Below are 57407 nucleotides of genomic sequence, written 5' to 3' on the forward strand. Positions count from 1 at the left end.
TCTTCGATCTCGTGAACGCCGCGGGCGGTTATGGTCAGAAGCAGATCAGCCCGAAGCCCGCTGCGATGGCGGTGGCCGCGATGACGCGCATCATCGACGGCACGACGACGCTCGGTTATGTCGACGGCACGCCCAAGGGCGTCTATGCGTATGCGTTTCAGCGCCTGAATGGCGGCAAGGTGGTGACGGCTTTGTGGACGCATCGCAATGCATCGTGGCCGGGGCCTGATGGCTTCGATGCGGCGCATGCGGTGGATTACGCGCTTGCCGTCGATGCGCCGGGCACGTCGGGCACGGTGACGCTCATCGACATGATGGGCAATGCATCGTCGAAGCAATACAGCGATGGACGCGTGACGCTCGCGCTGAGCGAAGCGCCGGTGTATGTGGTCTCCGATAACGCCGCCGCGATGCGTGCGCGCGTGACGAAGCCTGCGGGTTATGTCGGGCAATGACGGATGTTCCGCCGATGGCATGCGCTAGCGATCTTTAGTCGGTTATGACCAGTGTGCGGCTGACTGCCGCATGCATGCGCGCGCTACACTGAATTTGCGCTGAGTCTGAAGAAAAAACGGGGACCGGCATCCATCATCCATAACGATCAAAACAAAAATGACCAACGCAACGGCGCTGCTGAGCGAAGCGGATTTCTTGACGGTGGTGCGGCTGACTCCGCTCGTGTCGATCGATCTCATTGTTACCGATGGCAATCGGCGAGTGCTTGTGGGGCGGCGTCGGAATCGGCCTGCACAGGGGACGTGGTTCGTGCCGGGCGGGCGGATTGCGAAGGACGAATCGCTTGATGCGGCGTTCAGGCGCATTGTGCACAATGAGCTTGGCGTCGCCAGTGTGGAGCGGTCATCGTCGCGATTCTTCGGCGTGTTCGAGCACTGCTATGACGATAATTTTTCTGGTGCTCAAGGGTTCGGTACGCACTATATCGTGCTCGCTTATGCGATGAGTTTATCGGGCGCCGTCCCGATCGGACGGTTCGATCAGCACAGTGAGTATCAATGGTTGCACCTTGAAGATCTGCTCGCGCAGAACGATGTGCATGAGAATACCAAGGCTTATTTTCGCTGATTTTCTTCTGTCTCTGGCTTATGGTTTTTTTGTTAGGCTTCCGAAATTTGTTTCGGTGAACTTGTTTTCGCGTCGGTCTATTGGCTCGCCCCTCCCCGGGGCGGGGGTCACTTTCTTTGCTGCTGCAAAGAAAGTAACCAAAGAAAGCAGCTTTTCGCCCGCTGACTAGATCGATGATGCACTCCGTAGAAACACTTTGGCACTCAGCTTGAATCAACCTTGAATCACCTTCCGCGCCCGCTGAGCGCCACGTCATCCGAGCCCCTCGGCTCGACAAAACCATCGCGCACAACGCACAACGCACCACGCAACAGCACAAACTCACAGAAACCTACTCACCACCGTCATCAATCACGCAACCTTGCTTGGTGCGCGTGGGTTGCGGAGCGTGGTTTGCCGGGCGTGACGTGGCACGCCTGGCTAGCGATCGGAGATTGCTGCGTGGAGTCTTTCTTATTGCGCGAGCGGAAGTGTTCGATGGGTGTTGTCGAGCCGAGGGGCTCGGAGGACGTTAGTCGTCAGCGGGCGCGGAAGGTGATTCAAGGTTCTATCAAGCTGAGTGCCAACGTGTTTCTACGGAGTGCACCATCGAAACGAACCACGGGCGAAAAAGCTGCTTTCTTTGGTTACTTTCTTTGCAGCAGCAAAGAAAGTGACCCCCGCCCCGGGGAGGGGCGTGCTAATAGACCGACGCGAATATAAGTAGAGCAAATCCCACTGGCCCGAGAGGCCCCCCCCGGGCAGGAAGCACAAAAGCAAAAAGCTCAAGCCTCAGCAACAGGCAAAGACACGACATCAGAAGCGCTCTCGGCATCGAGAACATCCTGAACAACCGCCGGAGGCAAAAACTGCCCCTTGAGATACTCTTCGAACTCGGTTCGAACCTCAGGATGTCGGAGTGCAAACTCCACAGTAGCCTTGAGATACCCCAGCTTGCTGCCGCAATCGAACCGCTTCCCGCGATACCGATACGCCAGCACCTGCTCCTGCGAAAGGAGCGTCTGAATCCCGTCGGTCAACTGAATCTCGCCGCCCGCGCCGGGCTTCTGATTCCGCAGGAATTCAAAGATCCGCGGCATCAGCACATATCGCCCGACCACGCCGAAATTCGAAGGCGCCACCGCCGGCTCAGGCTTCTCCACCACACGCGACAGCTTGAACAGTCCATCGTCCCAAGGCTTGCCTTCGATCACGCCATACGAGCGCGAATCCTTGCGATCGATCTCCTCGACGCCGATCACCGACGAATGATAGTGATCGAATACATCGACCATTTGCGCCAGCACAGGCGGCTGACCATCCAGCAAATCGTCCGCGAGAACAACAGCGAACGGCTCATCGCCGACGAGCTTCTCCGCGCACAACACCGCATGCCCCAAGCCGAGCGCCTCGGCCTGCCGCACGTACATGCACGTCACATGGCTCGGCAAAATGCCGCGCACGAGTTCGAGCAGCTTCGCCTTGCCGCGCGCTTCGAGCTCGGCCTCGATTTCATACGACTTGTCGAAGTGATCTTCGATCGCGCGCTTGCTGCGACCCGTCACGAAGATCATCTCCGTGATGCCCGCGGCCATCGCCTCTTCGACCGCATACTGAATCAGCGGCTTGTCCACCACCGGCAACATTTCCTTCGGGCTCGCCTTCGTTGCGGGAAGAAATCGCGTACCGAGTCCCGCCACCGGAAATACCGCCTTGCGCACTTTTAGCATCGGCTCACCTTGTTCGTTGAATGTGCAAAGCGACCGCGACGCTTCATCGAGCGTTCGCAGCCGCCTCTTGTTGGGTTGTCGCCGTCGCCGGATTCGTCAGACGACACGAGTAGCGTCAGCTTATTCGCCCGATATCGAAATCATCTGCCAACACTTCGTCATTTTCAGACTGGCGACGCGACGGCTGTTCGGTGCCGCGTATAGTGCGACGCATGTGAGCTTAGTTTTCCCGCTTCGACGTTCCTGCCCGGAACAAGGGGGATGAAAGCAACCGTCTTGCATGAGACCTACGCGGCACGCCGGTGACACGCTCGTGACATCCGCTGCGCCCGCCACGGTCGACAGGAGAAAGTCGATGGTATATGCCAATGGTATGGGCCGGCTGCAAGTCGTGCGCCCGCCCGCGCCCGGCGCGCGGCCCGCCGACATGGCAAAGCGGATCGGCATTCTGGTCTTCGAGGACTTCTCTCTCGTCGAAGTCAGTTCGATCTCCGAGGTCTTCTCGCTAGCCAACGAGCTGTGCCCGGCCCCGGACGATTCGCGCGGCCAACGTGAGCAACCGCACGCTTCTTCAACATCGTTTGCAGAAACGCCGAACTATTCGCTGCAGTTCGTGTCCAGCGAAGGAGGCAGCGTCGCGAGCAGTTGTTCCATGCGCGTCTGGACCGAAAGCCTCGACGCGCGATGGATGTCCGAATGCGACGCGCTCTTCATCGCGGGCGGCCCCGGCGCACGGCGCGCGCGCCACGATGCGCTGCTGAAGAAGCAACTCGGCCGCATCGCGCCGAAGGTGCCGTTCATCAAGGCAATCGGCGAAGGCGCACACCTTCTCGCGGCATCGAATCTGACGCTGCAGAACCGTTCGCTCGATTTCGCCGATGAACCGGCGGCGGAAGCCATGTCGCCGGCATTGTCGAATGCGCTCTCGATCGCCGAGCAGACGCTCTCGCTCGACGACCCGAAAGGGCCGATCGCCGCGGCGCTGTCCATGGTCAAGCGCGATTACGGCGCGGCGGTCGCGCGCGAAGTATCGGAACGATCGATACCCGGCGCGTGGCAAAAGCTCGCCATGGTGCTCGACGACACCGACGGCGGCGGCGTGCGTCAGAAGATCGACGCCGCGGCACGCTGGATTCGCGAGAACTACGTGCGGCCGATTTCGATCACCGATGCCGCACGCGTCGCCGCGATGAGCGAACGCAACTTTCTGCGTCGCTTCAAGGCGCAAATCGGCCTGACGCCGTCGGAATATCTGCTGCGCGCGCGGCTCGATGCGAGCTGCATGCTGCTCGCCGCCACCGATCTGCCCGTGGACAAGATCGCGCGACGTTGCGGCGCGGGCAGCGGCGACGGCCTCGCGAAAATTTTTCGCAAACGGCTCTCGATCTCACCGACCGAATATCGCATGGCGGGACGCCGCAAACAGGCGGACAGCTCGTAGCCGTTTCAACACTGCGATACCTAAAACGGACACGTATGGAAACAAAGGTACTCTGGATTTGTTCGAACCTCGGGGATGCGGCGCTGACATTGCCGCTCGCGCTCGTCTGCGCGTTGTGGCTCCGCACGGTGGATTTTCGGCTTGCGCTGCGCTGGGCCGCGCTGCTCGGCGCCGGCATGGGGCTCGTCGGCCTGTCGAAGATTCTGTATGCAGGCTGCGGCCTCGAAGTCTCCGCCCTCAACTTCCGGATGATCAGCGGGCACACGATGCTCGCCGCATCCATCTATACGGTCGCGGGCGCGCTGCTGTTCGGCAGTCTGGGCGGCGGGTGGTATCGGCTGGGCGCGGCGGGCGGCCTCGCGCTCGCGGCCATGATCGGCGCGAGCCGCATCATCCAGGACGCGCATACGCCGAGCGAAGTCGTCGCCGGCTGGATACTCGGCGCCGCCATCGCCGCGATGCTGCTCGTGCGCGTGTTCGAGCAGCCGCGCAAGATGCCGCGCGCGGCGGTCGCGGGCGTCGGGCTGCTCGCGGTGTCGTCGATTGCGTATGGGCATCACGCGCCGTTTCAGGCGCTCATCGAGCACTACTCGTGGTGGCTGTGCCGGGGGCTCGGCCTCTCCTGAGCAAAGCGGCGAGGTCGTGAGTATGATGCCCGCTTGAATCGCAGGCTCATACACGCCGCGCGCGCGAGTGACGCATCGTCACGCGCGCGGCCAAGACTTCGGACATCGAGCATGGACCGCTTCCTCGCAATGAAAGTGTTCGCGCGCGTCGTCGAATCGGGCAGTTTCTCGAAAGCCGCCGACGCGCTTCGCCTTCCGCCCGCGAGCGTATCGCGCACGCTGCAGGCGCTCGAAGCACATCTCGGCGCGCGCCTGTTGAACCGCACGACGCGCAGCATCAGCATTACCGAAGACGGCGAAGCCTATTACGAGCGATGCGTGCGCGTGCTCGGCGAAGTCGACGACATGGAAGCGTCGCTGTCGCATTCGAAGCTGAGTCCCAAGGGCAACGTCAAGGTCAGCCTGCCGCAAGTGATGGCGAAAAGCACCATCATTCCCGCGCTGCCGGAGTTCTTCGCGGCGTATCCGGATATCGGCGTCGAACTGCTGTTGACGGACCGGCAGGTGGATCTCGTGGAAGATGCGGTCGATTGCGTCGTGCGCGTCGGCGCGATCGGCGATGTCGGACTGGTGGCGAAACGCATCGGCGCTTATACGCAGATCACGTGCGCGTCGCCGGGATACATCGAACGATACGGCGAGCCGCAGACGCTCGACGATCTCGACCGGCATCTCGCCGTCGGCTACGTGCTCAACAAGTCGGGACGCGTGCGGAACTGGGAATTCGTCGTCGATGGCGAAGCGCGCAGCATCGCGCTCAAGCACAAGATCGCCGTCAACGATGGCGATTCATACATCGCATGCGGGCTCGCGGGACTCGGGCTGATCCAGAGTTCGAGCTACACGCTCGCGCCTTATCTGCAAAGCGGCGCGCTGCGGCGCGTGCTGACGGACTTTCCGGCGCACCCGCGCGTGGTGTCGGTGCTGTACGCGGCGAACCGGCATCAGCCCCGGCGCGTGCGGGTGTTCATCGACTGGGTCGCAGAGTTGTATGCGCGGCTGCCGGCGTTTCAGCAAAACGCGAAGGCGCAGTGATGCTTCAGCCCGCCGCCTCGCGTCCGCTCGCCGCGTTCGCCGCCTTGGCTATCTGCACGCTCTGCAAAACGGGCGCGACTGCGGTCTGATATTCGGGCACCCAGCGGCGCAAATCGCGGCGCACTTCATCGTCCGACAACACGCGATGCTGCATGAGCCAGGGCAATAACTCGTCGATGAACGCATCCGGCACGCCCCGCGCCTGCGCGATCCGCAGCTTCGGATGCGGCGTGCGCGTGGTGGTTTCGTCGTCGGCGAGAAGTTCTTCGTAGAGCTTTTCGCCGGGCCGCAAGCCCGTGAACACGATGCGAATCTGCTCTTCGCTATACCCGTAGAGGCGAATCAGGTCGCGCGCGAGATCGACGATCTTCACCGGCTGCCCCATGTCGAGAATGAAGATCTCGCCGCCCCGCCCCATGCTGGATGCCTGCAGCACGAGCTGCGCGGCCTCGGGAATGGTCATGAAGAAACGCGTAATTTCGGGATGCGTGACCGTGACAGGACCGCCCTTCGCGATCTGCTGCTGGAACTTCGGGATCACGCTGCCCGCGCTGCCGAGCACGTTGCCGAAGCGCACGGTCTCGAACTGCGTGCGCGGCGCGGTCTGCTGCAGCGCCTGACACGCCATTTCCGCGAGACGCTTGCTGGCGCCCATTACGTTGGTCGGGTTGACGGCCTTGTCGGTGGAAATCAGCACGAAATGGCGGACGTCGTGACGAATGGCCGCGCGCGCGACGCGCAGCGTGCCGAGCACGTTGTTGCGCACGGCTTGCCACGCGTTCTGCTCTTCCATCAGCGGAACGTGCTTGTAGGCGGCCGCGTGGAAGACGATATGCGGCGTGAAGCGCGCCATGGTCTGGTCGAGCAGCAGCGAATCCTTCGCGTCGCCGACGACCGGCACCACGGAAAGCTCCGGAAACTTCTCGTGCAACTCTTCGATCAGGCGATACATCGCGTATTCGCTGAGATCGTAGGCAATGAGTTGCGCCGGCGAAAAGCGCAGGATCTGGCGGCACAGCTCGGAGCCGATGGAGCCGCCCGCGCCCGTCACCATGACGACGCGCCCGTGCAGCAATTGCTCGACGTGCGGCATGTCGATTTTCACGGGCTCGCGGCCCAGCAAGTCTTCGAGGTCGATCTGCCGCACGCGCGACAGGAAACCGCCCTCGCCCTGCGTCAACTGATTGAGCGCGGGCAGCACCATGACCTTGACGCCCGCGCGCACGCACAACGTGGCGACGCGGCGTTGTTCGTCGACGGAAGCGGACGGAATCGCGATGATCGCGTAATCGGTCTTGTATTGCTCCGCGACCTTCGACAGATCGCCGAACGAGCCGAGCACCTTGTGGCCGAGCACTTCGCGGCCTTGCTTGGAGGGATCGTCGTCGAGCAGGCCGACGAGACGCCATTCCGACGAACGCGCCAGTTCGCGCGCGAGCATCGCGCCAGCCGTGCCCGCGCCGAGCACGATCACGGGCTTGCCCTGCCCGACGAGCCCGCCATACAGATAGAACTCCTTCCCCGCGCGATACAGCGCACGCGCGCCGCCCATCGCGAGAAATAGGAACAGCGGCTCGACGATCAGCACGGAACGCGGGATGACGGGAATCGGCTGCAGCAGCACCGCGCCGATCATCACGACGAGCGCGCCGACCACCACCGACTTCGAGATGCGCATCAGGTCCGGCAGGCTCGCGAACACCCACATGCCGCGATACAGCCCGAAGACGCGGAACATCACGCCGTAGACCGGCAGCACCCAGATGAGCGCGACGAGCGCACCGTGCTCGAACTCCGGCGGCACCGCACCGTTGAAGCGGATCAGATAGGCGACAAGCCACGTCGCCGCCACCGAGAGAAGGTCGAAGGTGAAGGCGCCTGCGGAAAGCCACGAAGCCTTGAATCGAATCATCCGCGTACACCTCGAGATTGTTCGGATAGATGCGCCCGATGGCGCCGCCAGCTTGCATCGACGACGAGACCCGCCGCCACGAGCACGATGACCCACGCCGCGACCGCCGCCCACTGCGCCGCCGGCGACCACGCGAGCGCGACGTTGGCGAGCGCGACGCCCGCGAGCATCAGCGCGTACCACACGAGCGCGGTCCGCGCGTGGCCGACGCCCATCTGCACCATGCGTTGATAATAGTGCTCACGATGCGCCTGCCAGAATTTCTCGCCGCGCGCGAGCCGCCGCAACAGCGTGACGGACGCATCCGCGATGAACGGCGCGAACACGAGCGCCGGGAACCAGACCGGCCACGTCCCTTTCAGCCAGCCCCAGTAACCGAATGCTCCTGCAAGGAATCCTAGGGGAATCGACCCCGAATCGCCTAGGAAAATCCGTGCCGGATGGAAATTGAATATCAGAAAACCCGCCGCCGCTCCGGCGATCGCCGCGCTGGCGATGCCCAGATCGATTTGCGGCACCGGCCCCGAGAGCGCGGCGACGGCATAACCGCCGAACCCGAACAGCGCCATGCCGCCCGCGAGGCCGTCGGAACCGTCCATGAAGTTGTAGAGATTGACGAGCCAGACCATCAGGAAGCCGACGGCCACGAGCGCCCACCACGGCGCCGGCGCGGGATTCAGCGCAATGAGCAGCGCGACCGCGACGACATGCGCGCCGAACCGCACGCGCGCGGGCAAGCCGCGGCGGTCATCGATCTGCGACACGGCCGCGAGCGCGGCGGCGAGCAGCGCGGCGAGCCACATCGAGCGCGTGAGCATCAACATGGCGATGACGCCGACCGGCACGATGCCCCATCCGCCGACGCGCGGCGTCGGACGCGTGTGGAGAGAACGATCGTTCGGAATATCGGTGGCGAGCCGCCAGGCAAGCCCGGTGCGCAGCAGCAGGAACAGGATCAGCGCGCACGCCGCCAGCGATGCCGCCGCGACGCACAGTGCGGCGATCCATGGCGAATCGACGACGAAGGGGGACAGCGGGGCACTCATTTCCCGGAATTGCCTACGTTTATGTTCTTTTGACTAGCCGAATCATGCCGGTTTCCGGCCGATCCGCGTGTTACTGCCGCCTTTCGGTTGTTACGGGACGTTAGCCTTTTTCGGAACTCTGCCGGTTTTTCAGAAACCAGGCGGCGGTGGCGGCCAAACCCGCGTCGAGTGAGGACGGAGGCCGCCAGCCTAGCACATCGCGGATATGAGACGAATTCACACGCAAGCTGCCAGTAAGACGCTCGATTTGCGCCGTTTTGCCCGTCAGCCGCCCCGCCGCTTTCAGGATGCCGACCGGCACCGTCAGCAGGCGCGCCGGCCGATTCAGATGATGTCCGAGCCGGCGCGCGAGTTCGGCGACGCCGGGGTCTTCGCCATCGGTGACGTGAAAGAGCTGGTTCGCGGCGCGAGCATGTGTCGCGCATTCGACGATCGCGCTCGCGAGGTTGTCGACGTAGACGAGGCTTCGCTGCGCCGTGACCGCGCCGATCGGCAGCGGCATGCCTTTCGCGATGGCACGCATCAGCGCCAGAAAGTTGGCGCGCACTTCCGGGCCGTAGACGAGCGGCGGGCGCACGATCACGATCTCCATCCCCGTGCGCGCGCCGAATTCCTGCAACATGACTTCGGCTTCGGCCTTTGATACGCCGTACGGATCGGGCGGACGGCGTTCGTCGGTTTCGGTCAGCGGGCGGCCGTCGTCGAGTTCCGCGAGCGCCTTGATGCTGCTCACGAAGACGAAGCGCGTGGCGCCGGCGCGGCGGGCGGCGTCGGCGGTTTTGACCGCGCCATCGACATTGACGGCACGGAAGGTGGCGAGCGGATCGGCGGAGGCGTCGTTCATGACGTGAACGCGCGCGGCCAGATGGATCACGGATGCGCAGCCTTCGAAGACGGCGGGCGTGATGGCATCGAGCGATTTCACCTGGACGGTATGTGGGCCCGCGCTCTGGCGAACGATGCCGAGCGGTTCCTTGCCTGCATCGAGCAAGGCGCGCGTGACCGCACGTCCGACGAAGCCGTTCGCGCCCGTGATGCCGATGCGCTCGCTCATAGCCACTTCCATCCGAACCGGTTGAAGAACTTGTACGCCGACGCGATGAAGAGCTTGATGTGCGTCCAGCCCTTGCCCGCCGCGTCGCCGCCATGATGCAGCACGCGCACGGACGGCACGTAGGCCACGCGCGCGACGTCGTGCGCGCGCAGGCTCAGGTCGTAGTCTTCGAAGTAAAGGAAATAACGCGGGTCGAAACCGTTGAGCTTCTTCAGGACTTCGGTGCGGAAAAGCATGAAGCAGCCGCTCACGATGGGCGGTTCCCAAACAATGTTTCTGTCGTCGATGACATCGCGCATTTCGTATCGTGCTAGCCGCGCTTTGAACGGCTTTCGCAGGCTTCGCGGGAGGAAGCCGCGGATGAAGAGATCGAAGACGGTCGGGTAGCGGCGGCAGAGGAATTGCTGGCTGCCGTCGTCTTCGAGGATGAACGGGGAAAGCAGGCCGACTTCCGGATGCGCGTCCATGAAGGCGATGGCCTCAACGAGCGCATCGCTTTCCAGTTCGATGTCCGGGTTCAGGATGAGGTGATAGCGGCTCGTGGTGCGCTGTATCGCAAGGTTGTGGCCTCGTCCATAGCCGACGTTGCCCTGGCCTTCGATGACGTTCGTTTGCAGCCGCGCTTCGTTGGTGAGCTGCGACCAGTCGATGCGCTCATCCGTTCCGTTGTTGATGAGGTACAGCGGCGCGGACGTGGCTTGATGCGACTTCAGGAAACGATCCAGCGCAGTGTCGAGCGTATGCAACGTACGCTCCAGCATCGCGCGATGCGGCCGGTAGACGACGAGGGATACGCTTATCGGTTCGGGCGGATTTGCGTTGGCGGGATCGGGGTTCAACTGCATCCTTGAAGACGGGATTTCTGGATTTGGCGCGGGTGTTGGCCGGACGATGTGAGGCGATATTTTCGCTGAAATGGGGCGGGCTCAGGGAGTCATTTGGAAAATGCCCGCATTCACCCAAACGTCAACCATCCACTAAGCGTCTCAGCTTCTCGTACGGAGCGAGTCGCCGCACAGGCCTTTGGCCGGCTCGACGCAGGAAGGTCGATGTTACGATCGGGCGTCCTCGCCATTCTCGATAAGTCATGCAACCTGTCTCCAGCCCGGCTTCGGCCAGACTGAACGATGCCAAATGGCGATGCCTGGCCGTGCTGATCCTGGCGCCGCTCATTGTCAAGTTACCCGCGCTGATCGGCGCGCTCGTGGCGGATCCGACGCTCTTGTACGCCCAACTGCAGAGCTATCTGCATCCCGGACCGATCAGAGGTTACCCGCCTTATCCGACGATCGATCCCAACATTGGCTACACGAGCCACGCACTCGGCCGGCGCGCGGCGCTGGACCTGCTGAGCGGTCATCTGCCCTGGTGGAATCACTTCGAAGGCGTGGGTGCGCCGCTCGCAGGCGAGATGCAGTCAGCGGCGTTTTTTCCGTTGACATGGCTGATGGTTCTGCACGACGGGCAGTTGTATCTGCACCTCATTCTGCAAATCATCGCGGGCGTGTCCACCTGGGCGCTCCTGCGCCGTCTGAATCTGCCGACCATGGCTGCGCTCGCGGGATCGCTCGCGTTCGAGTTCAACGGCAGTTTCGCATGGCTCGCCAATGCCGCGATCAACCCCATCCCGTTCCTTCCACTCACGCTGCTCGGTATCGAGACGCTGCACGATCGCGCGGCCACCCGAACCGGCGGCGGCTGGGCGTGGATCACGATCGGGCTTGCGGCCTCGCTCTACGCCGGATTTCCCGAAGTCGCCTATCTCGACGGACTGCTCGTGCTCGCCTGGACGCTGGTCCGCACCGCCTCGCTGCCGAGCCATGCACGGTTCCGTTTCCTGCTGCGCGTTTGCCTTGCAGGATCCATCGCTCTTTGCATGGCAGCCCCGATCCTCGTCGCGTTCTTCGATTACCTGCCGCTCGCCCACACCGGTGGCCACGATGGCGGCGACGGTTTCGCATCGTCGAACATCGGCTCCAGGTTCCTGCTCGGCCTGCTGTCGCCCTATGCCTTCGGCGGAATCTTCCAGGAAAAGCCATTTGCGGCTTTTTGGGGCGTAGTCGGTGGTTACGCCGGCTGCACGCTCGTCGCATTGGCACTTTGCGGCGTCTCCGGCAGCAAGCACCGCGGATTGCGTATCGCGCTGGCAACTTGGGTCGCTGTCAGTCTCGGCATGAGTTATGGCTTTCCGGGCATGAGCGCCCTCGTCCACATCATTCCGGGACTGAAGCTCGCCGCATATTTCCGGTACCTGCCGCCGTCCTGGGAATTCTGCCTCTGCGTTCTCGCTGCATTCGGCCTCGCACATCTGCAGACCGACACACACGGTGCGCGGCTCAAAGGCGCGACCATCGCCCTTGTGCTCATGTGCGGCATGACGTTCTGGATGATGACCCGCGCGAACCTTTTTCCCCAAGGACGCTTTGCACAGATTGCATGGCTCGTGACTGCCATCGTGCTGCTGGCCAATGCGGGATTCGCCTGGGGCACGCGCTCGGCACGCGTGCGCTCGCGTGCGCTTGCGTCGCTGCTCGTCGCCGAAGCCGTGATCTATCTGCTCGTGCCCGTGCTCATTCTTCCGTCGCGCGGCACCGTGGAACTCGGCGGCGTCCGTTTCCTTCAGGCTAACCTCGGGCAGCATCGCTTCACGACGCTCGGACCGGTGCAGCCCAACTACGGCTCGTATTTCGGCATTGCGGAGGTGAATCACAACGACCTGCCTGTTCCGAAAGCCTGGACCGATTACCTCGTGAAGCATCTGGATCCCAATGCCTCGCCGATTCTTTTCACCGGCGTCTCGCGCGCCGATCCGGCTGGACCGAGCGCAGTCGAAAGTCTGCTGACACATCTCGAAGGCTATCGACGAATCGGGACGCGTTACGTCGTCGCGCCCGCTAACGCGCTCGAGTCGCCGTCCTTCGCACCATTGCAAGCCTATCTGCAATCTCCCACCGGACCTCGGCTCAGTTTGGTCTACAGCGACAAAGGCATGCAGCTCCTGGAGATTGCCGACCCCGCACCCTATCTGAGCGCGGCGGGATGCTCGCTCGCCGTCGAGAGCCGTGATGCCTTGGAAGCCGACTGTAGCGCGTCATCGAAGCTGATCCGCCTCGAACTCTTCATGCCGGGCTGGCAAGCATGGGTCAATGGGAGCGCCCAGAAAGTCAGTCCGACCGGCGAAATCTTCCAGGAAGTCGCATTGCCGAAAGGGCGGTCCACGATCCGCTTCGCTTTCTCGCCGCCCTTCATCGCATGGGCGTATGCGTTGTTTGGCGCAGGCTGGGCCGTTCTGATCATCGCCTTGATACCGATACGGCGATCGATGACGCGGAAAACTGCAGACGCGAACGCGCGTGACTGCTCATAGAACGAGGCGCTGCGTTGCGAGAAACTCGATTGTCCGATCGAGCGCGTTCACCCATGCAACGCGGCGAGAATATGTGGCCCGACTTGCGCCGTCGTCACCGGGAGACAAGCGTTGCCGGAGAATCGGCGAGCGGCCGCCGACGCCGCCCCACCGAGTGACCCATGGCGATGAACGGACGCTCGATCAGCGCATAAGTGCACGCCGCGAAAACGCACAACACGACAGCGCAAGACAACAGGGCAAGCCAATAATGCACCGGGCTTGAAACCGCCCATTGCTTGAATGGCTCGTGCCAGAACAGCAGGGTCATCGGCAAGCCCTGCAGCAGATAGATTCCGTAGCTGATGTGGCCGAGACGTTCAGCCGAACGCAGCCGGAACAGCCCGAACAGCGACGCGCCGTTGCAGATGCACAAAAACGCGATGCCGATGAGCGCGATCTCGAGGATACCGGCGTGCGTCGTTGCAAAGCTGAACAGAATGATCATCGCGGCGAGCGCGACGAGTGACAGCGACCAGTCCGGCATGCGAAGCCGAATGCCCTCATGCAAAAGAGACGCAGTGGTTATGCCGCAAAAGAAAGCGGCCGGCAGACACGCGAGTTCGCTTCGCATCGTCAACATCAGAGAGAACGATGCCGCGGTTCCCACGAGGGCAAACGCAATATGCATGCGTGCCCGGACGAACAGAGACAGCACGATCAGTGAGAAATAAAACCACCATTCGTACTTGATGCTCCAGGTAACGCCCATCAGGATGAATACGGTCCACGGAAAAGCATTGATCGGCGACATTTCATCGCTGAGACCGAAAGCAAGCCACCGTGCCGATTTGTCGAGAAGCGAGGACAGTGGCTCGTGCAATTCCCAGCCAGTGCGCCAGAACACTATCGCGATCATTAAAAGCACCGCAAAGACATACAGCGGTGCGATGCGAAAAAAGCGGCCCACATAAAGGCTACGCCAATCCGGTCGGCCCCGCGTTTTGAGCAACCGACCCCAAAACAGAAATGCCGTGATCATGAAAAAGAACATGACCGCCACCCCGCCAAGCGGGCGATAGAACAATTTCTCCGGCGCGGCCCACTTTCCGTCGACGACATAGCTGTAGTTGATGATGCCGTGATACAGCATGACCGACAGTGCCAGGAACCCGCGCAGACCGTCGATAGTAGCTACGCGGCGCCCCGCGGTTTCAGTCGCGTCGACGAATTTGAAGATCGGCAATGAAAAGAACAGGCACAGCGCGGCGAGAACCAGAAAATAAGGCAGGAGACTATATAAGGACATCATTCTCGCTCGTGGGGGCGCAAATATTTGCAACTGTCTTGCTGTGCGGTGGAAACCGAAATTTTGACTTTTGCTGTTACCGGCTCCGGTGCCCGCAAGCATCTGGCCCGCTCACGGCCTGATCGAGTGAGCCCTTTTGAGCGACGGCAAAGCTGAATTGTTGGCAAGATAACACAACTGGTATCCTTCCTGCTGAATGTGAATCAAGTCCATTTGTACACCCGCATCATGCATGAACTCCCCACTAAAGCACATCAGACCCGCTACGGTCATCCTGGCGCCATTATCTGGCTTACAGGACTTTCCGGAGCCGGAAAATCGACTCTCTCACTCAATCTTGAAAGGCGGCTTTTCGAACAAGGTTATTTCGTCACCGCATTGGACGGCGACGAATTGCGAGAAGATCTGAACGCGGATCTCGGCTTCTCCCCGAGCGATCGCACCGAAAACGTGCGCCGGGTCGCGGCGGTCGCGCGCTTCATGGCCAATCGTGGTGCGCTCGTCATCGTGTCGCTCATCTCGCCCTTCGAGGAGGATCGGCAACGCGCTCGCGCGGCCTCCCACGTTCCGTTTCGCCTGGTTCACGTGGATGCGAGCCTCGATGTGTGCCAGCGCCGCGACCCCAAAGGATTCTACGCACGGGTTGCGAAAGGCGGCATTCAGCAGTTCACCGGCGTCACTTCACCGTACGAGCCGCCCCCTTCTCCCGACCTCCTTCTCAAAACCGGTGAGTTGTCGATTGCCGCGTGCATCGACCGTCTCGTTCGCCTGGTTGAAGAAGCGGCACCTCTTGAGCGCCGTACCCCTCAAGAACATTAAGGTTTCAACTCGAGATTCAAACGATGTTCATACTCTTCGGTTCGCCGCGTTCCGGCACGACGCTCTTCAAAGAGAGCCTCAACCTGCATCCTCAAGTGCTGATTCCGTTTCAGACTACGTTCATCAGCCCGGTCGCCCATCTCATGGGCTCGATCAGAGACTGGAGCAAAGCACGGCCGCTCGTCGAGCAACTGATCGTTTCCACCGACGACTACGCCTCGACCCTCGAGCCACACATAAGCAGAGCCGACGTGCACGATGCGCTCGACCACGCAGAGCCGACGGTGGCTGGCGTCCTCAAGGCGATATACGGGAAAATCGCTGCGAACACTGGCAAGGCAATCGCGGGCGACAAGACGCCGGATGACCTGCTCTCCATCCGAAAGCTGGAAGAAGTTGGCGTGCTCGCGAGCGATATCAAGTTCCTGCATATCGTTCGCGATGTGCGCGGCGTGTTGTCGTCATTGCGGAACGTCTCATGGGCTCCGGCTGGAATCGAGGAGTACTTTCCGCGCCTCTGGAACTACACCAATCTGCATCTATTCCGCGCAATGCAGGGGCAGCCGAACTATTTGATGGTGCGCTACGAAGACCTGGTGGCGAATCCCCGGGACACGCTCCAGAAAAGTTCGGCGCTGCTCGGATTGCCGTTCGACGAAGCCATGCTGGACCATGCCGCACGCGCGCCCGTGCTTCGCCACGACCAAAGCCACCTGAACTTGTCTCAGCCGTTCCAGTCGGAGCGAGCCACCTCGTGGACGAGGTCGCTCGACGCCGACGTTCAAAAGCATTGTCACGATACTGCCGGCGAAGCGCTGCGCGTGTTCGGCTACGCTTGACGGCTGCGCCGAAGCGCCACGTCACAAGCACCGCGCTCGCGACGTTGGCGCGTTAATTCCGCCCGTACGTGTCCTCGTACCGAACGATGTCATCCTCACCCAGGTAGCTACCCGACTGGACCTCGATCATCGCGAGCGGAATCTTGCCCGGATTCTTGAGGCGATGCTTCTGGCCGAGCGGAATGTAGGTGGACTGATTCTCGGACAGCAGGACAGTTTCATCGCCGCGCGTGACGAGCGCCGTGCCGCTGACCACGATCCAGTGTTCCGCGCGGTGATGGTGCATCTGCAAGGACAGTTCCGCACCGGGATTGACGACGATGCGCTTGACCTGAAAGCGCGGATCGCAATCGATCGAGTCGTACCATCCCCAGGGACGATAGACCTTTCGATGGTGTACCGCCTCCGAACTGGCGCCCGACTCGAGCCGTGCAACGACGCGTTTCACGTCTTGCACCTCGGAGGTCTTGGCTACGAGGATCGCATCCGGCGTTTCGACGACGATCAAGTCTTCGGTACCCACACAGGCGATGAGCCGTCCCTCCGAGTGAGCGAACGTATTGCTCGCCCCTTCGAATATCACGCGGCCCCGCGCGACGTTGCCCGCATCGTCCTTGGGCATCAGGTCCCAGATCGCATCCCACGAACCGACATCCGACCAGCCCGCAGTCAACGGCACCACGACACCCCGCGCCGGCGAATCCGGCCTGTTCAGATGCTCCATGACCGCGAAGTCGATGGAATCGGACGGGCTCGCGGCGAAAGCTTCGGCATCCAGACGCACGAAGTCCCGGTCTGCGCTCGCGTGTTCCACCGCCCTGGATACTGCGGTCCCGATGTCCGTGCAGAAGTGCTCGACGAGCCGAAGCCATACCGACGCACGAAGAACGAAGATGCCGCTATTCCACAGATAATCGCCTGACGCGACGTAGCGCTCGGCGACTTCACGATTCGGCTTCTCGACGAACGCTTCGAGCCCCAGGGCGCCGCGTTCGCCGGCCGGGCCGGATGCCTTGATGTAACCGTATCCCGTGTCCGGGCGCGTGGCCGTGATGCCCATCGTCACCACGTGACCGTCAGCCGCTTCGTCGGCGGCCACCGATACCGCGCGGGTGAACGCCGACAGTTCGGTAATGGCGTGATCGGCCGGCATGACCAGCATGATTGCATCGCGGCCATTTTGCGTGAGCAGCCGTGCAGCCGCCGTCAGTGCCGGCGCCGTATTTTTGCCGACGGGCTCGAGCACGATCCGGCTTTGGCGGCCGACCTGCCGCAACTGTTCCGCAGTCGTGAAGCGATGGTCTTCCCCACACACGACCATCACTTCGTCCGCCACGCGCCGCGTGCCCTGAAGACCGTCGAGACGTCGCGCCGTTGCCTGCAGCAGCGAGTCGTCGCCGAGCAAGTTGATCAATTGCTTCGGAAAGTGTTTGCGCGAAAGAGGCCAGAGCCGCGTGCCGGAGCCGCCGGCCAGAATCACCGCCTGCAAAGGCACTTCATGCCGCTCGTCTGCCCTGTTGAAACTGGAAGTTGTGATCTGTGTCATCGCTGTTTATGTGTGGATCGGCGCCGACGAACGATCCCGGAACGTCCCGGCGCCAACCAAGAATCAAGCCGTGACCGCTGCGCGAAACGCCGACGCGTTGCGCGGGTCCGACGCGTAATCATAGAAAGCGCCGCGGGTCGCGAAGGCCGGCAGGATGGTCTGGAAGAAAACCAGCAACTCGGTGAACTGCTTGTTGCGCAGAAACTGCACGAACGCGTTCAGATCCTGCTCGTTGAGTCCCGCCGAGAACAGCCGCGGCCCGGACTGGAAGAGACCCTGAGCGATAACGGCCGCGATCTCGACACGTACCTTGCTGATATCTTCCTTGATGGTGTTCCGCTCGTGCACGCGATACACGATGTGCTCGTGATCGAGATCCAGATGCACGGAATCGTGTGCGAACGCGTACATGAGGAAATCGAGGTCGTGACAGTAACGCAAGGGCTGGAAGCCGCCGGCCGCTTCCCATAGCTTGCGCGAGAACACCATGTTGGACGTGGTCGCGACGAAGTTCTCGTTCATCAACGCAAGTTGCGGCAGCCCCGTGCTGACAAGGAACTGACGCGCGCGGCCGAGCCAGTCGATCGCCACGCCGGCTTGCTGGCGAACGCTGTCGTCGTCCATGATGCCGACGGCACCCGATATGAGTCCGACGGAAGGTCGTTCGCTCAATACGGCGCGGCAGTACGCGAGCTTCTCCGGCGAAAAAACGTCATCCGAATTGAGCACCGCCACATACTCGCTCCGGCTGATGCCGATTGCACGATTCAACGTGTTGTGAGCGCCCGCGTTTTCCTGCTTGTAGACGCGCGCATGGCTGACCTTGGCCAGGGCGCGCTGCGCGAGTTCGAAGCCGTTATCCGACGAGCCATCGTCGATGAGGATGATTTCATCGGCGGGCGACGTCTGCGCCAAAACGCTTTCCAGCGCGGACTCGATGTAGCGCGCGTGATTGTAGAGCGGCACGACTACCGAGATGCTCGGTCCGGTGAGCGCACCGGTCACTTCCTTGCGAGATTTGAAGATAGGCATGATGTGGCTGCGAAGACGGTCGGGCGATGATCGGCCCGTCATTGAATGTCGGTGTCGAAGAAAGGAAAGTACCGCGATTTATAGTGCAAGTCTCGCGACCGCTCCTTGATGAAGCGAGCCGGATTCCCGCCGACGATCGTGTACGGTTCGACGTCGCGCGTCACCACCGCACCCGCGCCCACCACCGCGCCCTCGCCGATGCGCACGCCAGGACAGATGATCGCGCGTGCACCAATCCACGCGTGATCCTCGATCACGACGGGCTTGCACAGACAGACGAAGTCCGGATTCTGCGGATCGTGCGTGAGCGTCTGAATCAACGTGTAATGCGAGACGTTCACATTGTTGCCAATGGTGAGAGGCACGCGTCCGTCGAGATAGGTGTAGCGGTTGATGACCGTGTTGTCGCCAATCGAGATGTGATAGCCGGTTACGAAACACCCCATCGCCATGCTCGAGTCGCGGCCCATCCGCACCTGGCAGAAACGGCGCAGAAACCAATGGCGGGGGCCGTACGGCATCCAGTTCATGAACAGGTGATTGCCGAGATAAAAGCAAACGGCAGGCTTGAAACGCCAACGTATGAATCGATAAAAAGTCTTCAGAGGGCCGAGCATGATCCTGTCCGCCTGTTCAGTGAGCCTTGCGCCGTTCGCGCACCACGTTCTCGATGATCTGCTCGTACCGCTTCACGATGGCGGAAAAATCGAAGCGTTCGTAGATCTTTGCCCGCCCGGCTCGCCCCTTCTCGCGCCACTTTTCACGGTTCGACGCCATTTCGTCCATCGCCTGTGCGAGAACCGGTGCGATCTCATAGCTGTGCGGCTTGTACGCGAGTTCGTCGAGCAATGCCGAATTGAGTCTGGGCGTGTCGCCGTACTCGTTGGGAATCAGCATGCCGATGTCGCTGTCTTCGATCACCTCTGCCGAGGCCCCCGTGTCGGTCAAGATCATCGGCTTCTGATAGAACATGGCCTCGTTCATGGCAATGCTCCAGCCCTCGATGAACGAAGGCAGCAGGAAGGCGTCGGCAATCCGGTGCACATCCTCGACGTCGGGGAAATAGCCCGGCATCAGAATGTGACCATCGAGTCCATGCTCGCCGAGGTAGCGCCGGAGTTCCTCGACGTGCGGCGGATACACGACATTTCCGACACACAGAATCTTCACGTCGCGGCGGCGCTGGAGCAGGTGCTTCATCGCATCCGCCATGATGTAGTGACCTTTGTGAAGGTTATACGAAGCGATATTGGCGAATACGTAATCCGACTCGGACAATCCGAGCGCTTCGCGCGTGAGTTTGACCGGCTTCTTTTCGCGCGCCTCGTGCTCCGAGATGATCAGTCCGTTCGGCACGGTGATGACCTTGCTCGCCGTCACGCCAAGATTCTCGACCGCGTAACGCGTGGCATTGCGCGAAACGGAAATGTAGCAATCGACGTAGCGGTCGTTTTCCGCGAAGGCGCGCGCCTGTTCCTGTGAGAAGAATGCGTAGACGTTGTGAATGAAGGTGATGTTGGGAATTCCGCGCTCCGCAAAGAGTGGATAACCCGTGTTCGAGAAATGCGACATCGACACATCGATGTCGAATTGCTTCAGCGTTTTCCGATAGGCGCCGAGCACGTCGCCTGCGGGCAATCCAATGACGCGTAGGCCTGCAGCCTGCGCGACGCTACCCAGATGGCCGACCTTTCCCGGCGTGACGATGGTCACATCGAAGCGCGCGCGATCGAACGCGAGGGCCGAATCGAGAACGACCTTTTCGAGGCCGCCCTTATCGAAGGAGGCGAGTTCGATCAGGACGTTGAGCTTGTCCTTCGGCGCGCTGTTCGAGGTCTTGCGAAAAAAAGATAAGAGGGATTGCAGCATGTCCGGTTCTGGTCAGTGTGTCGCCGGGATATCAGGCGAGGACGTTGAATGCGTTGGCGCGCAGCTTGTGCGAAGTTCCGCTCGACCCGATGGACCCGAGCAGCGAGGCCATCTTCGCGGCAACGCTTTCCACCGAGTATTCGGCCATCGCTGCCGCGAAGCCCGCATCGGCCAGGCGGTTCCACAGCGCCTCGTCTTCGTGCAGGCGAATGATCGCATTCGCGATTTCTTCCGCGTCGTCGCCTTCGAGCACATGTTCCTCGTTCACGAGACCCATGCCCTCGCTCGCGACGCGACTCAACACGCAAGGCAATCCGTGCAGCAGACTCGACACGACCTTGCCCTTGATGCCGGCGCCGAAACGAAGCGGCGCGACCGACAGGCGTGCCCGCTCGAGCACGCCATCGAGGTTCTCGACAAAGCCGACGATCGTCACGCCTCTCGCAGGATCGTGAAGTGCCTGAACTTCAGGCGTCACATTGCTGCCGACGATGTCGAGCTTGGCGTGCGGAAGGCGTGCGATGACCTTCGGCCAGATGTCGTTGACGAGGAACGTGACCGCGTCGACGTTCGGCCTATGCGCAAAACCGCCGACGAAGATCACGCCGGAACGGTCGGAGAAGGTCTTCTCCGAACGCGTCGGCAGGCGCGGGATTGGAATCCGGTGCACGTTCGCCGCAGGCAAGGTGCGCTTGACGATTTCGTACTCGAGACGACTCACCACGATAGTCGCATCCGACTTGCTGATCGCGCTGATCTCTTCCCTGCGCAGCGACAGGGCCAAATCGAGGGCCTCCGCGGACCGCTCGTGGATGGCCGCCCGCTCCTCGCGCAGATAGTGCAGGTCAACGGTTCCGAAGACGACCTTGACGTGCGGCGCGCCCACCTTGAGGGGTTCGATGACATGGCGCGCGACGATCACGCGCTGCGCCAGCACCACGTCGGCCTGCGCCGCCTCGGTCATGACCAGGCGATTGAGCGACTCCAGGCCGCGGGCGTATTGCACGCGCACGCCCCATCGCCGCAGCGCATCCGAATAGGATTCGACCGGCTTGTCTTCGAACGCAGCGATGAAACTGACTTCGAAACCGAACTCCTGGAAGATGCGCATGTACCAGAACACGTCCGCAGAGCCGGAGTCCTGGTCGGGCTTCGGAACGAACGCATCGATCAGCACGACCTTCGGGCGCTTGGCCAGCGTGAGCGGGCCGCCGTTCGCGCCCGCCGACACGAAAGTCGTCTCGAAGCGCTCGCGCAGCGCCCAGCGCTGGTAAGCGTCGTTCCACTTTTCGTCGGCATTCGGCTCGCGTTCCACCGTCTGCTCCAGGCTGACGAAGCGCGCAAAAGGATGGCAGTAGATGTGTTCGCCCAGTTCAGCGATGCGCAGCGCAATGCCCGCGAGGCCCGCGCCAAACGGCGTTTCCGCTCCGAAATCCGCCGCGATCTGCTGCCATGTGCGCGTTCTAATCGCGACGAAGCCGGGGCCTGCGGAGGACACGCGCGTGACGGCATTCACGAGCGGACTTTCCGCCGTCAGTCCGACGCCGTTGGGCTTCAAACGTCCGTCCGCCTCGATGGCGGCGCCCGCGCTGCGCACGACGCCTTGCTCGTCGATGACCAGGGCCGCGAACGCGGCTGCGTCGCCGAAGCGCGCGAAGCCCTGGACCAGGGCATCGAGCCAGCCGGCTTGCGCAATCAGCAAGTCCGACAGAAGAACCACGTAGTCGCCCTCGGGGGCGCCGAGAACATCGCGCAACGCTTCGAGCGAGGCTACGGCCCGCGTATCGCCGAGAACATCCACGTTGAATTGCTTGGCGACAGCGGACGCCTGTGCGCCGACGACTACCACCCGCACCGGGACTTCGTCGCCGTGCTCGCTCAATGCGGCAAGGCATTGATGCAGTGCACGCTCATCGCCCGAATGGAGGATGACGACAGTCGCACGCGGATTGCGATGGGCAACGAACGGCCGCACCGTCGCCAGCGCTCGCGTCTGCGCGGTCGCGGCCGGCGCTGTCGTGACGACAGGCGCTGCGGCGGCCGCTGCGGAAGCTTCCACGGGTGCGGCAGAAGCAGCGGGGACCGGAGGCGCGGGTTGATGCGCCGCCGGCGAGCGGGTTGCGGCGACGCCGCGACGCACGCCGCGCAGCTTTCTGACAGCGAACCGCAGCGGCTTCGTGATCCACCAGGACGTCGACGCGTAGATCGCGGCGATCTGGGTTTTCAGTGCCTCATTCTCGCCGCGCAGCACGGCCTCGATCTGAACGTAAGCGCGGCTTTGCCGCACGCCATCTTGCACCTGATCGAGGACCGAATGCGATTGCCTGACCTGCTCGCCAATGCCGTTGAGCAGACTGATGACGTTCGACTGGTCGCTCAGGCGATGATTCAGCTCCTTGGCGGTCCCCAGTTGATCATTGAGCCGGCTGCACTCCTGATTGAGCCGGGCAATTTCCTCTTCCAGGCGCACCGTTTCCGCGGTCAGTTCGCCGACCCTGGCATCGCGCTCAGCGCCCGAAGCGCTGATACCGACAATCTCCTCGTTGAGACGGACGATCTCCTCGTTGAGCCGGACGGTCTCCACGGTCAGCGAGCCCACCTTTGCGTCGCGCTCGAGCACCGCCTCGGTCAGCCGGACGGTCTCGGCGGTCAGTGTGCCGATCTCCTCACCCCGGCCTAGCGTTTCGGTGGTAAGCCGGGTGATTTCGGTAAGCTGCGCGCCGATCTGCTGATTGCGGGCGTCGTCATAACGGGCGAACGACAGGGCGCCTTCCAGCACGTCGTCGTCCGGCTCGGGAAGCGGACCATCGGATGCGAGCGCCACGAAATAGACCGGATCGACAATGCCTGCCGTTGCCCGGTACTCGTTGGGCGCGACTTCCGACCAGTAGGTCACCTGCTTCGCGCCCTCACGGCCTTCGCGGAACAGCATAGATCCCGCCGTCGGTTTCTGCTCGTAAAGCACGAAGTTCTTGAAGCCGCTCTGCAGCCACGCAATGAACTCGCCGCGATCCAGTTCGCGCACGTGGAACTCGTTGGGCGGCGCGCCCGGCGGCGAATACACCGGACGGTTGGGCGTGGAGATTATCATCAGACCATCGGGCCGCAGCACTCGCCGCGCCTCTGTCATGAATGCTTCGTGCTCGGTGAAATGCTCCAGCGTCTCAAAGGAGTTAAGAACGTCCACGGAGGCATCCGGTAGAGGAATCGCCGTCGCACTGCCATGCAGGAAACGCAGATTGGTTTGCTCCGCGTAACGCGCGCGCGCTTTGTTCACCGCCTGCTCGTCGATGTCCACGCCGATAACCTGCTTCGCGGATTGCGCCAGCACCGCCGAGCCGTATCCCTCGCCGGAAGCGATGTCGAGCACTTCCTTGCCCTGGCAAAGCGTGGTCGAGAACAGGTATCGATGAAAGTGTTCGTACTGGATAGGACCGCCGACTCCCGGAAGATAGCGCTCCCCAGTGAACTCGTGGCCGCCTTCTGCGCCCTTGAATTTGAACGTTCGGCTCGTGCTTTTCATATTGGATTTCCTACCGGCGACCGTCTGTGCAATCTGACCGGACAACGATGTCGTTGAAATTTTCCGCCCTGCGCTGCAATCGCGCCGGGATACATGCTTTCTTGCGTCGTGGCGTCACGCCTTGGCGACTTCGACCTGCGTCATTGCCACACCGATCAGTTCGTACCGGACACGCGAGGCATGAACCCTGAGCGGCACGGCGTCGTGAATCCAGTGCAACTGGACATGACTATATTGAGTGCCCTCCGCCACAGCCACGTTGATCGTGAAGTCTCCGATCGGCAGCACCGGCATGACGAACGAGAATTCCGCGCGCAGTACATCATTCTGCTCGCACCGCACAGGATTGTCGGCAAACGTTCCGAACGTGTTCGCGCCAAACAGGTCCTGGCCGCGGTCGTTCTTGATATAGAAACCTATTATGGGGGAAGCAAGCGCTTCGCCGATGGCCACCGACACCTGCAATATCACGGACTCGCCGCCCACCACCCAGTCCAGCCGGCGCCGCGCGGAATCGAGGATGGCGACGTCGGCGATTCGCGCGCCGCCCGAACCGAAAGACTGCGAATCCGGGCTGAACGGCAGGATTTCGATGTCGTTGCGCAAGGACGAGCCGTTGATCAGGTCACGGCGAACGTCACGGCTGGCACCGCGACGAGGCGCGAGACCGGACGTGCTTCCACCGCTCGCCGGCGTGCCCGCGCTGTAGTAGGTCTCGAGGTAGGCAGTGCATACGTCGTCGGGATCGCCCTGCGCAACCACTTTGCCGTGATCCAGCCAGATGGCCTTGGAGCACAGCTTGCGAATGGACGACGTGTCGTGACTCACGAACAAGATGGTCCCGCGCTTCTTGAACTCATGAAGAAAGCGGAAACACTTCTGATTGAAGAAGGCGTCGCCGACGGCGAGGGCCTCGTCGATCACGAGGATGTCGGCGTCGACGTGAGCGATGACTGCGAACGCGAGACGGACGAACATTCCGCTCGAATACGTCTTGACCGGCTGGTCGATGAACTCGCCGATTTCCGCGAATTCGACGATGCTGTCGTAGCGCTCGTCGATCTGTTGACGCGAGAGTCCGTACAGCTGCGCATTGAGATAGACGTTCTCGCGCCCGGTGAATTGCACGTCGAAGCCGGAACCCAGCTCGAGCAGCGCGGCAACCTTCCCCTGGACCGAGATTGAACCCGATGTCGGCGCAAGCGTTCCGCAGACGATCTGAAGCAAGGTGCTTTTGCCCGAGCCATTACGCCCGATGATCCCGACTGTCTCGCCGACGGCGACGGAGAAAGTCACGTCGGCCAGGGCGGAAAAGGTCGTGGAATCGGCGTTGGCAGCGTTGTCGCCTGCAGCGGATGCGCGCGCGGCGAAGCGCCTCGCGACGCCCCGGATGCTGCGCTTGAGCCGATCCGATGGTCGAGCGTAGGACTCGTATGCCTTGCTAATGCGGTGCGCCTCGATTGCCGTGCCACCAGAACTCAACAGTTGTCCTTCCAACCCGCCTCCATGCGAAGACTGAGACGGCCAAACAGGAGCGTCGTGCATGCCCACAGCTGACCAGCGCCTGAAAATCAAAACGGATAATGTTACAGCATTCCCCGTGCGAAAAAACGACAGCGCCGCAGTGCCGCGCCGGCCCGTCCCTGCTGAAATCCGCCCCACCCGCCGTGGAATTGCGCCGCGACGAATTCGCCATGCACGACTATTGCAATTCTTACACTTCGACACAGCCTCCGCGATGTGACTGGCGGCGGCGCCAATAATGCGTGTGAGATAATTCCGCGTTTATCGCAGCCCGGGCCGGTCAGTGCCAGCCTGCCGCTGCACGAAATTCCAGACCCTGGCTCCGCGCAAGCTCGACAGCGCGTTTTGGGCGAATCAAGCGCCCGGCCTTATTACCTGTTGAATCCAAGATCGTCTATGCAAAGCTTCAGCGTTTCGCCGCGGTATCTTGCTGCCTCTCTTTTGAAGAACAGACGACTCATGTTCGACTTGGGACGACGCGACGCGGTCGGCCGCTACAAGGGTTCGTTTCTCGGCATTCTGTGGTCGTTGCTCACACCGCTGTTCATGTTGTGCATTTATACGTTCGTATTCAGCGAGGTCTTCAAATCTCGCTGGAGCGGCGGCGGTGCGCAGAGCGCCAGCAAGAGCGAGTTCGCGGTCGTGCTGTTCGCGGGCATGATCATGTTCAATCTGTTTTCGGAGTGCATCACCCGAGCGCCGTCTCTCATACTTTCGAACTCGAACTTCGTCAAGAAGATCATCTTCCCGCTCGAGATCCTTCCTTGTGTCACGCTGCTCTCGGCGTTGTTTCATTTCTGCGTGAGCGTGTTCATTCTGCTGATCGCCGAGTGGCTGATCGTCGGTTCAGTGCCCGTCACGGCGTTCATGTTGCCGATCGTGCTCCTGCCGCTGTGCGTGCTGATACTCGGTATCAGCTGGGCGCTGGCCGCGACCGGGGTTTATCTGCGCGACATCGGACAAACCATCGGAATCCTGGTCACGGCGCTCATGTTTCTGTCGCCGGTGTTCTTCCCGGTGTCGTCCCTGCCGGAACAGTTCCGCTCGCTGGTTTACATGAATCCCATGACGTATCCCATCGAACAGAGCCGCGACGTGCTGGTCTGGGGCGTATCGATCGACTGGTCGCGCTGGAGCGTGTACTCGGGCATCGCCCTCGTCGTCGCCTGGTTCGGCTTCGCATGGTTCCAGAAGACGCGCAGAGGGTTCGCCGATGTCATCTGAGGTCGTGATTCGCGGCACGCGGCTAAGCAAGGGATTCGACTCATACGAGCGGCCCACGGACCGGCTGAAGCAGAGTATTTACGGTGCAGCCAGCAGGGCCGTACTGGCGCCGTCCGCACGCCGCTTCCTGAGCGAGCGCGCGCGCGGCTGCGTGCGAACTTTCTGGGCGCTCAAGGACGTCGACTTCGAGGTCTCCCGGGGGGAAACAGTTGGCATCATCGGCCGCAACGGCTCCGGAAAGAGCACGCTGTTGCAGATCATCTGCGGCACCCTCGCGCCGACGGACGGAGAGATCGAAAGACGCGGGCGCATTGCAGCGCTGCTCGAACTGGGTTCCGGTTTCGACGTCGAATACACCGGCCGCGACAACATCTATATGAACGGACAGCTCCACGGCCTGAGCCGGGAGCAGATCGACGCGCGGCTGGACGAAATCATTGCTTTTGCGGACATCGGTGAGTTCATCGATCAGCCCGTCAAAACGTATTCCAGCGGTATGTTCGTGCGCTTGGCCTTTGCCGTGATCGCCCACGTCGACGCGGACATTCTGGTCATCGACGAAGCGCTCTCGGTGGGAGATGCATTCTTCACTCAGAAATGCATGCGCTTCCTGCGCCGTTTCCAGCAGACCGGAACCGTGCTATTCGTGAGTCACGATTCTTCGGCCGTGCGCAGCCTGTGTGATCGCGTGATCTGGCTCGATCACGGCACGCTCCGTGAAATGGGGGAAGCCAAGCGGGTCTGCACGAGCTACTTCGAAACGTTCTATGAGCGCCAGCAGCCTGAGCGCAGCAATGCTCGCGGAGACGATGGCGGCGAAGGAATGGCGCAACAAGTGAGCCGCCTCGCAGCGCTACGTGCCGACGCGCAGACCGCCGATCAACGGCAGCGTTTCATCGCCGCTGCAAAAGACGAAGCGGCGCCGGTCGTCCTGCGGCCGCTTGCCGTCGACACGCAGCACTTGCCCACAGTACGCCCGAAGCCGATCATTCGCACAACCACGCTGCTGGGCGAGGAAGGGGGCGCGATAACGTGGGTCGTCGGCCGAGAGCACGTGCAACTGGTCGTGCAATTGGACAACCCGCTGGAGGGCGACACGCCAATCGTCGGTTTCGTGGTCAAAGACCGGCTCGGTCAGCCACTTTTCGGTGACAACACTTCTTTCACATCGAGTGTGCCTGCGCCAGCCGGCGAGACGAAGCAGATCGCAGCGCGGTTCGTGTTCGAGATGCCTACGCTTCTTCCCGGCGAGTATGCGATCAGCGTCTATGCGGCGCGACGCACGACGGCCGAGGACGTCCTTCTCGACGCCATGCTCGATGCGTTGATCATCCGGTCCGAATCTACTGCCGTCGCAACCGGTATCGTCGGGATGCGGATGAGTAATATCAATTTGTTCGTCGCTTCGGAACTCGAAAAGGCGTGATCGACACCGCCGAGGCGCCCTACGCTTGCCTGATGAACCACGTTCCTTTTTGTTGAACATATGACGATCGGCCAGGACGACCGAGACCAGACAGCCACTGCCGGCACATCGATGCAACCGTCGCAAAGTGCGCTCGACCTGAGCCGGGCGCACGCGCGCATTGTCGAGCTCGAGGGTCAACTCGCTCGCGCGCTGGCAGATCTCCAAGAACAAAGCGCCGCCGAGAGCGAGCGCGTGAAGCTCGCTGTCGAGCTGGATCGAATGCGTCATTCGCCGTCGTGGCGCGTTACCGCCCCGTTACGACAGGCCGAGACGATCGCAAAGGCCGTGAAGATTCTCTTCGATACGGTGCGGCGTCAGGCTCAGGCGCGCAACGGATACGGACGTGCACTCACCTACTATGCCGGCATGGCGCGTCGGGAAGGCATCTCCGGCATCAAGGCTCGCTTTCGACGCGTCCGCACCGGTGCGGGTTTCAGCGACTGCGTCCCGTCTGACGAGGACTATCGAGCGTGGGTTAGCGAGTACGACACGCTGGGCCCTGAACAACGCCGGCGAGCCGAGAGCTTGCTGGCGTCCCTCGCTGGAAAGCCGCTCATTTCGATCATCGTTCCCACGTACAACAGCGATCCGGCGTTGCTCCGGGAGATGATCGAGTCGGTCAGAGAACAGATTTATCCCAACTGGGAACTCTGTATTGCCGATGACGCGTCTACCGATCCTGCCGTTGCCGAAAGCCTGCGCGCGTGGATGGCGCAGGACGCGCGCATCAAAGTCGTCTTTCGCGCGACCAACGGTCATATCTGCGCGGCGAGCAACAGCGCGCTCGAACTCGCTGCAGGCGAATTCGTTGCGCTCCTGGATCACGACGACATACTGCCCGCACATGCGCTTCTGATGGTGGCTCGCTATATCGATGCGAACCCGGGCGCGCGCATGCTCTACAGCGACGAGGACAAGCTCGATTCGCACGGTCTGCGTACGACGCCGTATTTCAAGCCGGACTGGAATTCGGTCCTGTTCCTGACGCAGAACATGTTCTCCCATCTCGGTGTTTTCGAGACTGCGCTCGTCAGGCAGGTTGGCGGATTCCGGATTGGCTTCGAAGGAAGTCAGGACTACGACCTCGCGCTCCGTTGCCTGGCGGTCGCGGGCGCCGACGCGGTCGTGCACATACCGCACGTGCTCTATCACTGGCGAATCACGCCGGTCAGTACAGCGGGCAGTGCCAGCAACAAGCCGTATGCGCTTCAGGCAGCCGTTCGTGCCGTGAACGAACATTTGCAGCAAACGGGTGTGGCAGCCTCGGTCGAACCCATGTTCGGCGATTCCGGCCTGCTCCGCGTGCAGTATTCGACACCCTGGCCGCTGCCTAAAGTGTCGATCATTATTCCGACGCGCGACGGGCTCGCATTGCTCAGGCAATGCATCGACAGCATTCTTCAGAAGACCACTTACCGAAACTTCGAGATTATCGTGGTGGATAACGGGAGTATCGAAGCTGAAACGCTCGACTACTTTCGAGAGATCGTCAAGGACGCGCGGGTTCGCGTGCTACGCGACGAATCCCCGTTCAATTTCTCCGCGCTCAATAACGGCGCGGCCGCGCAGGCAACCGGCGACTATCTTTGCCTCCTGAACAACGATATCGAAGTCATTTCGCCGGATTGGCTGAACGAGATGGTGGCGATCGCATCGCAACCGGGCAATGGCGCGGTGGGCGCGGCGCTCTGGTATCCGAACAATACGCTTCAGCACGGCGGCGTGCTGATCGGGCTCGGCGGCATCGCGGGCCATATGCATCATTCGTTGCAACGCGGCAGCCTCGGCTACTTCAATCGAGCGGTCGCCGTTCAGAATCTTTCGGCAGTGACCGCCGCCTGCCTCGTGATCCGGCGCTCCATCTATGAAGAAGTGGGCGGCCTGAACGAGGAACTCGCCGTCGCTTTCAACGACATCGATTTCTGCCTGCGCGTGCGGGAAGCCGGTTACAAGAACGTTTGGACGCCGTTCGCCGAGCTCTATCATCATGAATCCGCGACCCGTGGGTCGGACATGAGTTCGGAGAAGTATCAACGCTTCCTGAAGGAAATCCGCTGGATGGAGGAGCGCTGGGCCGGACACTTCGAGCTGGACCCTGCTTACAACCCGAACCTGTCGCTGAGCGTCACGGTTCAGCCATTTACCCTTGCGGCGCCGCCCCGTATTGAGATGTTGCAGTGATGCGTCCGCAGCAGCCGCGCGCCGGATGCTTCAGCGGGCCCGATAAGGTCCGAGGCGCCGCCTGAGGCCGTCACAGATGCCGCGCCACACCATCAGCAGATGCTGCCTGCGTTGACTGGGAAAGAAACAATAGATGAGCACGCGCCCCGGCAGTTTCACCAGCTCAGTGCTCTTCCACGTCGCCGGCATGTTCGAACGGGCGATCAACGCAATCACATTTCGAAACTGATAATAGTGACGCAGCGGTCCGTGCATTGGATAAGTGCGCCCCAGCACGCGCACAGGCTCGCCGCCGAGTTGGTGGCTGAGGCGCACCCACGGAACGCCGACCACGCGAAAGCCTAGCCGCCTCGCTCTTACGCACCATTCGAGATCGACGTAGTCGATAAAAAGCGCATCTTCCATCGGGCCGATAGCCGACCAGAAGCGCAGATTCAGGCACGAGCCGGACGAGATGAGGAAATCGACATCGATTGGGACGTTTCCTTCCGGCGCGATACGCCCGAGCTTCCACCATTGAAAGCGAACGAATGCCGCCACGCCGCCGAGCCGGGCATCCTCGTACGCCGGACCTGCTAGCGCGATACGTTCGCCGCTTGCATTGGAAGCGGCAAGAATCTCGGGCAGCTCGGTCAGCAACGAGCTGGGCGGCTCGCTGTCCTGATCGAAAAGAATGGCGAAATCGAAACCCGCGCAGACGAGTGCATCGACTCCCTGATTGATGGCAGTTGCGATACCCAGGTTTTCAGCGTTCGCCCGATAGTCGATATCCGGCGACAATCCGAGCGTCTCAGGCGTCCGAGCGGTGGGCGTATTGTCGATTACGACGCAATGGAGACGCGCGGCAAGACGGTTGACTCGTTCGATGCACGCTTCGTCGGGCTCATAAAATACGACGACCGCGCCGGTGCGATGTGACACGGAAGCGGCGTTCAACGATCTGCCAGCGAAAGTCGCAACGCTTCTTGCCAATCAGGGGCCTGCAGGCCGAATGTGTCCAGCAGTTTGCGATTGGACATTCGCGAATTGGCAGGCCGCTTCGCAGGCGTCGGATAGGCCGACGCCGGAATAGGCTTCACTTCCGGCTTTTTCTCCGACGCCGACAGCGCGAAAATCGCCTGAGCAAACCCATGCCACGACGTCGATCCGCCCGCCGTCAGGTGATACACGCCCGATTTCTGCGCCCACCAGCCATCGTCCCCGGCAACGGCCTGCGCCAGCACATTCGCCGTCAACGCCGCGATGGTCACCGACCACGTCGGCGCGCCGATCTGATCCGCGACGACGCTGAGTTCATCGCGTTCCGCGCCGAGCCGCAGCATCGTCAGCAGAAAGTTCTTCCCACGCGCGCCGTACACCCAGCTCGTCCGAAAAATCAGATGATCGCAGCCAGAAGCAGCGATGGCCTGCTCGCCGGCGAGCTTGCTCTTGCCATAGATGTTCTGCGGATTCACGGCATCGTCTTCGACGTAGGCACTTTCTTTCGTGCCGTCGAATACATAGTCGGTCGAATAATGCACGAGCGCCGCGCCCAAACGCTTCGCCTCTTCCGCCAGCACGCCGGGCGCTTCGCCATTGGCGCGCATCGCGGCCTCGACATCGCTTTCCGCCTTGTCCACCGCCGTGTACGCAGCCGGATTAACGATCAACGCCGGCTTCACTTCGCGCACCACGCGACGAACCTGATCGAGATCGCCGAGATCGAGCCGGCTACGATCGACCGCAACCACGCGACCCAGGCCTTGCAGCGTCCGCGCCAGCTCGAACCCCACCTGACCATTGACGCCAGTCAGCAGAATCGTGCGTTCACTCATGCGAACACCTCAGCTTCCGCGAGCCGCTTTCCTGCCGCATCCTTCGCCGCGAGCATCGGTTCGAAGTCGATCGGCCATTCGATGCCGATCTCCGGATCGTTCCACACGATGCTTCTCTCGTGCGCCTGATACCAGTAATCCGTCGTCTTGTAGAGAAACTGCGCCGTCTCCGACAACACGACGAACCCGTGCGCGAACCCCGGCGGCACCCACAACTGCCGATGATCCTCTTCCGACAGATTCACGCCCACCCACTTGCCGAAGTTCGGCGAGCTCTTGCGGATATCGACGGCGACATCGAACACTTCGCCCTCGACCACACGCACGAGCTTCCCCTGCGCATGCTGAATCTGATAGTGCAGCCCGCGCAGCACGCCCTTCGCCGAACGCGAATGATTGTCCTGCACGAACTCGACGCCCGCTTCCACATGCTCGGCGAACTCGCGCGCATTGAAGCTCTCGTAAAAGAAGCCGCGGGCATCGCCGAACACCTTCGGCTCGATGATCTTGACTTCTGGCAACGCCGTTGCCGTTACCTGGATGGCCATGCGACTTGGTCCTTCGGAAGATTGAGCAGATATTGACCGTAGCCGTTCTTCGCGAGCGGCTTGGCGAGCGCGAGCAATTGCTCGTCGCCGATCCATTGCTTGCGGTAAGCGATCTCTTCAGGGCACGCGACCACGAGCCCCTGACGCTTCTGCAGCGTCGCAATGAAGGTCGCCGCTTCGATCAGCGAATCGTGCGTGCCCGTGTCGAGCCACGCGTATCCGCGGCCCATGATCTCGACATCCAGCTTCTGCTGTTCGAGATAGCGCGAATTGACATCCGTGATTTCGAGTTCGCCGCGCGGCGACGGCTTGATGTCCGAGGCGATATCGCAGACGTTGTTGTCGTAGAAATACAGACCCGTCACCGCGTAATTGGAGCGCGGCTTCGCAGGCTTTTCCTCGATGGACAGCGCGCGGAAGTTGCCGTCGAACTCGACGACGCCATAGCGCTCCGGATCATGCACGTGGTACGCGAACACCGTCGCGCCGTCGGTGCGTGCGTCGGCGCTCTCGAGCTGCTTCGCGAGATCGTGCCCGTAGAAGATGTTGTCGCCGAGAATGAGCGCCGAAGGATCGTTGCCGACGAACTCCTTGCCGATGATGAACGCCTGTGCCAACCCGTCCGGCGACGGCTGAACCGCATACTGAATGTTCATGCCCCACTGACTGCCGTCGCCGAGCATCGACTCGAAGCGCGGTGTGTCCTGCGGCGTCGAGATCACGAGCACGTCACGAATGCCTGCGATCATCAGCGTCGAAAGCGGATAGTAGATCATCGGCTTGTCGTACACCGGCAGCAGTTGCTTCGATACTGCATGCGTGATCGGATAAAGCCGCGTGCCGGACCCGCCGGCGAGAATGATGCCTTTACGCGCCATGCCGTGCTCCTTATGCGCGCTGTGCGTAGTTCGTCTCGACCCACTTCCGGTATTCGCCGGAAGCGACTTCGTCCGCCCACGGCTGATTGTCCAGATACCACTGGACCGTCTTCGCGAGGCCGGTTTCGAACGTTTCCGCCGGCTTCCAGCCGAGTTCGCGCTCGAGCTTGCGGGCATCGATTGCGTAACGACGGTCGTGGCCGGGACGATCCTTCACGTACGTGATCTGATCGCGATACGAACCGCTCGCCTTGGGCTTTTTCTCGTCGAGCAAGTCGCACAGCGTATGAACGACTTCGAGATTCTTCTTCTCGTTCCAGCCGCCGACGTTGTACGTCTCGCCGGACTTGCCGTTGGCCAGCACTTCGCGGATGGCCGAGCAATGGTCGCCGACATACAGCCAGTCGCGCACATTCTGGCCGTCGCCATAGACAGGCAACGGCTTGCCCGCGAGCGCGTTCGCGATCATCAGCGGGATCAGCTTCTCAGGGAATTGATACGGACCGTAGTTGTTCGAGCAGTTCGTCGTCAGGACCGGCAGGCCGTACGTATGGTGATACGCGCGCACCAGGTGGTCGGAACCGGCCTTCGTCGCGGAGTACGGGCTATTCGGCGCGTAAGGCGTGGTTTCGGAAAATTGCGGATCGGTCGCGGACAGCGAGCCGAACACTTCATCGGTCGAAACGTGCAGGAAACGGAAGGCTTGCTTCTCGGCTTCCGGCAGCGCGCTCCAGTACATGCGCGCGGCTTCGAGCAGCGTGAAGGTGCCGACGACATTCGTCTGCACGAAGTCCGCCGGGCCGTGAATGGAGCGGTCGACGTGGCTTTCCGCTGCGAAGTGAAGGATGGCGCGCGGCTTGTGCTTCGCGAGCAGTTCGTCCATTGCTGCGCGGTCGCAGATGTCGGCGCGGGCGAACAGATGGCGGGCGTCGTCCTTCAAAGATTTCAGGGTGCCGAGATTCCCCGCGTACGTCAGCTTGTCGACGTTGAGCACGGGTTCATCGGAGCCTTCGAGCCAATCCAGAACAAAATTGGCGCCGATAAAGCCGGCGCCGCCCGTCACGAGAATCATAAATACCCTTTTAGCTACTTAGTCCAAATGGACTATGAACACACTGGCATCGTATGGAAAAAATTGCTTGTCGGACGATAATGCGCGCAATCACTGAATCTGTTACCGCTCGCGATCACAATCCCGCCATACGTTTAGGCGCCAATTATAAAGCCACGAGGTGCAAAAACTACATGGCTAACAACTTGATACAGCCTACCGTCGGCGGAAACGCGCGACGGGCTGTCGCTGTCAATATTTGTCGGCCGACGGTCTTCATTGCCTGTTTCATAATGGCCGCATAATCCCTGCGACGTTTCTCTCGGCATCGCATAACGCGCTTCGCACACCGCATAAATACCCAATGACCGACGCATCCAATAGCCGCTCCGCCCCGCTCGTTTTCGGCGACCTCCAGGGCTGCTGCGACCCTTACCATCGCCTGCTCGAAAAAGCCGCACCTTCGCCCGACACGCCGCTCTGGTTCGCGGGCGATCTCATCAACCGCGGCCCGAAGTCGCTGGAAACGCTGCGCGAAGTGATCGCGCTCGGCCCGCGCGCGACCGTCGTGCTCGGCAATCACGACCTGAACCTGCTCTCCGTCGCGGCCGGGCTGCGCAGGCCGAAGAAAGGCGACACGCTCGACGATATCCTCGCCGCGCCCGACGTCGACGATCTCATCGACTGGGTGCGGCACAAGCCTGTCGCGCATTACGAAGACGGCGCGCTGATGGTTCACGCGGGCGTCGTGCCGCAATGGGACGTGACGATGACGCTCGAACTCGCGCACGAGCTGGAAACCGCGTTGCGCGCGCCGAACTGGAAGACCACGCTGGCCGATTTGTACGGCAACGAGCCGCATCGCTGGGACGATTCGCTGACGGGCATGGATCGCCTGCGCGTGACGTACAACGCGCTGACGCGCATTCGCTTCTGCACGGCGGAAGGCGCCATGGAGTTCGCCAACAACGGCGGCCCCGATACCGCGCCGCCCGGCTACATGCCGTGGTTCGACGCGCCCGACCGTCGCACGCGCGACGTGACGATCGTCTTCGGACACTGGGCCGCGCTCGGCCTGATGATTCGCGACGACGTCCTCTGTCTCGATTCGGGCTGCGTCTGGGGCAACAAGCTGTCGGCGGTCCTGCTGACGAAAGATCCCGCCGCGCGCGTGCTCACGCAGGTGAGTTGCGCGATGAAGAAGTGACCGGCTCGACAACCGGCGTTTCCGCGACGACAGCCGGCGCGCCGCGCATGCGTTCCAGCGCGGCCTGAACCGCCGCCTGCGCCTCGCTCGCGAGCAAGCGCCGCTCGGCGCCGGGCGCAAGCGGATCGCACACGTAGAGATGCGCGGTGACCGGGCCGCCGCGCAAGAGCGCATCGAGCGAATCGTTGAGCGACATGTCGCCGATATAAGCCGGCGCGGTCGTCTGCCTGCCGCGCGCATCCTCGTACATCAGGCAGACGGGCTGCACCGGACACGACGCCGACACCGCCGCCTGAAACATGTTCGCGTGAAACGGCAGCAAGGAAACGCCATCGCTCGTGGTGCCTTCGGGGAACACGAACATCGTTTCGCCTGCGAGCAAGCGGTCGGCGAGTTCGTGCATGATGCGCTTCGCGTCGCTGCGCTTCTCGCGCTGCACGAACACCGTGCCGAGCTGATCCGCGAGCCACCCGACCACCGGCCACTTGCGAATCTCGGCTTTCGAGACGAACGGCGTCGGACGCCACGCGTTGATCACGTAGATATCGATCCACGAAACGTGATTGCCGACGACGAGCACGCCCGCATCGAGCCGCGCGCCGTCGTTATGCACGACGAGCTTCATGCCCGCGAGCCGCAGCATCTCCAGCGACCACGCGCGATTCATCGCCATGCGCTCGCTCGCCGTCGCGTGCGGAAAGCGCCGCGCGACGATCCACGCGCCGCGCAACAAATGAACCGCCAGGCGCAGCTTGCGCAACACGAAGTTCATGAATCAGCGCGTCTCGAAGGCGAGATGTCCGCCGACGATCGTCGCGCGCACGCGAGCCGGCAGTTCGTAGCCGAGGAACGGCGAATTGCGCCCCTGGCTCTTGAGCTTCGCCGGATCGACGCGCCACGACGCGTCCGCATCGAACACGCAGACGTCCGCGAGCGCGCCCGTCGCGATACGCCCCGCCGGCAGCTTCAGCACATCGGCGGGCGCGGACGTGATGCGCGCCAGCGCCTTCGCGAGCGGCACGTTCGCCTCGCGCGCCCACTTGAGCGTCAGCGAAAGCAGCAACTCGAGGCCGGTCGCACCCGGCGTCGCTTCGGCGAAAGGCAGCAGCTTTTCGTCGTCGTCGAGCGGCGTGTGGTCGGAGCAGATCGCGTCGATCGTGCCGTCTTCGAGCGCGGCGCGAATTGCTTCGCGGTCGCGTTGTTGACGCAGCGGCGGATCGAGGCGGAATTGCGAATCGAAATAGCCGATGTCGATATCGGTCAGATGCACGTGATTGATCGTCACGTCGCACGAAACGGCGAGCCCTTCGGCCTTCGCCGCGCGCACGAGCGCCACGCCCGCCGCCGACGACAGATGCGACAGATGCACCCGCGCGCCCGTCACGCGCATCAGTTCGAAGATAGTGTGCAGCGCGATGGTTTCCGCCGACACCGGCACGCCCGACAGCCCGAGCCGCGACGCCACCGCGCCGCTCGCCGCCACGCCGCCGCGCGACATGTACGCGTCTTGCGGACGCAGCCACACGGTGTAGCCATACGTCGTCGCGTATTGGAGCGCGCGCTGGAGCGTGCGCGTATCGACGATCGGGTTATCCGCCTGCGAAAAGCCGATGCAGCCCGCTTCCGTCAGTTCGACCATTTCGGTGATGCTCTCGCCCTTCAGCCCGACCGTCAGCGCGCCGAGCGGATACACATGCGCCTGATGCAGCTTCTGCGCGCGGAACTTGAGCATTTCGACGAGGCCCGGCTCGTCGAGCGTCGGATCGGTGTCGGGCGGGCAGACGAGGCTCGTCACGCCGCCGGCCATCGCCGCGGCCATTTCGGATTCGAGCGTCGCCTTGTGCTCGAAGCCCGGCTCGCGCAGACGCGCCGCCAGATCGACGAAGCCCGGCGCGACGTACAGGCCCGTCGCGTCGATGACCTTCGCCGCGTTGAAATCGGCGGGCGCCTCGCCCAAGCCGACAATCCGCCCCGCCGCGATGAATACGTCCTTGCGCGCTTCCGTGCCCGCGGCCGGATCGATGATCGTGCCGCCTTTAATCTGGATCTTCATGTCGTCTTCGTTAATCGCTGTTGCCGGCCACGATGCCCATCACCGCCATGCGCACGGCGATGCCAAACGTCACCTGATTCAGAATCACCGACTGCGGGCCGTCGGCCACTTGCGAATCGATTTCCACGCCGCGATTCATCGGGCCCGGATGCATCACGATCGCATCGGGCGCGGCGAGCGCGAGACGCTCGGGCGTGAGGCCCCAGCTCTTGAAATACTCCTGCGCGGACGGCAGCAGCGCGCCGCTCATGCGCTCGTTTTGCAGGCGCAGCATGATGATGACGTCGACGCCCTTCAGCCCTTCGTCGAGGTTGTGATAGACGTGCACGCCCATCTGGTCGAGATTGCTCGGCAAGAGCGTGCGCGGACCGATCGCGCGCACTTCCGGCACGCCGAGCGTGGTCAGCGCGTGAATGTCCGACCGCGCGACACGCGAATGCAGAATGTCGCCGACGATCGCCACGCGCAGCTTCGTGAAGTCGCGCTTGTAATGGCGAATGGTGTACATGTCGAGCAGGCCCTGCGTCGGATGCGCGTGACGGCCATCGCCCGCGTTGATCACGTGGACGTGCGGCGCGCAATGCTCGGCGATCAGATACGGCGCGCCGCTCGACGCATGACGCACGACGAACATGTCGGCGTGCATCGCGGAGAGATTGTTGATGGTGTCGAGCAGCGATTCGCCCTTGCTCGTGGACGACGCGTTGATGTTCAGGTTCAGCACGTCCGCCGACAGGCGCTTCGCCGCGATTTCGAACGTGGTGCGCGTGCGCGTCGAGTTCTCGAAGAAGAGGTTGAACACCGATTTGCCGCGCAGAAGCGGCACTTTTTTCACTTCGCGATCGGTCACGCTCACGAACTGCTCGGCGGTATCGAGAATGTGCGTGACGATGGAGCGCGGCAAGCCTTCGATGGTCAGAAGGTGCTTCAGCTCGCCGTTCTTCGTGAGCTGCGGATTGCCCTTCAGAAAGCCGTAGCGGAACTTGTCGGATTCCTGCGCGCCAGTCTCGGCTGCGCTCTGGGTGGCGGTGTTCATGGTGATCCCAGGTATTTCTTTCGAAGATGGAGACTTGCGAACGCGGGCCGGCATGCAACCCGCGCAGAGCGCGCGTTACTGCGCGCGGGGTTCAGTTGTGAAAGCGAACGTGCCGTTGTCCTCGCGCGCGAGCACGAGGTCTTCGCTCGCCGGCACGTCGACGCTGCCGCCGACGAAGCGCGCCGCGATCGGCATCTCGCGCCCGCCGCGATCGGCGAGCACGGCGAGGTCGATCGACGCCGGGCGGCCGTAATCGTAAAGCTCGTTGATCGCCGCGCGCACGGTGCGCCCGGTGGACAGCACGTCGTCGATCAGCACGATGCGCCGGCCGTTCACATCGAACGGCAGCGAGGTCGGGCTCGCCTGGCTGTGCAGGCCCTTCTTCGCGTAATCGTCGCGATGCAGCGCCACGTTCACCACACCGAAATGCGGCGCGTTCAGGTCTTTCGCGAGCCGCTCGGCCAGCCACGCGCCGCCGCTGTAGACGCCCGCCAGCACGGTGCCGTCCTCGGCCGCGAGCGACGCGCCATAAGCCGCGCGAATCTGTTCGACGAGCGTGCGATAAAGCGCCTCGGCGTCAATGGAACTCATGATCGTCGGGAAGTCCGTCGAGATATTGTTGAAGGATGACGCGCGCGGCTTCGGCGTCGATGTCGTCGAAGCGCCCGCGCGCGTTCGGGCGCACGCCGCGCTCGCGCAGACCGGCTTTGGCGTCGACGGACGAATAGCGTTCATCGATCCATTGCACCGGCACGTTGAAACGGCCGTTCACCTGATTGCCGAAACGCTTCGCGAGCGCGCTCATTTCGTGCGGCGTGCCGTCCGGATGCATCGGCATGCCGACGACGATCGCATCGGGCTTCCACTCGTCGAGCAGCTTGCCCACTTCCTTGAAGCGATAGTCGCGGTCGCGGTTCTCCAGCACGACGAGCGCGCGTGCGTTGCGCGTCAACGTATTGCCGACGGCGACACCAATGCGTTTCTCGCCATAATCGAATGCCAGCAGCGTGGCTTCGCGGCTCATGCGTGCCCTGCTTCGCCGGACAACATGGAACGCGACACGCCGAGCAGCGAGAGCGCCGCTTCGAGGCGGTCTTCGGCGGGCACTTCGAAGATGATGCGCGGATCGGCTTCGACGGTGAGCCAGCCGTTCCTCGAGATTTCCTCTTCGAGCTGGCCCGCGCCCCAGCCCGCGTGGCCGAGCGTCAGCAGGAAGCGCTCGGGGCCCTTGCCGCTCGCGACCGCTTCCAGCACGTCCTTCGACGTGGTCATGGCGAGGCCGCCGGGCACGCTCATCGACGAGCTATAGGGTTCGCCCTCGCCCGCTTCGTGCAGCACGAAGCCGCGCTCGGTCTGCACGGGACCGCCGAAATACACGGGCAAATGGACGAGCGGCTCGATTTCGAGCTTGAGGTCGATGCGGTTGAAAAGCGATTGAAGGTCGATGTCGGTCGGCCTGTTGATGACGAGACCCAGCGCACCGCGATCCGTGTGATCGCAAAGGTAGACCACCGTTCCCGAAAACGTCGGATCGGCCATGGAGGGCATGGCGATCAGGAACTGGTTCGTCAAATTGATGCGATCGGAAGTCTTGGACATAATTCAGGATTTTAACAAAGGCGCCGCCGGATGGCCGACTTTGATCTGGGTCTTATGTGGTTCAGGCGGGACCTGCGCACGGCGGACAATGTTGCACTCTATCACGCGCTTACGCGCTGCCGCCGCGTGCTGTGCGCGTTCGTTTTCGACCGCGAAATCCTCGCTCCGCTCGCGCGAAACGACCGCCGCGTCGCGTTCATTCACGCGAGCGCCGTCGGGCTCGATCGCACGTTGCTGGAGGCTGGCGGCGCGCTGATCGTGCGGCACGCCATGCCGGCCGATGCGATTCCCGCGCTCGCCCGCGAATGCGGCGTGAACGCGGTCTTCGCGAACCGCGACTACGAACCGTCCGCGAAAGCCCGCGACGACGCGATCGCCCGAACGCTCGCGGGCGCGGGCGTGCCGTTCTTCACCTTCAAGGATCAGGCGATCTTCGACCACGACGACGTGCTGACCGGCAGCGGCAAGCCCTACACCGTCTTCACGCCGTACAAGCGCAAGTGGCTCCAGACGTTGACGCCGGACGCGCTCGCGCCGTATGCGTCGGAGGAACATTTGAACGCGCTGACGAAAGCCGATGGCGGAGTACCGTCGCTGGCGGAAATCGGTTTCCCCGATGCCCGCGCGCCCGCGTTCCCGCCCGGCACGAGCGGCGCATACGAACTGTTCGACGACTTCCGCGATCGCATGACGGATTACGACCGCGCCCGCGATTTCCCCGCGCAGAAAGGCCCGAGCTATCTCGGCGTGCATTTGCGGCACGGCACGGTGTCGATTCGCGCGCTCGCTCGCGTCGCGCATGACGCGCAGCGCCACGGCGACCGGGGCGCGGCCACGTGGCTTTCCGAACTGATCTGGCGCGATTTCTACTTCGGCGTGCTGCATCATTTTCCGCGCGTCGGCATGCCGGGCGATCATCGTGCGTTCAAGCCGGAATACGATCGCATCGAATGGGAAACGGGCGACGCCGCCGACGCGCATTTCGCCGCGTGGTGCGCGGGGCAGACGGGCTTCCCGCTCGTGGACGCCGCCATGCGCCAGATCAACGCGTCCGGCTACATGCACAACCGTCTGCGCATGGTGACGGCGAGTTTTCTGACGAAGGATCTCGGCATCGACTGGCGGCGCGGCGAGGCGTATTTCGAAGCGCAACTCAACGACTTCGAGTTGTCGTCGAACAATGGCGGATGGCAGTGGGCCGCGTCCAGCGGATGCGACGCGCAGCCGTATTTCCGCATCTTCAATCCGGTCACGCAGTCGCGCAAATTCGACGCGGCGGGCAAGTTCATTCGCCATTACGTGCCGGAACTGGCGGGGCTTTCGGACCGCGACATCCACGCGCCGTGGCTCGCGAAGCCGGACGCGCTGAAGGCGGCGAACGTGGCGCTCGGCGCGGATTATCCGGCGCCGATCGTCGATCACGACGCCGCGAGAAAACGCACGCTCGCGCGCTACGACGTCGTGCGCGGGCCGGGCAAGCGCGCCGTCATCGAAACTGATGACGGCGAAAGCAGCGACGACTAGCGGACGATGGCCGCGGGCCGTTCGATCATCGCGGTGAGCGCAACGATCGACGCGCGGCCTTCCGACGGCGCAATGCCGGCGGCCGCCTGATGCAGCATCGAACGCAGCGTCTGGGCGGCGCGTTCGGGAATGGAGACGTCGAGCGCGGCGGCATCGTCCTGTTCGGCGGCGCCGTCGCCCTGATGCGCGATGCGCCGCCACGCGAGCCCGAGCGTGTCCGCGAGCAACGCGACGTGCCCGAGCCCGAGCGCGCACGCCGCCGCGCCCAGCCGATGCGACGCGTTGGCCGCATGCAGCGCGGTGGCGGCATCGACGGCGCCGGCTTCGCTCGCCTGCGATCCGCGCTCGACGAGCCCTTCGATCGCCGCCTCCGCGCTTTGCAGAAAGTCTTCGTAGGCCGCCGCGTTCACGCGCAGTACGCCGAGGTCGCGCGTGAGCGCATCGCGCGTGCCTTCTTCGCTCGCCTGCGCCGCGCTCTGCTCCCACGCCGCTTCCGATGCGGGCGTCGCCGCGACGTGCCACGTCACGGTCAGACCGTAATCGCGCAGAACGTCGACGTGCCCGGCGTCCTCGGGCGTCGCGCCGTATAGCGCGAAATCGCGCCAGAGCAGCGCGAGCGTCGCGCGCACGAGCGAACGCGGCGCGAACGACGACGCATGCGCCTGATCCGCGAGCACCAGGTTGAATCGCGCGTAGAGGCGTTTGGCGTCCGCATGACCCGAAACGGCAGGAGAGCCGCGCGAGCGCAACGCGCGCACCGTCGATGACGCGAGCCGCCAGAAATCGTAGGGATCGGGACCGGCCAGGTCGGCGAGGCAGGCGTCGAGACGCGCGAACGTTTCGTCCGCTTCGGCTTGCGTCTGATTGGCAGGCGCGCGCAACAGGCCGAGCAGCGTCTGCTCGTAATGCGCCCGCACGCGCGCGAGCCTGTCCGGTGCAATGCCCCGCAGCGTCGCGGGCGCGATCGCGCGGCCGGCGAGCGCGAGGTCGTCGTAGGAAACCGGCGCGATGCGCGTGTGCGCGGCGAGCAGCGCGTGCAACCCGCGATAGTGATCGAACAGCTCGGTCGAGCACGACAGCTCGCGCAGATTGTGACGCTCGACCGCCGCGCCGAACACGGAGAGCGCGTTTTCGATGCGCTGGCGCGTGCCCTCCGATTCATCGCCGAGCGGCGCGACCAGCGCCAGCGCTTCGGCGAAACGCTGCGCGGGCAGCCATCCGGCGGAATTCAGCGCGGCGATCGCGCGCCGCAGCGCCGGCGCTGTCTCGCCCTGACGCTGGAACGCGTGCAGCGCGTCCGCGAGCGCCATTTCGGCGAGTCGCACGGACCCGCCACGCGGATTCGGCAGTGCTTCGATCGGAACGGGTAGATCGGGACGAGAGGTCATAACGGGCGCTCACAAGCCGGACTGCGTGCGCGGCGATGCGCCGGCGCGCGGGTGAACTGCATCATGGACGGGCGCAAGTGCCCGCTTTTCCGAAAGCGTATGCGTTTCTCAGCCGATGCGCGAGCCAGCGCGCGAGCGGATGGCGGAAATGAACGTTCCCGCCCGCCACGCCGCCGAATGAATTCCGCGCTAAAAACGCAGGCCGCAAAAAACACGCGCCGCATGACGTAAGCCATGCGGCGCGGGAGAGCATGCGGATCAGATTTGGACCATCTCGAAATCTTCCTTGCGGGCTCCGCATTCGGGACAGGTCCAGTTGATCGGAACGTCTTCCCAGCGGGTGCCCGGCGCGATGCCCTCTTCGGGCAATCCCGCCTCTTCGTCGTAGATCCAGCCGCAGATCAGGCACATCCAGCTTCTGTATTCCATACTTATGCCGCGTCGATTGATCGGTTTAAATTAGGACATGATGGTACCGTGTTGCCGGGTCGATGCCTAGCAAGCCGCCCCGCCGCCGGCGTTCTCCCGAATAGCGGGACGGCAGCGCTCGTGCATCGAAAAAGCGCGGATGCGACAGCAGGCGGGCGACAATAGGACGCATAATCGAACATGGCCGGGCACCGCGCGCGATCACGACGCATTTCCCGGACCACTCCGTCCCACTTGCGCCATCCACTTCGTATCAAAACATCGAAAATGTCCGCTTTTGCCATGACCGGCGACTCTCCACCGATCGTTCTGACTTTCGGCCTCTCGGACCCGACGGGCGGCTCGGGCCTCCAGGCCGACTTGCTGACGCTCGCGAGCATGGGCTGCCACGGCGCCACGGTGCTGACCGGCTACGCCGTGCGCGACTCCGCGAGCTGCGACGAAGTGAACGGTCTCGACCCCGACGCCGTCGCCACGCAGGCGCGCATGTTGCTTGAGGACATGCCGGTCGCCGCGTTCAAAATCGGCGCGGCGACGCGGGCGGAAGTCGTATCGGCGATCGCCGAAGTGGTATCCGATTACGACGACGTTCCGCTGATCCTCGCGCCTGACTTTACGCTCGATGACGAACACGTGCTCTCGGCCGACGAATTGCGCGAATCGCTCGCCGATCTGCTCGTGCCGCAAACGACCATGCTGATCGCCGATCACGCCACGCTGCTGCAACTCGCGCAGCCCGACAGCGACGCCGAAGCGCCCACGCTCGATTCCGCGATTTCCCATATTCTGTCGCAAGGCTGCGAATACGTCCTCGCGATGGAAACCGGCACGCACCGGCACGTGAACACGCTGTACAGCGAAGAAGGACAGGTGCGGCAGGACATGTGGGACCGCGGGCTGCATCGCGTGATGGGCCTGACGGACACGCTCGGCGCGGCCGTCGCGGCGCTGCTCGCCAACGGCCAGGAGCCCGCCGAGGCCGCCCGCGAGGCGCAGGAGTACGTGTTTCAGGCCGCGCGCGCGGCGTTCCGTCCGGGCATGGGCGCGTATCTGCCGGACCGCTTTTTCTGGGCGCGTTCGAACGATGCCGACGACGAGACCGACGCATCCGCGCTCTCCGACGAATCGGCCGTGCTGCCGGGAGAAGCGCGGCATTAAGCAGAAGCAGAAAAGAAGCAGTGAATCGAGGCAGCAGGAGACCACACAAGGGAGGCTTCGCGAGCGCATGCCGTATCGATTGCCCCATCTGCACAAGCCCGGCCCGCAAGGCGCGATTCGCATCGGCTGCGCGGGCTGGTCGCTGACGAGCGCCGTCTCCTCTAGCTTTCCCGACGATGGCTCGCACCTCGAACGCTACGGGCGCGTGCTCACCTGCGTCGAGATCAACTCCAGCTTCTACAAGCCTCATCGCGACCAGACTTACGAAAAGTGGGCGCAGAGCGTGCCGGAATCGTTTCGATTTTCGGTGAAGCTGCCGAAGGCGATTACCCACGAGGCGCGGCTCGTCGAGACCGAACCGCTCATCGACGATTTCCTGCGCGGCGCCACCCTGCTCGGAGACAAGCTCGGCTGCTGGCTCGTGCAACTGCCGCCGAGCCTGCCCTTCGAGCGCCCTCTCGCCGACGCGTTTTTCAAGGCGCTGCGCGAGCGCACGAAGCTGCCGGTCGCCTTCGAGGCGCGGCATCCGACGTGGTTCAGCACTGAGACGGCGGCGCTTCTGAAGGCGCATCACATCGCGTACGTCGATGCCGATCCGATTCCCGACGATTGCGAGATCAAGCATCGCGCGGACGCGTCGCTGGTGTATGTGCGGCTGCACGGATCGCCCGACCTCTACAAGTCTTCCTACGACTACACGTATCTCGACCATCTCGCGCATACGTTGCAGGCGCGCGCGAAGAAAACCGCCGAAGTCTGGTGCATCTTCGACAATACCGCGCAAGGCAACGCGCAGCCCAATGCGCTGCATCTGATGGAACGATTGCGGATTCATCACCGCTGAACGCGGTTCAGGTTTGCTTTTCCACAAGGAGATTGCCCGATGCACAAGCCGGCACGATGGACCGCACGCCTCGTTCAGGCCGCGATGTTCGCCTCGCTCTTTCATCTTGCGCTGCCTGCGCAGGCGCAGACCAACGCGCCGCAGGTTCCGCCCGCGACGCCCGTCGGCGACGGCACGTTCCTGCTGACCATCTTCCTGAAGCACGATCAATCCAAGCCGCTGCCGAAGATAAACGAACAGTTGAAGGAGCAAGGCTTCTTCAAGACGTTCCCGCCGCCGGGCGTGGAAGTGGTGTCGTGGTACGTGATGATGGGCATCGGCCAGGTGGTGACGTTGCGCGTGCCCGCCGAGCGGCTGCGCGAAGTAAATCGCGCGATCGAAACGACTGCGTGGGGCGGCTACACCACCGAGTTCTATCCGACTTACGACTACAAGGCCGCCGCGCAAAAACTCCGCGACGAAATGAACAAGTAAGCTTTCGACGGACGAAAAAAAACCCGCATCGCTGCGGGTTTTTTTCTGGCATGACGCGAGCCTCTTCCGAAGCCCGCGCCGATGTAACTCGGCTCGGAAGCCAGATTACATGTCCATGCCCATGCCGCCCATGCCGCCGGGCATGCCGCCAGGCATCGGAGCATCGTCCTTCGGCAGTTCTGCGACGGCTGCGTCGGTCGTCAGCAGCAGGCCTGCCACCGATGCCGCGTTTTGCAGCGCCGTGCGCGTCACCTTCGTCGGGTCGACGACGCCGGCTTCCACCAAGTCACCGTACTCGCCGGTTGCCGCGTTGTAGCCGTAGTTGCCCGATCCTTGAGCAACAGCCGCCACCACGACGGAAGCTTCTTCGCCGCCGTTCGTGACGATCTGGCGCAGCGGCTCTTCCATTGCACGCAGGACGATCTTGATACCTGCGTCCTGGTCGGCGTTGGCGCCCTTCAGGCCGTCGATTGCACGGCGAGCACGGATCAGCGCAACACCGCCGCCTGCCACGATGCCTTCTTCCACAGCTGCGCGCGTGGCGTGCAGTGCGTCTTCGACACGTGCCTTCTTTTCCTTCATTTCGACTTCGGTCGCAGCACCGACCTTGATCACTGCAACGCCGCCGGCCAGCTTGGCCACGCGCTCTTGCAGCTTTTCACGGTCGTAGTCCGACGTCGCTTCTTCGATCTGCTTGCGCACTTGCTTCACGCGCGCTTCGATGTTCACGGCTTCGCCAGCGCCGTCGATGATCGTCGTGTTTTCCTTGCCCACTTCGATGCGCTTCGCCTGGCCCAGTTCAGCCAGCGTTGCCTTTTCCAGCGTCAGGCCGGTTTCTTCCGCGACGACTTGACCGCCGGTCAGGATCGCGATGTCTTCCAGCATGGCCTTGCGACGGTCGCCGAAGCCCGGAGCCTTCACTGCAACGGTCTTCAGGATGCCGCGGATGTTGTTGACGACGAGCGTTGCGAGCGCTTCGCCTTCGACGTCTTCAGCGATGATCAGGAGCGGACGGCCAGCCTTCGCGACTTGTTCCAGTACCGGCAGCAGATCGCGGATGTTGGAAACCTTCTTGTCGTGCAGCAGCACGAACGGGTTTTCCAGAACGGCGACTTGCTTGTCCGGGTTGTTGATGAAGTACGGCGACAGGTAGCCGCGGTCGAACTGCATGCCTTCCACGACGTCCAGCTCGTCTTGCAGCGACTTGCCGTCTTCGACGGTGATCACGCCTTCCTTGCCGACCTTGTCCATGGCTTCAGCGATGCGCTCGCCGATGGACGTGTCGCTGTTCGCCGAGATCGAGCCGACTTGCGCGATTTCCTTGTTCGTCGTGCAGGGCTTGCTGATCTTGCGCAGTTCTTCGATCGCAGCAGCAACGGCCTTGTCGATGCCGCGCTTCAGGTCCATCGGGTTCATGCCCGACGCGACGTACTTCATGCCTTCGCGAACGATGGATTGCGCGAGGACGGTAGCGGTCGTGGTGCCGTCGCCGGCGTTGTCGCTGGTCTTGGAAGCGACTTCCTTGACCATTTGCGCGCCCATGTTCTGGAGCTTGTCCTTCAGCTCGATTTCCTTCGCGACCGAGACACCGTCCTTGGTGACCGTCGGGCCGCCGAACGAGCGCTCGAGCACGACGTTGCGGCCCTTCGGACCCAGCGTGACCTTGACCGCGTTGGCCAGGATGTTCACGCCTTCGACCATCTTGGCGCGTGCGGAATCGCCAAACGTGACTTCTTTAGCTGCCATATCCAGACTCCTTGATTCGTTTCAGTGTGCTTCGGCTTCGGCGCGGCGCGCTGCGTAGCGCTGCCCTGTGGCGAAGCCGATTGCAGGAAGGATGCTTACTTGACCAGAACGGCCATGATGTCTTCTTCGCGCATGACGAGCAGTTCCTGCCCGTCGACCTTGACGGTCTGGCCAGCGTACTTGCCGAACAGAACGCGGTCGCCGACCTTCACGTCGAGGGCGATTTGCGCGCCCTTGTCATCGCGCTTGCCCGGGCCGATGGCCAGGACTTCGCCTTGATCCGGCTTCTCTGCCGCTGCTTCCGGAATCACGATGCCCGATGCGGTCTTGGTTTCCTGGTCCAGACGTTTGACGATGACGCGATCGTGCAAAGGACGAAGGTTCATACACACTCCTCTCTTGAATGAGACTGAAAACGCGGGAAAACCCGTCTTTTAGGTGAAAACCCGCCGGACGGAAATCTTGTTAGCACTCTCGTGCCGTGAGTGCCAATTATATGGACGGCATTTGACAATTTCAAGGAGGTAGCTGACGGGCGGAGTTCATCGGGCGCTGAATTACGTTCATCCGGCCTTGAACCGATGGGCGCAGGGGACACGCGAGGAAACGGCCGGCTGCGTTTCGTGAGACGCTCGCGCGCGTGCCGGTGATCCGACACCAATGAGCCGTTTTGGTTGCATCTTCGCCGACATTCGAGCGCCTCACGAAACGGCGCTTGGCGTCGCGCTCTCCTTGCGCTTGTCCATCGGCGTCGGCAAGAAATCTTGCGCCAGCGAATAATTGCATCGAAACCGGGCGACGTCGTTTAAGCTATGCATGGCACGGAAACGCGAGCCTTCAGGCATGCTCATAATCGTTCGTACCACGTAATATCATACGAGGGTGACGGCAATGAACACGATGACTCCGGTCGGCGGCTTTCGCAAACGGCTGAAGCGCCGCGTCAAGTGGCCGCTAATCGCTATCGTCGCGGCCTTGCCCGACAGCGTGCAGACCCTGCTCTACCTCCCGCGCATCCGCAAGTTCGCGCAGCACGTACCCGTCCTGAAGGTGGTGTACACGGGCTGCTATCGCACCCATCCGCTCGACAAGGCGCTCGGCACTGAAACGGGCGGCATCGAACCGCCCGAAGCCATCTACGGCGACGACAAGAACGCCGGCAGCTTCCCCTACATGGGCTCGCAGCCGAGTACCGTCCGGCTCGCCCTTCGGCAACTCGGCGATCTGCGCGACCACGCGTTCGTCGACATCGGCTGCGGCAAGGGCCGGCCGATGATCGTCGCGAGCGAATTTCCGTTCCGCGAGATCATCGGCTACGACCTCGCCTCGCGTCTCGTGGATATCGCCAATCGCAACGCGCAGATCGTCGCGCGCCGCTTTCCCGAGCGCGTGCCCATGCGCGCCTACGCGGCCGACGCGCTGCAGGCCGACTTTCCGTCCGGCAAGCTGGTCGTCTATCTCTTCAACCCTTTCGGCCTTCAGACGATGACGCGGCTGCTCGACAGCCTCACCGCCGCTTACGAGCGCGGCGCGATCGAAGCGTTGTCGATCGTGTATCTCAACCCTTTATGCAAAGAGCTTTTCGACGCTTCACCCATCCTCGATTGCCGCTTTTCCGCATCGGTGCCTTACGCCGCGGATGAAATAGGCTACGACGAAGGCGTCACGCAAACCGTGCGCATCTGGACGACGCGGCCGCGCGCCTGAATGTCCGCCTCATGCGGCCCTTTCGGAAAGCGGACTGCGCTTCGCGAACGACACGCGATAAGTCAACACGATCCCGAGCACCGTGAGCACCGCGCCCGAAAGCGAAAACGCCTGAACGCTCTGCTGAACCGGCAAGCCTGCGAGCTTCGTGAGAAACAGGGTCGTCACAAGCGCAATGCAACTCGTGAGCTGGAACAGGAAATCCGTGCGCTGCGACCTGATGGCGAGAAAAACCTGTGCAAGCGGCAGAAAGACGAGTTGCAACGTGAACAGCGGAATGAGCCGATAAAACAGTTCGATCGTCTCGTGCCAGTCCGGGCCGAGCGTCAGCCTCACGAGCGGCGCAAAGAGCAGGCTTCCCGCGAGCGCATAGAGCGCACCGAACAGCGCGAGCGTGCGCGCATACGTGACATAGACCTGACGCAGCCCTTCGCCGCCGTCGTTCTTCGACACGGCGGCCACGGCATCGCGCCTGAACACGCCGCCCAGACTTTGCCCGACGAGCGCGACGGGGAAAAAGCCCAGACGATACGCCGCCGCGAAATAGCCGCCGCTTTCCGCGCCGAACCATAGCGGGATGACGATCGAAAGCGAATAATGCACGACCGAATTGCAGAGCGTCGACGGCAGGATATAGATCGCGAAGCTGCGGTTATCGATAAAGAAGCGCCGCGAAAGCCGGCACGCGAAGCCCTGCTTGCGCCCGCTTCTGACGATGCTCAGCGTCATCGCGAGCGCGACGCCGAACGTGATCCACGTGTACCAGACGAACGGGTTCGATCCTCGCGAAACATCGAAGACGTGATCGACGAGCAGGAAGCCGACGAAAGCCGCGTTGATGGCGATGCGAGAAAGCGCCATGCGTCCGTACCAGCGCAAGCTGTTGTAGTACAGCGACGCCGCCATCTGGATGAACGACGCAAGCGAGTACAGCTCGATGAGCCACAGGTCGGGATGACCGAGCAGCGACGTCACGACGAATGACGTCAGCGCGACGACGGCCGCCAGAAGGCTCGCGTTGACGAAGGCGCTGAACGACTCGGCCGGCGAATCATCGACACACGCGAGTTCATAGCGGAACGCGAGAATGGAACTGGTGAAGGAGCCGATCGCCAGCCAGTAGTTGAAGGTGCCGAGCGTGCCCGCACCGTACCAGTGGCCCAGAAGATACACGCACGCGAACATCACGATCTGGCCGACGATCACCAGGGACATTGACACCATTGAATCTCTTGGATTGGTCAGGCTTCCCTGATTTTGGCGGCGCATGTCGAAATAGCCTCTCCACTGCTTAAAGGAAATCACGGCGACGTGACGCTTGCGACCGGCACATGTCCATTGCGCGCGGTGCGGGTGTCGCGGCGCACGTGTGTCGATGACGTTCTTATCTGCTTCAGATAGTCGAAGCCCCACCGCTTGGTCGGCTCGATATAAGAGCCTTCACCGAACTCGTTCCAACAGCAGATGACCACCGTGCGCAGCGTCTTCTCGGGATACTGGTCGAGCACGGCCTGCGCCTGTCGAAGATGCTCGCCGAACTCGCCCGGCGTGCTGTACGACATGTCGTGCAGGCTGTCGGGACTGCCGCCCCACGGACGCTTGTCCCAGCCGGAAGTAACGGGCACGAAGTACGGCAGCTTCGAATGCGCGAGGATCCACATCCAGCTTTCGCGATATCCCTCGGCCAGTTCGGCATACGAGTGCGACAGCGGTGTATTTCGTGACCAGCTTCCGGCGAGTCCGAAATGGTAGTTGTAGGCGCTGATCGCGGAGTACCCCATGTCGGGAAGATCCTGCTCGACGGGGCCCGCCACGGCCTGGCTCGTCGCGACGAAATAGATGCCCGGCAGACCCGCCTTCACCGCTTTTTCGCGCGCGCGTTCGAAGAGCCGTGACACATCCGTGCCGAAAGAAGACGCCTTGCTTTGAAGATCGTAAGGCGCAAAGATGAAGACGACCGGCATGCCGTTCACGCGGTAATACGACGCCTGCCCGAAGTAGTGCGCGATCCAGTAATCGACGATGGCATCGAACTGTTCGACGGAACTCGGCGTATCGGTGTGGTTGGCCCACAGTATCGAAAACTTGACCGATGACCGCGCGGGCGACTTCAAATATGCGTCGATCGCCTGCGTGAGCGCCGCGCCTCCCTCGTTGATCCAGTACCAGTCGTAAATGACGAAGTCGATGCCGTAGTCATGCATCCACTGAAGCTGACGTGTCGCGACATCGACGCTGCCCTCGTCATACCAGCCGAGAAGCGGCTCGCGGCCGCCGTACTTGCGTATCGCGTCCCACGGCTGATCGTTGACGAGCGGCGGAGAATGTTTCCACCCGGGATAGTAGTAGACGCCGACGGTATCGTCGGCGCGTGCCGTCGACAGCAGCAGTGCGCTGAACAGTACGACGACCCGGTAAAGCGCGCACTTCATCATCGCGCCCCTGTCGCTTCGTCGACGTCGAGTTGAACGCGCCGCTGCGCCGCGCGCCGGAACGAAGCGCCTCTCGCATAGGCGGCCACTTCCGACCTGTCGGAAAACAGCAGGACGAAAAACATGATCGGCAGGTATTTATAGAAGCCGTTCACGAATGCGGCCGCGAAGATATACAGGCCCAGCAAGCAAAGCAGCCGCGCCGATGCGCGTCGCCGTATCGCTACCTTGATCGCGATCAGATGCGGAATGAGATACGCGGAGAAAACGAATATGCCGTACGCGTAAAACGCACTGAGGAAGTCATTATGGAACCAGATGTTGAGTCCGATCTTTCGCGAGTTGAAGTCGAACGAGCTGGAAAAATTCCGGCCGACGATGAAGTCGAGCCCGTCGAAGTCCGATATCGCCGAGAACCAGCTATCCCAGATGATCACCCGGCTCAGACGGTCGAAGTTGTTGATCATCGTGTCGAAAAACGAGAGGTACTGATAGAGGAAACTACCGAAGAGGTAGTCCATCATGTCCTTCATGTTCGCGATGACGAACCCCGCGATCACGAAGATGACCACGGTGATCACGATCTCTCTCGCCTGCAAACGGAAGTTCGCGACGAGATAAGCCGCGCCCATCACGATGATCGGTGTGCGCGATCCCGTGTACAGCGTCAGGAAAAGAAAGATCGCGGCGAGCAGGAAGTGTCTGGCCTTGTGGCTGAAAGAAGCCAGGTATGTCCACCACAGACAGCCAAAGGCAAGCAGATACGACGCCACGTGAGGAAGCCGATACATGCCCTGGTTATAGAGCCTGAGGTATTCGATGTCTCTCGATCCCGAGAGGAACACGTCCGGGTCCGCCTCGGCGCTTCCCGCGTTGATGCCGGCGAGCGCCGGCAGGAAAAGTATCGCGAAGACATAGGTGGCGCGGCTGATCGCGACGGGACTGACACGCGAGTTCTTCGCGTAAAAGAAAGCCGAGAAAAACTGCGCGAGAAAGAGAATGTCGGAGATGTCCTCGATCGACATCGCGAAGCGAAAGAAGTTGACCACCGCGGAAAAACCGAGGCACAGAATGCACGCGATGAACCAGAGACGGTCGAGCCGGTTGCGCGTCAGGCGGAACATCATCAACAGCGACACCGGAATCGACGCGACATACACCGGCACCGCCACGAAGTAATTGACGATATTGTCGAGAGCAAAAGCGCCGACAACATAGTAGATGAGCATGTCATCCGTTTCACGGCGCATTTCGAGCGACCTCCCGGACGCAATGCCTCGTCGCCATCGAACGATATGGCGTTATCTTCCCCATCATCTCCCCGGCCGCAAGATGAAGGTCGTGGCGATCTTCCGCATGAGTTTCTTAGGATAGCAAACTGATGAGAGTCCCGCCCAAAGACATTTCGATATCACCGATCGCGATGCGAGATAGTTTCGGTAAGACTTGATGAACCAGTAGTAGGTCACCACGCGCCAGCGCGGCGTGTAGACGCCGAAGATGGTGTCGCGAAGCGCGTAGGTCTTCGCGATAGTCGAAAACTTGAGGCTGTTCGATGCGCTCTTTTCGTGTATCCGATAGCGGATCAGCGGCTCGGGCACGTTGCCGAATCGCGCGCCGAGTTTGAGAAAGCGCGCGAAGATGTCGTAGTCTTCGGCCGGCACGTTTTCCTGAATGTAGGGAAGGCGCTTGAAGAAGGTCGTGCGGCCGATCACGGTGGCGTGAAGCACGCCGTTCTCGCCCTTCAGAATGGTCCTTTCGATCTCACCGTGCGTTCCAGGGAAATTCGTCTGGCAGATGACGACGTTGGTCGAGTCGTGGAACATGATCGCGTTGCTGCCGACCACGTCGAGTTCGTGCCGGGTGATGTAGCCGTACTGGCGTTCGATGCGTTCGGGGTGAAGCACATCGTCCGGATCCATGCGCATGACGAACGTCGCGGACGCATTCGCGATGCCCACGTTCAGTGCATTGGCGAAGCCCACGTTGGCCGGCAGCGCGATGATCTTCATGTTCGGCAGGGCATCGGTTGCCTTGCGCGCGAGGCTCAGCGAATCATCCTTCGAGCCGTCGTCGACGAAGATGATTTCTCGCGGCAGGCACGTCGAGTTTCGCACCGAGTTGAAAAAGTCCTCGAGATAGCGGCCATTGTTGTAATTGGCCACGACGAGGCTCACATCCACCATCTTGTTGGTCCGCATTCGCCACTCCTTAACCGTCTTCATCTTCGGTCAGCGGCCTACACGTTCTTGCGCGCCGCCATCTTCATCGTGTTGCGAACGCGAATTCTTCGGGTGCGTTCGCGCAGCCAGTCGCAATCCGGCGCGGTGGCGTTGATGCTTTTCGCCAGAACGCCCGTGCTGAGAAAATACTCGAGCGCTTTCTTCACGCCTGAATCCGAGGGCCAGAGAAACTTCCTGAGTGTCTCGCTCTCTATCGGACAACCGTGCCGTTCGAGCATTTCGCTCGCTATCCGCACATGCGCGTCGCGTTGACGTTCGGTGCGCCAGGTGTCCGCGCGGTCGTGATGCGTGCGGTATCGCAGCAGCGGAAGCGAGATATTGGCGAACTCGCCGTGCGTGGCGAGTTCGGTCCACAACCTGTAGTCCTCGACGAACTTGTCGTCGGCCCTGTATTGCAGACTTCGCTGCTGAATGACTTGCGCGCGCATCATCACCGTCGGGTGCGCGAAGCAGCTCTCGATCATCAGCAAGGCCTTGCATTCCTCGTCGGTGGCCGGCGTCGATACGTACTGAAGCGAGCGCCCGAATTTGACGATGTCCGTTCCACACGCAACCAGACGCGGCTCCGCTTCCATGCGTTCGAGCTGAATCGAAAAACGCATGGGATGCGCGACATCGTCCGCGTCCATTCGCGCGAGATACATTCCATTCGCGTGGCTGATGCCGAGGTTCAGCGCGGCGACGATCCCCGCCTTCTCCTGAGACAGAAGCTGCACGCGCGGATCATCCTGGCTGATCCGCGTGGCGATGGCATGCGTCCGGTCGTCCGATCCGTCGTTGATGATCAACAACTCGAAGTTTCGGTATCGCTGCTGCAGGATCGACCGGATTGCCTCCTCGATGAACGCCTCACCGTTATGCACCGGCATCAGCACGGAAATCCTGGGTTGTGACATGTCTCGTTGTAGACGAAGGTGAACCTGTGACCGCGAAAACTGCTCCGTTTTTCGACCGCCATTCGACGTCGGACGCGCTATTCGATGAGCCGGGGCGGCTCGGGATACGGGTGCGGCGTGTAGCGATAGGAGCCGTAGGTCGAACCGAATCCGTAGCGGCCGAGATTCGGATTCGCGCCGTTGAAGATCACGCCGGCCGGAATCACGCCGTTCTGCGAGAGCCGCTTCACGCACTCGGTCATATCGCCCGCCTTCGTGACGCCCGCCTGCGCAACGATGAACACGGTGCCCGTCGACGAAGCGAGCACGGTCGCATCGGTGGCGGTCAGGATGGGCGCGGAATCCATCAGCACCACGTCGTACTTGAGGGACAAGTCGTTGATCAACTCCTGCACCTTCTTCCGTGCAAGCAGTTCCGACGGGTTGTGCGGAAGCGCGCCCCTCGCGATGAAGTCGAGTTCCGGGCCGACTCTGCGAATCACGGTCGCGAGACTCGCCTCGCCCGTGATCAATTCGGTAAAGCCCGCGTTGGCCTGTGCGCCGAAGCAGAGATGCAGATGCCCGTCGCGAAGATCGCAGTCGATGAGCAAAACGCGCTTGCCTGTCGTGGCGAGCAGCGCCGCGAGATTGGCCGACACGAACGACTTGCCGACTCCCGGCGTCGGGCCCGTCACCATCACCACGGCGTTCTTCGCCTGATCGAGTGCGAACTGCAAGGCCGTGCGCAAGCCTCGCAAGCTCTCGATCGAAGGATCATGCGGCGCTTCGTACGCCAGCAGCTTGCACGGTCGCTTCGTGCCGCGACGCGAGAACGACGCCTGAATCTTGCTGAACGGCACGGTCGAGAACACGCTGAGGCCAATGCTCTTCTCGATTTGCGACGGAGAACTGAAACCGCCGAACAGCACGCTGCGCGCATAGGCCGCCACCGTGGCCGCGATGAGCCCGAAGAGCAGCGTGGCCGCGAGCACGAGCGACTTCTTCGGCTTGACGCCTTTCTCCGGCAGGTCCGGCGTATCCACGAGCCGCACGTTGCCCACCTTGCCGGCTTTCACGAGCATGAGTTGCTGGGAATTGGTCAGAAGCGACGTATAGAGATCCGTATTCACCTTCACGTCGAGCATCACTCTCGCCAGTTCCTGCTGCAGCCCGGGCAGCCGCTTCATCCTGTCCTCGAACGCGTCAGCCTGCTTTTGTAACGTGGCGATCTGCTGGTCGACTGCGAGCACATCCTTGGAACTGCCGCTAAAGCGCGAGGACAACTCCTGCTTCTTCTGAATGAACTGAATCAGCCGCGCCTTCGTTTCAGAAGACTGCGTGAGCATGACGCGAGCTTCCATGTCCAGATCGAACATGCCGTTCTCGTCGCGGAATCGCGTGAGCCGCTCCTGGGATGCGCGCAGTTGCTGCTTCAGCACGGGCAGTTGCGTATCGAGGAATCTGAGCGATTGCGCCGCTTCCTCGGCTTTTCTATCCACGTTCTGCCTGACATATTCCTTGCCGATCTGCGTCATCAGATCGCGCAGATAGACGTTGTCCTTGCCCTGCAGCGTGGCGATGACCACGCCGGATTGCTTGATCTTTTCCTGAATGTTCAGGCTCGACTGAATGTCCTCGATCGTCGCCGAGCGCGAGCGGCGTGTCAGCGAAAACGCCGCGCCGGGCTTGCCGGCGAGCGAATCGACGGTCAGGCGGATATCGCCGTTCTTGACGCGAAACACTTCCTTATGCCCGATGCGCCCTTCCACGCCCGCTTCGACTCCGGGTCCGGTCAGCTCGTAGCGCTCACCGGGC

General features: G+C 62.2%; 51 protein-coding genes and 1 pseudogene (2 of these 52 cut by a window edge). 18 read left to right on the plus strand and 34 right to left on the minus strand.

The window, feature by feature from the left end; translation table 11 throughout:
• Together NCR39_RS10380 and NCR39_RS10385 are read left to right on the plus strand one after the other, a co-directional pair.
• On the plus strand, positions 1 to 455 hold the 3' portion of the coding sequence (locus NCR39_RS10380; protein WP_250452110.1) for a hypothetical protein. It extends 1486 nt beyond the left edge of the window; only the last 455 of its 1941 coding nucleotides appear in the window; its start codon lies off the left edge, out of view; its stop codon occupies positions 453 to 455.
• Positions 456 to 630: 175 nt separating this feature from the next.
• Positions 631 to 1083, plus strand: a complete 453-nt coding sequence (locus tag NCR39_RS10385; protein ID WP_284507182.1) for a GDP-mannose mannosyl hydrolase — start codon at positions 631 to 633, stop codon at positions 1081 to 1083.
• 764 nt (positions 1084 to 1847) lie between these two features.
• Here NCR39_RS10385 and galU read toward each other — a convergent pair.
• Positions 1848 to 2792: a UTP--glucose-1-phosphate uridylyltransferase GalU gene (gene galU / locus NCR39_RS10390; RefSeq protein ID WP_250452112.1), complete on the minus strand. Its 945-nt coding sequence runs from the start codon at positions 2790 to 2792 to the stop codon at positions 1848 to 1850.
• Between the two features lie 355 nt (positions 2793 to 3147).
• Here galU and NCR39_RS10395 point away from each other — a divergent pair, with 355 nt between their 5' ends.
• The 3 genes from NCR39_RS10395 (at position 3148) to NCR39_RS10405 (ending at position 5894) form a co-directional block, all read left to right on the plus strand.
• A complete protein-coding gene (locus NCR39_RS10395; protein ID WP_250452113.1) occupies positions 3148 to 4233 on the plus strand; it encodes a GlxA family transcriptional regulator in 1086 nt (361 codons plus the stop codon).
• 35 nt (positions 4234 to 4268) lie between these two features.
• Entirely contained in the window at positions 4269 to 4859 is a 591-nt protein-coding gene (locus NCR39_RS10400) for a phosphatase PAP2 family protein (RefSeq protein WP_250452114.1), read from the plus strand.
• 111 nt (positions 4860 to 4970) lie between these two features.
• Positions 4971 to 5894 carry a LysR family transcriptional regulator gene (locus NCR39_RS10405; RefSeq protein ID WP_250452115.1) on the plus strand — a complete coding sequence of 308 codons (924 nt, stop codon included), beginning with the start codon at positions 4971 to 4973 and terminating at the stop codon, positions 5892 to 5894.
• Between the two features lie 4 nt (positions 5895 to 5898).
• Here the strand turns inward: NCR39_RS10405 and NCR39_RS10410 are convergent, their stop codons facing one another.
• From NCR39_RS10410 to NCR39_RS10425, 4 genes are all read right to left on the minus strand, one after another.
• Positions 5899 to 7806: a polysaccharide biosynthesis protein gene (locus tag NCR39_RS10410; RefSeq protein ID WP_250452116.1), complete on the minus strand. Its 1908-nt coding sequence runs from the start codon at positions 7804 to 7806 to the stop codon at positions 5899 to 5901.
• Positions 7803 to 8852, minus strand: coding sequence for an MraY family glycosyltransferase (locus NCR39_RS10415; protein ID WP_250452117.1), 1050 nt, complete (start codon positions 8850 to 8852; stop codon positions 7803 to 7805). The genes NCR39_RS10410 and NCR39_RS10415 overlap by 4 nt, the downstream gene beginning before the upstream one ends.
• 100 nt (positions 8853 to 8952) lie before the next feature.
• Positions 8953 to 9906 (minus strand): UDP-glucose 4-epimerase family protein, encoded by a 954-nt coding sequence (locus NCR39_RS10420; RefSeq protein ID WP_250452118.1) that lies wholly within the window; start codon positions 9904 to 9906, stop codon positions 8953 to 8955.
• Positions 9903 to 10751 (minus strand): glycosyltransferase family 2 protein, encoded by an 849-nt coding sequence (locus NCR39_RS10425; protein WP_250452119.1) that lies wholly within the window; start codon positions 10749 to 10751, stop codon positions 9903 to 9905. Before NCR39_RS10425 ends, NCR39_RS10420 begins: the two co-directional genes overlap by 4 nt.
• A gap of 242 nt (positions 10752 to 10993) precedes the next feature.
• On the opposite strand from NCR39_RS10425, the gene NCR39_RS10430 reads away from it, so the two are divergent.
• A complete protein-coding gene (locus NCR39_RS10430; protein ID WP_250452120.1) occupies positions 10994 to 13273 on the plus strand; it encodes a glycosyltransferase family protein in 2280 nt (759 codons plus the stop codon).
• A gap of 94 nt (positions 13274 to 13367) precedes the next feature.
• Here the strand turns inward: NCR39_RS10430 and NCR39_RS10435 are convergent, their stop codons facing one another.
• On the minus strand, positions 13368 to 14564 hold the full coding sequence (locus tag NCR39_RS10435; RefSeq protein WP_250452121.1) for an acyltransferase family protein: 1197 nt from the start codon (positions 14562 to 14564) through the stop codon (positions 13368 to 13370).
• Positions 14565 to 14774: 210 nt separating this feature from the next.
• On the opposite strand from NCR39_RS10435, the gene cysC reads away from it, so the two are divergent.
• Positions 14775 to 15380 (plus strand): adenylyl-sulfate kinase, encoded by a 606-nt coding sequence (gene cysC / locus NCR39_RS10440; RefSeq protein WP_250452122.1) that lies wholly within the window; start codon positions 14775 to 14777, stop codon positions 15378 to 15380.
• 23 nt (positions 15381 to 15403) lie between these two features.
• Positions 15404 to 16219 carry a sulfotransferase family protein gene (locus NCR39_RS10445; RefSeq protein ID WP_250452123.1) on the plus strand — a complete coding sequence of 272 codons (816 nt, stop codon included), beginning with the start codon at positions 15404 to 15406 and terminating at the stop codon, positions 16217 to 16219.
• Positions 16220 to 16271: 52 nt separating this feature from the next.
• Here the strand turns inward: NCR39_RS10445 and NCR39_RS10450 are convergent, their stop codons facing one another.
• The 6 genes from NCR39_RS10450 to NCR39_RS10475 all read right to left on the minus strand — a co-directional run bounded on the left by NCR39_RS10450 (position 16272) and on the right by NCR39_RS10475 (position 25671).
• Complete coding sequence (locus NCR39_RS10450; protein WP_250452124.1) at positions 16272 to 17765, minus strand: mannose-1-phosphate guanylyltransferase/mannose-6-phosphate isomerase; 1494 nt, start codon at positions 17763 to 17765, stop codon at positions 16272 to 16274.
• Positions 17766 to 17828: 63 nt separating this feature from the next.
• Positions 17829 to 18797 carry a glycosyltransferase family 2 protein gene (locus NCR39_RS10455; protein WP_250452125.1) on the minus strand — a complete coding sequence of 323 codons (969 nt, stop codon included), beginning with the start codon at positions 18795 to 18797 and terminating at the stop codon, positions 17829 to 17831.
• 38 nt (positions 18798 to 18835) lie between these two features.
• Positions 18836 to 19414: an acyltransferase gene (locus tag NCR39_RS10460; protein WP_250452126.1), complete on the minus strand. Its 579-nt coding sequence runs from the start codon at positions 19412 to 19414 to the stop codon at positions 18836 to 18838.
• A gap of 16 nt (positions 19415 to 19430) precedes the next feature.
• Positions 19431 to 20666: a glycosyltransferase family 4 protein gene (locus tag NCR39_RS10465; protein WP_250452127.1), complete on the minus strand. Its 1236-nt coding sequence runs from the start codon at positions 20664 to 20666 to the stop codon at positions 19431 to 19433.
• 31 nt (positions 20667 to 20697) lie between these two features.
• Positions 20698 to 24189 (minus strand): methyltransferase domain-containing protein, encoded by a 3492-nt coding sequence (locus NCR39_RS10470; RefSeq protein ID WP_250452128.1) that lies wholly within the window; start codon positions 24187 to 24189, stop codon positions 20698 to 20700.
• Positions 24190 to 24303: 114 nt separating this feature from the next.
• The gene (locus NCR39_RS10475; protein ID WP_502800203.1) at positions 24304 to 25671 is read right to left on the minus strand and encodes an ABC transporter ATP-binding protein; all 1368 of its coding nucleotides are present in this window, start codon (positions 25669 to 25671) and stop codon (positions 24304 to 24306) included.
• A 438-nt stretch (positions 25672 to 26109) separates the two neighbouring features.
• On the opposite strand from NCR39_RS10475, the gene NCR39_RS10480 reads away from it, so the two are divergent.
• The 4 genes and pseudogenes from NCR39_RS10480 (at position 26110) to NCR39_RS10490 (ending at position 30586) form a co-directional block, all read left to right on the plus strand.
• Positions 26110 to 26937 (plus strand): ABC transporter permease, encoded by an 828-nt coding sequence (locus NCR39_RS10480; protein WP_250452327.1) that lies wholly within the window; start codon positions 26110 to 26112, stop codon positions 26935 to 26937.
• Positions 26927 to 27493: pseudogene (locus NCR39_RS29885) on the plus strand (ABC transporter ATP-binding protein); the annotation flags it as partial. The gene NCR39_RS10480 and the pseudogene NCR39_RS29885, both read left to right, overlap by 11 nt.
• A 267-nt stretch (positions 27494 to 27760) precedes the next feature.
• Positions 27761 to 28363, plus strand: coding sequence for a Wzt carbohydrate-binding domain-containing protein (locus tag NCR39_RS29890; RefSeq protein WP_502800204.1), 603 nt, complete (start codon positions 27761 to 27763; stop codon positions 28361 to 28363).
• A gap of 261 nt (positions 28364 to 28624) precedes the next feature.
• Positions 28625 to 30586: a glycosyltransferase family 2 protein gene (locus NCR39_RS10490; protein WP_502800205.1), complete on the plus strand. Its 1962-nt coding sequence runs from the start codon at positions 28625 to 28627 to the stop codon at positions 30584 to 30586.
• Positions 30587 to 30616: 30 nt separating this feature from the next.
• On the opposite strand, the gene NCR39_RS10495 is transcribed toward NCR39_RS10490, so the two are convergent.
• The 5 genes from NCR39_RS10495 to rfbB are packed head-to-tail and all read right to left on the minus strand — an operon-like array spanning position 30617 to position 34898.
• Positions 30617 to 31507 carry a glycosyltransferase family 2 protein gene (locus tag NCR39_RS10495; protein ID WP_250452132.1) on the minus strand — a complete coding sequence of 297 codons (891 nt, stop codon included), beginning with the start codon at positions 31505 to 31507 and terminating at the stop codon, positions 30617 to 30619.
• A gap of 11 nt (positions 31508 to 31518) precedes the next feature.
• On the minus strand, positions 31519 to 32400 hold the full coding sequence (gene rfbD, locus NCR39_RS10500) for a dTDP-4-dehydrorhamnose reductase (protein ID WP_250452133.1): 882 nt from the start codon (positions 32398 to 32400) through the stop codon (positions 31519 to 31521).
• Positions 32397 to 32948: a dTDP-4-dehydrorhamnose 3,5-epimerase gene (rfbC, locus tag NCR39_RS10505; RefSeq protein WP_250452134.1), complete on the minus strand. Its 552-nt coding sequence runs from the start codon at positions 32946 to 32948 to the stop codon at positions 32397 to 32399. Before rfbC ends, rfbD begins: the two co-directional genes overlap by 4 nt.
• Positions 32933 to 33826, minus strand: coding sequence for a glucose-1-phosphate thymidylyltransferase RfbA (gene rfbA / locus NCR39_RS10510; RefSeq protein ID WP_250452135.1), 894 nt, complete (start codon positions 33824 to 33826; stop codon positions 32933 to 32935). Before rfbA ends, rfbC begins: the two co-directional genes overlap by 16 nt.
• A gap of 10 nt (positions 33827 to 33836) precedes the next feature.
• Positions 33837 to 34898, minus strand: coding sequence for a dTDP-glucose 4,6-dehydratase (gene rfbB / locus NCR39_RS10515; protein ID WP_250452136.1), 1062 nt, complete (start codon positions 34896 to 34898; stop codon positions 33837 to 33839).
• A 343-nt stretch (positions 34899 to 35241) separates the two neighbouring features.
• On the opposite strand from rfbB, the gene NCR39_RS10520 reads away from it, so the two are divergent.
• Positions 35242 to 36084 carry a symmetrical bis(5'-nucleosyl)-tetraphosphatase gene (locus tag NCR39_RS10520; protein ID WP_250452137.1) on the plus strand — a complete coding sequence of 281 codons (843 nt, stop codon included), beginning with the start codon at positions 35242 to 35244 and terminating at the stop codon, positions 36082 to 36084.
• On the opposite strand, the gene NCR39_RS10525 is transcribed toward NCR39_RS10520, so the two are convergent.
• From NCR39_RS10525 to NCR39_RS10550, 6 genes are all read right to left on the minus strand, one after another.
• Positions 36053 to 36856 carry a lysophospholipid acyltransferase family protein gene (locus NCR39_RS10525; protein ID WP_250452138.1) on the minus strand — a complete coding sequence of 268 codons (804 nt, stop codon included), beginning with the start codon at positions 36854 to 36856 and terminating at the stop codon, positions 36053 to 36055. The two genes, NCR39_RS10520 and NCR39_RS10525, sit on opposite strands and share 32 nt — an antisense overlap.
• Positions 36857 to 36859: 3 nt before the next feature.
• The gene (locus NCR39_RS10530; protein ID WP_250452139.1) at positions 36860 to 38137 is read right to left on the minus strand and encodes a dihydroorotase; all 1278 of its coding nucleotides are present in this window, start codon (positions 38135 to 38137) and stop codon (positions 36860 to 36862) included.
• A 10-nt stretch (positions 38138 to 38147) separates the two neighbouring features.
• The gene (locus tag NCR39_RS10535) at positions 38148 to 39173 is read right to left on the minus strand and encodes an aspartate carbamoyltransferase catalytic subunit (protein WP_250452140.1); all 1026 of its coding nucleotides are present in this window, start codon (positions 39171 to 39173) and stop codon (positions 38148 to 38150) included.
• 75 nt (positions 39174 to 39248) lie between these two features.
• Positions 39249 to 39764, minus strand: a complete 516-nt coding sequence (gene pyrR, locus NCR39_RS10540) for a bifunctional pyr operon transcriptional regulator/uracil phosphoribosyltransferase PyrR (RefSeq protein WP_250452141.1) — start codon at positions 39762 to 39764, stop codon at positions 39249 to 39251.
• Positions 39751 to 40197, minus strand: a complete 447-nt coding sequence (gene ruvX / locus NCR39_RS10545) for a Holliday junction resolvase RuvX (protein ID WP_250452142.1) — start codon at positions 40195 to 40197, stop codon at positions 39751 to 39753. The genes pyrR and ruvX overlap by 14 nt, the downstream gene beginning before the upstream one ends.
• A complete protein-coding gene (locus NCR39_RS10550) occupies positions 40194 to 40772 on the minus strand; it encodes a YqgE/AlgH family protein (protein ID WP_250452143.1) in 579 nt (192 codons plus the stop codon). Before NCR39_RS10550 ends, ruvX begins: the two co-directional genes overlap by 4 nt.
• Positions 40773 to 40802: 30 nt before the next feature.
• Here NCR39_RS10550 and NCR39_RS10555 point away from each other — a divergent pair, with 30 nt between their 5' ends.
• On the plus strand, positions 40803 to 42296 hold the full coding sequence (locus NCR39_RS10555; protein ID WP_250452144.1) for a cryptochrome/photolyase family protein: 1494 nt from the start codon (positions 40803 to 40805) through the stop codon (positions 42294 to 42296).
• On the opposite strand, the gene NCR39_RS10560 is transcribed toward NCR39_RS10555, so the two are convergent.
• Both NCR39_RS10560 and NCR39_RS10565 read right to left on the minus strand, forming a co-directional pair.
• Positions 42293 to 43684 carry a FimL-related protein gene (locus NCR39_RS10560; RefSeq protein ID WP_250452145.1) on the minus strand — a complete coding sequence of 464 codons (1392 nt, stop codon included), beginning with the start codon at positions 43682 to 43684 and terminating at the stop codon, positions 42293 to 42295. The genes NCR39_RS10555 and NCR39_RS10560 overlap by 4 nt on opposite strands.
• A 258-nt stretch (positions 43685 to 43942) precedes the next feature.
• Positions 43943 to 44113, minus strand: a complete 171-nt coding sequence (locus NCR39_RS10565) for a rubredoxin (protein WP_025527884.1) — start codon at positions 44111 to 44113, stop codon at positions 43943 to 43945.
• A gap of 282 nt (positions 44114 to 44395) precedes the next feature.
• On the opposite strand from NCR39_RS10565, the gene NCR39_RS10570 reads away from it, so the two are divergent.
• The 3 genes from NCR39_RS10570 (at position 44396) to NCR39_RS10580 (ending at position 46589) form a co-directional block, all read left to right on the plus strand.
• Positions 44396 to 45271 carry a hydroxymethylpyrimidine/phosphomethylpyrimidine kinase gene (locus tag NCR39_RS10570; protein ID WP_250452146.1) on the plus strand — a complete coding sequence of 292 codons (876 nt, stop codon included), beginning with the start codon at positions 44396 to 44398 and terminating at the stop codon, positions 45269 to 45271.
• Positions 45272 to 45338: 67 nt separating this feature from the next.
• Positions 45339 to 46115, plus strand: a complete 777-nt coding sequence (locus NCR39_RS10575; protein WP_250452147.1) for a DUF72 domain-containing protein — start codon at positions 45339 to 45341, stop codon at positions 46113 to 46115.
• A 39-nt stretch (positions 46116 to 46154) separates the two neighbouring features.
• Positions 46155 to 46589: a hypothetical protein gene (locus NCR39_RS10580; RefSeq protein WP_250452148.1), complete on the plus strand. Its 435-nt coding sequence runs from the start codon at positions 46155 to 46157 to the stop codon at positions 46587 to 46589.
• Positions 46590 to 46694: 105 nt separating this feature from the next.
• Here the strand turns inward: NCR39_RS10580 and groL are convergent, their stop codons facing one another.
• The 3 genes from groL to NCR39_RS10595 all read right to left on the minus strand — a co-directional run bounded on the left by groL (position 46695) and on the right by NCR39_RS10595 (position 49180).
• Positions 46695 to 48335, minus strand: coding sequence for a chaperonin GroEL (groL, locus tag NCR39_RS10585; RefSeq protein ID WP_250452149.1), 1641 nt, complete (start codon positions 48333 to 48335; stop codon positions 46695 to 46697).
• 95 nt (positions 48336 to 48430) lie between these two features.
• Positions 48431 to 48721 (minus strand): co-chaperone GroES, encoded by a 291-nt coding sequence (locus NCR39_RS10590; protein WP_006999126.1) that lies wholly within the window; start codon positions 48719 to 48721, stop codon positions 48431 to 48433.
• A 315-nt stretch (positions 48722 to 49036) separates the two neighbouring features.
• On the minus strand, positions 49037 to 49180 hold the full coding sequence (locus NCR39_RS10595; protein ID WP_250452150.1) for a hypothetical protein: 144 nt from the start codon (positions 49178 to 49180) through the stop codon (positions 49037 to 49039).
• A gap of 46 nt (positions 49181 to 49226) precedes the next feature.
• Between NCR39_RS10595 and NCR39_RS10600 the strand changes: the two genes are divergently transcribed.
• The gene (locus tag NCR39_RS10600) at positions 49227 to 50042 is read left to right on the plus strand and encodes a class I SAM-dependent methyltransferase (protein ID WP_250452151.1); all 816 of its coding nucleotides are present in this window, start codon (positions 49227 to 49229) and stop codon (positions 50040 to 50042) included.
• Between the two features lie 9 nt (positions 50043 to 50051).
• Here the strand turns inward: NCR39_RS10600 and NCR39_RS10605 are convergent, their stop codons facing one another.
• The 6 genes from NCR39_RS10605 to NCR39_RS10630 all read right to left on the minus strand — a co-directional run.
• Positions 50052 to 51266, minus strand: a complete 1215-nt coding sequence (locus NCR39_RS10605; RefSeq protein WP_250452152.1) for a lipopolysaccharide biosynthesis protein — start codon at positions 51264 to 51266, stop codon at positions 50052 to 50054.
• 77 nt (positions 51267 to 51343) lie between these two features.
• Positions 51344 to 52477 carry a glycoside hydrolase family 99-like domain-containing protein gene (locus NCR39_RS10610; RefSeq protein WP_250452153.1) on the minus strand — a complete coding sequence of 378 codons (1134 nt, stop codon included), beginning with the start codon at positions 52475 to 52477 and terminating at the stop codon, positions 51344 to 51346.
• Entirely contained in the window at positions 52474 to 53703 is a 1230-nt protein-coding gene (locus tag NCR39_RS10615; RefSeq protein WP_250452154.1) for a hypothetical protein, read from the minus strand. The genes NCR39_RS10610 and NCR39_RS10615 overlap by 4 nt, the downstream gene beginning before the upstream one ends.
• A gap of 84 nt (positions 53704 to 53787) precedes the next feature.
• Positions 53788 to 54675, minus strand: a complete 888-nt coding sequence (locus NCR39_RS10620; protein WP_250452155.1) for a glycosyltransferase family 2 protein — start codon at positions 54673 to 54675, stop codon at positions 53788 to 53790.
• A 38-nt stretch (positions 54676 to 54713) separates the two neighbouring features.
• The gene (locus NCR39_RS10625) at positions 54714 to 55613 is read right to left on the minus strand and encodes a glycosyltransferase family 2 protein (RefSeq protein WP_250452156.1); all 900 of its coding nucleotides are present in this window, start codon (positions 55611 to 55613) and stop codon (positions 54714 to 54716) included.
• A 77-nt stretch (positions 55614 to 55690) separates the two neighbouring features.
• Positions 55691 to 57407, minus strand: partial view of a polysaccharide biosynthesis tyrosine autokinase gene (locus NCR39_RS10630; RefSeq protein ID WP_250452157.1) — the 3' portion only. The gene runs 521 nt beyond the window's last position; only the last 1717 of its 2238 coding nucleotides appear in the window; the start codon falls outside the window, past its right edge; its stop codon occupies positions 55691 to 55693.

Source organism: Caballeronia sp. ATUFL_M2_KS44 (assembly GCF_023630965.1).
In the GTDB taxonomy this organism is placed as follows: domain Bacteria; phylum Pseudomonadota; class Gammaproteobacteria; order Burkholderiales; family Burkholderiaceae; genus Caballeronia; species Caballeronia concitans.

Coding starts and splice junctions, on each gene's coding strand:
- NCR39_RS10415 (WP_250452117.1), bottom strand. CDS start 8,852: ATGAGTGCCCCGCTGTCCCCCTTCGTCGTCGATTCGCCATGGATCGCC.
- NCR39_RS10525 (WP_250452138.1), bottom strand. CDS start 36,856: ATGAACTTCGTGTTGCGCAAGCTGCGCCTGGCGGTTCATTTGTTGCGC.
- NCR39_RS10575 (WP_250452147.1), top strand. CDS start 45,339: ATGCCGTATCGATTGCCCCATCTGCACAAGCCCGGCCCGCAAGGCGCG.
- NCR39_RS10625 (WP_250452156.1), bottom strand. CDS start 55,613: ATGTCACAACCCAGGATTTCCGTGCTGATGCCGGTGCATAACGGTGAG.
- NCR39_RS10550 (WP_250452143.1), bottom strand. CDS start 40,772: ATGTCCAAGACTTCCGATCGCATCAATTTGACGAACCAGTTCCTGATC.
- galU (WP_250452112.1), bottom strand. CDS start 2,792: ATGCTAAAAGTGCGCAAGGCGGTATTTCCGGTGGCGGGACTCGGTACG.
- NCR39_RS10400 (WP_250452114.1), top strand. CDS start 4,269: ATGGAAACAAAGGTACTCTGGATTTGTTCGAACCTCGGGGATGCGGCG.
- groL (WP_250452149.1), bottom strand. CDS start 48,335: ATGGCAGCTAAAGAAGTCACGTTTGGCGATTCCGCACGCGCCAAGATG.
- pyrR (WP_250452141.1), bottom strand. CDS start 39,764: ATGAGTTCCATTGACGCCGAGGCGCTTTATCGCACGCTCGTCGAACAG.
- NCR39_RS10470 (WP_250452128.1), bottom strand. CDS start 24,189: ATGAAAAGCACGAGCCGAACGTTCAAATTCAAGGGCGCAGAAGGCGGC.
- NCR39_RS10455 (WP_250452125.1), bottom strand. CDS start 18,797: ATGCCTATCTTCAAATCTCGCAAGGAAGTGACCGGTGCGCTCACCGGA.
- NCR39_RS10595 (WP_250452150.1), bottom strand. CDS start 49,180: ATGCCTGAAGGCTCGCGTTTCCGTGCCATGCATAGCTTAAACGACGTC.
- NCR39_RS10620 (WP_250452155.1), bottom strand. CDS start 54,675: ATGCGGACCAACAAGATGGTGGATGTGAGCCTCGTCGTGGCCAATTAC.
- NCR39_RS10425 (WP_250452119.1), bottom strand. CDS start 10,751: ATGCAGTTGAACCCCGATCCCGCCAACGCAAATCCGCCCGAACCGATA.
- rfbB (WP_250452136.1), bottom strand. CDS start 34,898: ATGATTCTCGTGACGGGCGGCGCCGGCTTTATCGGCGCCAATTTTGTT.
- NCR39_RS10405 (WP_250452115.1), top strand. CDS start 4,971: ATGGACCGCTTCCTCGCAATGAAAGTGTTCGCGCGCGTCGTCGAATCG.
- NCR39_RS10490 (WP_502800205.1), top strand. CDS start 28,625: ATGCGTCATTCGCCGTCGTGGCGCGTTACCGCCCCGTTACGACAGGCC.
- NCR39_RS10605 (WP_250452152.1), bottom strand. CDS start 51,266: ATGGTGTCAATGTCCCTGGTGATCGTCGGCCAGATCGTGATGTTCGCG.
- NCR39_RS10450 (WP_250452124.1), bottom strand. CDS start 17,765: ATGACACAGATCACAACTTCCAGTTTCAACAGGGCAGACGAGCGGCAT.
- NCR39_RS10560 (WP_250452145.1), bottom strand. CDS start 43,684: ATGACCTCTCGTCCCGATCTACCCGTTCCGATCGAAGCACTGCCGAAT.
- NCR39_RS10600 (WP_250452151.1), top strand. CDS start 49,227: ATGAACACGATGACTCCGGTCGGCGGCTTTCGCAAACGGCTGAAGCGC.
- NCR39_RS10535 (WP_250452140.1), bottom strand. CDS start 39,173: ATGAACACCGCCACCCAGAGCGCAGCCGAGACTGGCGCGCAGGAATCC.
- NCR39_RS29890 (WP_502800204.1), top strand. CDS start 27,761: ATGGCGCAACAAGTGAGCCGCCTCGCAGCGCTACGTGCCGACGCGCAG.
- NCR39_RS10570 (WP_250452146.1), top strand. CDS start 44,396: ATGACCGGCGACTCTCCACCGATCGTTCTGACTTTCGGCCTCTCGGAC.
- NCR39_RS10590 (WP_006999126.1), bottom strand. CDS start 48,721: ATGAACCTTCGTCCTTTGCACGATCGCGTCATCGTCAAACGTCTGGAC.
- NCR39_RS10410 (WP_250452116.1), bottom strand. CDS start 7,806: ATGATTCGATTCAAGGCTTCGTGGCTTTCCGCAGGCGCCTTCACCTTC.
- rfbC (WP_250452134.1), bottom strand. CDS start 32,948: ATGGCCATCCAGGTAACGGCAACGGCGTTGCCAGAAGTCAAGATCATC.
- NCR39_RS10580 (WP_250452148.1), top strand. CDS start 46,155: ATGCACAAGCCGGCACGATGGACCGCACGCCTCGTTCAGGCCGCGATG.
- NCR39_RS10430 (WP_250452120.1), top strand. CDS start 10,994: ATGCAACCTGTCTCCAGCCCGGCTTCGGCCAGACTGAACGATGCCAAA.
- NCR39_RS10610 (WP_250452153.1), bottom strand. CDS start 52,477: ATGATGAAGTGCGCGCTTTACCGGGTCGTCGTACTGTTCAGCGCACTG.
- ruvX (WP_250452142.1), bottom strand. CDS start 40,197: ATGAGCCGCGAAGCCACGCTGCTGGCATTCGATTATGGCGAGAAACGC.
- NCR39_RS10480 (WP_250452327.1), top strand. CDS start 26,110: ATGCAAAGCTTCAGCGTTTCGCCGCGGTATCTTGCTGCCTCTCTTTTG.
- NCR39_RS10395 (WP_250452113.1), top strand. CDS start 3,148: ATGGTATATGCCAATGGTATGGGCCGGCTGCAAGTCGTGCGCCCGCCC.
- NCR39_RS10465 (WP_250452127.1), bottom strand. CDS start 20,666: ATGCTGCAATCCCTCTTATCTTTTTTTCGCAAGACCTCGAACAGCGCG.
- NCR39_RS10530 (WP_250452139.1), bottom strand. CDS start 38,137: ATGAAGATCCAGATTAAAGGCGGCACGATCATCGATCCGGCCGCGGGC.
- NCR39_RS10435 (WP_250452121.1), bottom strand. CDS start 14,564: ATGATGTCCTTATATAGTCTCCTGCCTTATTTTCTGGTTCTCGCCGCG.
- NCR39_RS10460 (WP_250452126.1), bottom strand. CDS start 19,414: ATGCTCGGCCCTCTGAAGACTTTTTATCGATTCATACGTTGGCGTTTC.
- rfbD (WP_250452133.1), bottom strand. CDS start 32,400: ATGAGTGAACGCACGATTCTGCTGACTGGCGTCAATGGTCAGGTGGGG.
- NCR39_RS10555 (WP_250452144.1), top strand. CDS start 40,803: ATGGCCGACTTTGATCTGGGTCTTATGTGGTTCAGGCGGGACCTGCGC.
- NCR39_RS10520 (WP_250452137.1), top strand. CDS start 35,242: ATGACCGACGCATCCAATAGCCGCTCCGCCCCGCTCGTTTTCGGCGAC.
- NCR39_RS10565 (WP_025527884.1), bottom strand. CDS start 44,113: ATGGAATACAGAAGCTGGATGTGCCTGATCTGCGGCTGGATCTACGAC.
- NCR39_RS10420 (WP_250452118.1), bottom strand. CDS start 9,906: ATGAGCGAGCGCATCGGCATCACGGGCGCGAACGGCTTCGTCGGACGT.
- NCR39_RS10615 (WP_250452154.1), bottom strand. CDS start 53,703: ATGCTCATCTACTATGTTGTCGGCGCTTTTGCTCTCGACAATATCGTC.
- NCR39_RS10445 (WP_250452123.1), top strand. CDS start 15,404: ATGTTCATACTCTTCGGTTCGCCGCGTTCCGGCACGACGCTCTTCAAA.
- rfbA (WP_250452135.1), bottom strand. CDS start 33,826: ATGGCGCGTAAAGGCATCATTCTCGCCGGCGGGTCCGGCACGCGGCTT.